This window comes from Dinoroseobacter sp. S76, assembly GCF_049801095.1.
Taxonomy (GTDB): domain Bacteria; phylum Pseudomonadota; class Alphaproteobacteria; order Rhodobacterales; family Rhodobacteraceae; genus Dinoroseobacter.
Map to the genome: position 1 here is coordinate 108370 of NZ_JBNAGH010000001.1, position 56068 is coordinate 164437.

Annotated in this window: 55 protein-coding genes (2 of these 55 running past the window's edge); 33 read left to right on the forward strand and 22 right to left on the reverse strand. The window is 64.5% G+C overall.

What is annotated here, in order from left to right; all coding sequences use genetic code 11:
• On the reverse strand, positions 1-441 hold the 5' portion of the coding sequence (locus tag ACP153_RS00600; protein WP_424969022.1) for a protein tyrosine phosphatase family protein. 36 nt of this gene lie to the left of the window's left edge; 441 of the gene's 477 nt are visible here — the first part of the coding sequence; its start codon is at positions 439-441; its stop codon lies off the left edge, out of view.
• 9 nt (positions 442-450) lie between these two features.
• On the reverse strand, positions 451-705 hold the full coding sequence (locus tag ACP153_RS00605; protein ID WP_424969023.1) for a DUF1272 domain-containing protein: 255 nt from the start codon (positions 703-705) through the stop codon (positions 451-453).
• Positions 706-767: 62 nt separating this feature from the next.
• On the opposite strand from ACP153_RS00605, the gene ACP153_RS00610 reads away from it, so the two are divergent.
• Positions 768-1775, forward strand: coding sequence for a GlxA family transcriptional regulator (locus ACP153_RS00610; RefSeq protein ID WP_424969024.1), 1008 nt, complete (start codon positions 768-770; stop codon positions 1773-1775).
• A gap of 13 nt (positions 1776-1788) precedes the next feature.
• Here the strand turns inward: ACP153_RS00610 and pqqB are convergent, their stop codons facing one another.
• The 4 genes from pqqB to ACP153_RS00630 all read right to left on the reverse strand — a co-directional run bounded on the left by pqqB (position 1789) and on the right by ACP153_RS00630 (position 4620).
• The gene (gene pqqB / locus ACP153_RS00615; protein ID WP_424969025.1) at positions 1789-2685 is read right to left on the reverse strand and encodes a pyrroloquinoline quinone biosynthesis protein PqqB; all 897 of its coding nucleotides are present in this window, start codon (positions 2683-2685) and stop codon (positions 1789-1791) included.
• Between the two features lie 22 nt (positions 2686-2707).
• Positions 2708-2812 carry a pyrroloquinoline quinone precursor peptide PqqA gene (pqqA, locus tag ACP153_RS00620; RefSeq protein WP_424969026.1) on the reverse strand — a complete coding sequence of 35 codons (105 nt, stop codon included), beginning with the start codon at positions 2810-2812 and terminating at the stop codon, positions 2708-2710.
• Between the two features lie 108 nt (positions 2813-2920).
• Complete coding sequence (locus ACP153_RS00625; protein ID WP_424969027.1) at positions 2921-4069, reverse strand: acetoin utilization protein AcuC; 1149 nt, start codon at positions 4067-4069, stop codon at positions 2921-2923.
• The gene (locus tag ACP153_RS00630) at positions 4066-4620 is read right to left on the reverse strand and encodes a glutathione peroxidase (protein ID WP_424969028.1); all 555 of its coding nucleotides are present in this window, start codon (positions 4618-4620) and stop codon (positions 4066-4068) included. The genes ACP153_RS00625 and ACP153_RS00630 overlap by 4 nt, the downstream gene beginning before the upstream one ends.
• A 214-nt stretch (positions 4621-4834) precedes the next feature.
• On the opposite strand from ACP153_RS00630, the gene ACP153_RS00635 reads away from it, so the two are divergent.
• The 6 genes from ACP153_RS00635 (at position 4835) to ptsP (ending at position 11042) form a co-directional block, all read left to right on the forward strand.
• The gene (locus ACP153_RS00635; RefSeq protein ID WP_424969029.1) at positions 4835-5314 is read left to right on the forward strand and encodes an NUDIX hydrolase; all 480 of its coding nucleotides are present in this window, start codon (positions 4835-4837) and stop codon (positions 5312-5314) included.
• 180 nt (positions 5315-5494) lie between these two features.
• The gene (locus tag ACP153_RS00640) at positions 5495-6007 is read left to right on the forward strand and encodes a DUF1178 family protein (protein ID WP_424969030.1); all 513 of its coding nucleotides are present in this window, start codon (positions 5495-5497) and stop codon (positions 6005-6007) included.
• A 2-nt stretch (positions 6008-6009) separates the two neighbouring features.
• Positions 6010-6675 carry an SDR family NAD(P)-dependent oxidoreductase gene (locus tag ACP153_RS00645; protein ID WP_424969031.1) on the forward strand — a complete coding sequence of 222 codons (666 nt, stop codon included), beginning with the start codon at positions 6010-6012 and terminating at the stop codon, positions 6673-6675.
• Positions 6659-7249, forward strand: coding sequence for an AAA family ATPase (locus ACP153_RS00650; protein ID WP_424969032.1), 591 nt, complete (start codon positions 6659-6661; stop codon positions 7247-7249). The genes ACP153_RS00645 and ACP153_RS00650 overlap by 17 nt, the downstream gene beginning before the upstream one ends.
• Before the next feature lie 88 nt (positions 7250-7337).
• Positions 7338-8576, forward strand: a complete 1239-nt coding sequence (locus tag ACP153_RS00655) for an aspartate kinase (RefSeq protein WP_424969033.1) — start codon at positions 7338-7340, stop codon at positions 8574-8576.
• A gap of 222 nt (positions 8577-8798) precedes the next feature.
• The gene (gene ptsP, locus ACP153_RS00660) at positions 8799-11042 is read left to right on the forward strand and encodes a phosphoenolpyruvate--protein phosphotransferase (RefSeq protein ID WP_424969034.1); all 2244 of its coding nucleotides are present in this window, start codon (positions 8799-8801) and stop codon (positions 11040-11042) included.
• Between the two features lie 4 nt (positions 11043-11046).
• Here the strand turns inward: ptsP and ACP153_RS00665 are convergent, their stop codons facing one another.
• Together ACP153_RS00665 and ACP153_RS00670 are read right to left on the reverse strand one after the other, a co-directional pair.
• Positions 11047-11814, reverse strand: a complete 768-nt coding sequence (locus ACP153_RS00665) for a vWA domain-containing protein (protein ID WP_424969035.1) — start codon at positions 11812-11814, stop codon at positions 11047-11049.
• A gap of 73 nt (positions 11815-11887) precedes the next feature.
• The gene (locus ACP153_RS00670; RefSeq protein WP_424969036.1) at positions 11888-12379 is read right to left on the reverse strand and encodes a GNAT family N-acetyltransferase; all 492 of its coding nucleotides are present in this window, start codon (positions 12377-12379) and stop codon (positions 11888-11890) included.
• A 76-nt stretch (positions 12380-12455) separates the two neighbouring features.
• Here ACP153_RS00670 and ACP153_RS00675 point away from each other — a divergent pair, with 76 nt between their 5' ends.
• Entirely contained in the window at positions 12456-13061 is a 606-nt protein-coding gene (locus ACP153_RS00675) for a flavin reductase family protein (protein WP_424969037.1), read from the forward strand.
• A 7-nt stretch (positions 13062-13068) separates the two neighbouring features.
• Here the strand turns inward: ACP153_RS00675 and ACP153_RS00680 are convergent, their stop codons facing one another.
• Positions 13069-13344, reverse strand: a complete 276-nt coding sequence (locus ACP153_RS00680) for a peptidase (RefSeq protein ID WP_424969038.1) — start codon at positions 13342-13344, stop codon at positions 13069-13071.
• 119 nt (positions 13345-13463) lie between these two features.
• On the reverse strand, positions 13464-15068 hold the full coding sequence (locus tag ACP153_RS00685) for a SulP family inorganic anion transporter (protein WP_424969039.1): 1605 nt from the start codon (positions 15066-15068) through the stop codon (positions 13464-13466).
• A gap of 237 nt (positions 15069-15305) precedes the next feature.
• On the opposite strand from ACP153_RS00685, the gene ACP153_RS00690 reads away from it, so the two are divergent.
• The 6 genes from ACP153_RS00690 to ACP153_RS00715 all read left to right on the forward strand — a co-directional run bounded on the left by ACP153_RS00690 (position 15306) and on the right by ACP153_RS00715 (position 20320).
• Positions 15306-16268 carry a calcium-binding protein gene (locus tag ACP153_RS00690; RefSeq protein ID WP_424969040.1) on the forward strand — a complete coding sequence of 321 codons (963 nt, stop codon included), beginning with the start codon at positions 15306-15308 and terminating at the stop codon, positions 16266-16268.
• A 65-nt stretch (positions 16269-16333) separates the two neighbouring features.
• Positions 16334-17212 (forward strand): S-methyl-5'-thioadenosine phosphorylase, encoded by an 879-nt coding sequence (locus ACP153_RS00695; protein ID WP_424969041.1) that lies wholly within the window; start codon positions 16334-16336, stop codon positions 17210-17212.
• Between the two features lie 133 nt (positions 17213-17345).
• Positions 17346-17636 carry a ribbon-helix-helix domain-containing protein gene (locus tag ACP153_RS00700; RefSeq protein ID WP_424969042.1) on the forward strand — a complete coding sequence of 97 codons (291 nt, stop codon included), beginning with the start codon at positions 17346-17348 and terminating at the stop codon, positions 17634-17636.
• Between the two features lie 125 nt (positions 17637-17761).
• Positions 17762-18157 (forward strand): VOC family protein, encoded by a 396-nt coding sequence (locus ACP153_RS00705; RefSeq protein ID WP_424969043.1) that lies wholly within the window; start codon positions 17762-17764, stop codon positions 18155-18157.
• Positions 18158-18211: 54 nt separating this feature from the next.
• Positions 18212-18736: a Twin-arginine translocation pathway signal gene (locus tag ACP153_RS00710; protein WP_424969044.1), complete on the forward strand. Its 525-nt coding sequence runs from the start codon at positions 18212-18214 to the stop codon at positions 18734-18736.
• Positions 18737-18751: 15 nt separating this feature from the next.
• Positions 18752-20320: a GMC family oxidoreductase gene (locus ACP153_RS00715; RefSeq protein ID WP_424969045.1), complete on the forward strand. Its 1569-nt coding sequence runs from the start codon at positions 18752-18754 to the stop codon at positions 20318-20320.
• Between the two features lie 227 nt (positions 20321-20547).
• On the opposite strand, the gene ACP153_RS00720 is transcribed toward ACP153_RS00715, so the two are convergent.
• Entirely contained in the window at positions 20548-21318 is a 771-nt protein-coding gene (locus ACP153_RS00720) for a hypothetical protein (protein ID WP_424969046.1), read from the reverse strand.
• 246 nt (positions 21319-21564) lie between these two features.
• A complete protein-coding gene (locus tag ACP153_RS00725) occupies positions 21565-22284 on the reverse strand; it encodes a hypothetical protein (protein ID WP_424969047.1) in 720 nt (239 codons plus the stop codon).
• A gap of 287 nt (positions 22285-22571) precedes the next feature.
• Between ACP153_RS00725 and ACP153_RS00730 the strand changes: the two genes are divergently transcribed.
• Both ACP153_RS00730 and ACP153_RS00735 read left to right on the forward strand, forming a co-directional pair.
• Positions 22572-23111: an adenine phosphoribosyltransferase gene (locus ACP153_RS00730; RefSeq protein ID WP_424969048.1), complete on the forward strand. Its 540-nt coding sequence runs from the start codon at positions 22572-22574 to the stop codon at positions 23109-23111.
• A gap of 121 nt (positions 23112-23232) precedes the next feature.
• The gene (locus tag ACP153_RS00735; protein WP_424969049.1) at positions 23233-23856 is read left to right on the forward strand and encodes a VPLPA-CTERM sorting domain-containing protein; all 624 of its coding nucleotides are present in this window, start codon (positions 23233-23235) and stop codon (positions 23854-23856) included.
• Positions 23857-23966: 110 nt separating this feature from the next.
• Here the strand turns inward: ACP153_RS00735 and ACP153_RS00740 are convergent, their stop codons facing one another.
• Genes ACP153_RS00740 through ACP153_RS00750 form a run of 3 tightly spaced genes read right to left on the reverse strand, consistent with a single transcriptional unit; the run spans position 23967 to position 26785 of the window.
• On the reverse strand, positions 23967-24488 hold the full coding sequence (locus ACP153_RS00740) for a GrpB family protein (RefSeq protein WP_424969050.1): 522 nt from the start codon (positions 24486-24488) through the stop codon (positions 23967-23969).
• Entirely contained in the window at positions 24485-25903 is a 1419-nt protein-coding gene (locus ACP153_RS00745) for an FAD-binding oxidoreductase (RefSeq protein ID WP_424969051.1), read from the reverse strand. The genes ACP153_RS00740 and ACP153_RS00745 overlap by 4 nt, the downstream gene beginning before the upstream one ends.
• 30 nt (positions 25904-25933) lie before the next feature.
• Complete coding sequence (locus ACP153_RS00750; RefSeq protein ID WP_424969052.1) at positions 25934-26785, reverse strand: MBL fold metallo-hydrolase; 852 nt, start codon at positions 26783-26785, stop codon at positions 25934-25936.
• A 185-nt stretch (positions 26786-26970) separates the two neighbouring features.
• Here ACP153_RS00750 and tpiA point away from each other — a divergent pair, with 185 nt between their 5' ends.
• From tpiA to ACP153_RS00780, 6 genes are all read left to right on the forward strand, one after another.
• The gene (gene tpiA / locus ACP153_RS00755; protein WP_424969053.1) at positions 26971-27714 is read left to right on the forward strand and encodes a triose-phosphate isomerase; all 744 of its coding nucleotides are present in this window, start codon (positions 26971-26973) and stop codon (positions 27712-27714) included.
• A gap of 71 nt (positions 27715-27785) precedes the next feature.
• Positions 27786-29663, forward strand: a complete 1878-nt coding sequence (locus ACP153_RS00760; protein WP_424969054.1) for a sensor histidine kinase — start codon at positions 27786-27788, stop codon at positions 29661-29663.
• Complete coding sequence (locus ACP153_RS00765; protein ID WP_424969055.1) at positions 29660-31009, forward strand: sigma-54-dependent transcriptional regulator; 1350 nt, start codon at positions 29660-29662, stop codon at positions 31007-31009. Before ACP153_RS00760 ends, ACP153_RS00765 begins: the two co-directional genes overlap by 4 nt.
• Positions 31010-31277: 268 nt before the next feature.
• Positions 31278-32261, forward strand: coding sequence for a TAXI family TRAP transporter solute-binding subunit (locus tag ACP153_RS00770; protein WP_424969056.1), 984 nt, complete (start codon positions 31278-31280; stop codon positions 32259-32261).
• A gap of 97 nt (positions 32262-32358) precedes the next feature.
• Positions 32359-34593 (forward strand): TRAP transporter permease, encoded by a 2235-nt coding sequence (locus ACP153_RS00775; RefSeq protein ID WP_424969057.1) that lies wholly within the window; start codon positions 32359-32361, stop codon positions 34591-34593.
• Positions 34594-34595: 2 nt separating this feature from the next.
• Positions 34596-35756 (forward strand): cytochrome P450, encoded by a 1161-nt coding sequence (locus ACP153_RS00780; RefSeq protein ID WP_424969058.1) that lies wholly within the window; start codon positions 34596-34598, stop codon positions 35754-35756.
• A 3-nt stretch (positions 35757-35759) separates the two neighbouring features.
• Here the strand turns inward: ACP153_RS00780 and ACP153_RS00785 are convergent, their stop codons facing one another.
• Entirely contained in the window at positions 35760-36215 is a 456-nt protein-coding gene (locus tag ACP153_RS00785) for a DNA polymerase III subunit chi (RefSeq protein ID WP_424969059.1), read from the reverse strand.
• 13 nt (positions 36216-36228) lie between these two features.
• Positions 36229-37695: a leucyl aminopeptidase gene (locus ACP153_RS00790; RefSeq protein WP_424969060.1), complete on the reverse strand. Its 1467-nt coding sequence runs from the start codon at positions 37693-37695 to the stop codon at positions 36229-36231.
• A gap of 131 nt (positions 37696-37826) precedes the next feature.
• On the opposite strand from ACP153_RS00790, the gene ACP153_RS00795 reads away from it, so the two are divergent.
• The 8 genes from ACP153_RS00795 (at position 37827) to ACP153_RS00830 (ending at position 47228) form a co-directional block, all read left to right on the forward strand.
• Positions 37827-38984, forward strand: a complete 1158-nt coding sequence (locus ACP153_RS00795) for an LptF/LptG family permease (RefSeq protein ID WP_424969061.1) — start codon at positions 37827-37829, stop codon at positions 38982-38984.
• Positions 38981-40078 carry an LPS export ABC transporter permease LptG gene (gene lptG / locus ACP153_RS00800; protein ID WP_424969062.1) on the forward strand — a complete coding sequence of 366 codons (1098 nt, stop codon included), beginning with the start codon at positions 38981-38983 and terminating at the stop codon, positions 40076-40078. Before ACP153_RS00795 ends, lptG begins: the two co-directional genes overlap by 4 nt.
• Entirely contained in the window at positions 40075-42225 is a 2151-nt protein-coding gene (locus tag ACP153_RS00805; protein WP_424969063.1) for an LPS-assembly protein LptD, read from the forward strand. The genes lptG and ACP153_RS00805 overlap by 4 nt, the downstream gene beginning before the upstream one ends.
• A gap of 68 nt (positions 42226-42293) precedes the next feature.
• The gene (locus tag ACP153_RS00810) at positions 42294-43442 is read left to right on the forward strand and encodes a peptidylprolyl isomerase (protein WP_424969064.1); all 1149 of its coding nucleotides are present in this window, start codon (positions 42294-42296) and stop codon (positions 43440-43442) included.
• Positions 43439-44419, forward strand: a complete 981-nt coding sequence (gene pdxA, locus ACP153_RS00815; protein WP_424969065.1) for a 4-hydroxythreonine-4-phosphate dehydrogenase PdxA — start codon at positions 43439-43441, stop codon at positions 44417-44419. The genes ACP153_RS00810 and pdxA overlap by 4 nt, the downstream gene beginning before the upstream one ends.
• Positions 44420-44422: 3 nt before the next feature.
• Positions 44423-45259 (forward strand): 16S rRNA (adenine(1518)-N(6)/adenine(1519)-N(6))-dimethyltransferase RsmA, encoded by an 837-nt coding sequence (gene rsmA / locus ACP153_RS00820; RefSeq protein ID WP_424969066.1) that lies wholly within the window; start codon positions 44423-44425, stop codon positions 45257-45259.
• A gap of 104 nt (positions 45260-45363) precedes the next feature.
• Positions 45364-46116, forward strand: coding sequence for a hypothetical protein (locus tag ACP153_RS00825; protein ID WP_424969067.1), 753 nt, complete (start codon positions 45364-45366; stop codon positions 46114-46116).
• 53 nt (positions 46117-46169) lie between these two features.
• Positions 46170-47228, forward strand: coding sequence for a BamA/TamA family outer membrane protein (locus tag ACP153_RS00830; protein ID WP_424969068.1), 1059 nt, complete (start codon positions 46170-46172; stop codon positions 47226-47228).
• Positions 47229-47231: 3 nt separating this feature from the next.
• Here the strand turns inward: ACP153_RS00830 and ispG are convergent, their stop codons facing one another.
• The 3 genes from ispG to hemA form a co-directional block, all read right to left on the reverse strand.
• Positions 47232-48374: a flavodoxin-dependent (E)-4-hydroxy-3-methylbut-2-enyl-diphosphate synthase gene (gene ispG, locus ACP153_RS00835; RefSeq protein ID WP_424969069.1), complete on the reverse strand. Its 1143-nt coding sequence runs from the start codon at positions 48372-48374 to the stop codon at positions 47232-47234.
• 71 nt (positions 48375-48445) lie between these two features.
• Positions 48446-49696, reverse strand: coding sequence for a helix-turn-helix domain-containing protein (locus ACP153_RS00840; RefSeq protein ID WP_424969070.1), 1251 nt, complete (start codon positions 49694-49696; stop codon positions 48446-48448).
• A 217-nt stretch (positions 49697-49913) separates the two neighbouring features.
• On the reverse strand, positions 49914-51149 hold the full coding sequence (hemA, locus tag ACP153_RS00845; RefSeq protein ID WP_424969071.1) for a 5-aminolevulinate synthase: 1236 nt from the start codon (positions 51147-51149) through the stop codon (positions 49914-49916).
• Positions 51150-51323: 174 nt separating this feature from the next.
• On the opposite strand from hemA, the gene ACP153_RS00850 reads away from it, so the two are divergent.
• The 3 genes from ACP153_RS00850 (at position 51324) to ACP153_RS00860 (ending at position 53841) form a co-directional block, all read left to right on the forward strand.
• The gene (locus ACP153_RS00850) at positions 51324-52712 is read left to right on the forward strand and encodes a dipeptidase (RefSeq protein WP_424969072.1); all 1389 of its coding nucleotides are present in this window, start codon (positions 51324-51326) and stop codon (positions 52710-52712) included.
• A 124-nt stretch (positions 52713-52836) separates the two neighbouring features.
• Positions 52837-53514: a VPLPA-CTERM sorting domain-containing protein gene (locus ACP153_RS00855; protein WP_424969073.1), complete on the forward strand. Its 678-nt coding sequence runs from the start codon at positions 52837-52839 to the stop codon at positions 53512-53514.
• A 147-nt stretch (positions 53515-53661) separates the two neighbouring features.
• Positions 53662-53841, forward strand: a complete 180-nt coding sequence (locus ACP153_RS00860; RefSeq protein ID WP_424969074.1) for a hypothetical protein — start codon at positions 53662-53664, stop codon at positions 53839-53841.
• Between the two features lie 835 nt (positions 53842-54676).
• On the opposite strand, the gene queA is transcribed toward ACP153_RS00860, so the two are convergent.
• Both queA and ACP153_RS00870 read right to left on the reverse strand, forming a co-directional pair.
• Positions 54677-55726 carry a tRNA preQ1(34) S-adenosylmethionine ribosyltransferase-isomerase QueA gene (gene queA / locus ACP153_RS00865; RefSeq protein ID WP_424969075.1) on the reverse strand — a complete coding sequence of 350 codons (1050 nt, stop codon included), beginning with the start codon at positions 55724-55726 and terminating at the stop codon, positions 54677-54679.
• 29 nt (positions 55727-55755) lie between these two features.
• A protein-coding gene (locus ACP153_RS00870; RefSeq protein ID WP_424969076.1) for a DUF3971 domain-containing protein crosses the window boundary here: on the reverse strand, positions 55756-56068 show its 3' portion. It continues 3011 nt past the right edge of the window; only the last 313 of its 3324 coding nucleotides appear in the window; its start codon lies beyond the right edge, outside the window; it ends in the stop codon at positions 55756-55758.

A 56068-nucleotide genomic window follows, 5' to 3' on the forward strand; every position in this document is an offset into this window, starting at 1 on the left:
TCGGCGCTCCGGCTCCGACAGGAACGTGGCCCAATCCCCGCCGGGACGCCAGATGCTCTCCATCCGGGCGAAGGCGGTCTCGGACTGGCCCAGCGCCTCCTTGGCGAGACGATAGAAAAAGGCGCTGACCCGGGCGTTGTAGATGCAATGCACACGGATCGGCGCCCCGGGCCGCGCGGCGAGCGCTGCGCGGAAGGCCGCGAAATCAGCCTCGGTAGGCGCGTCGAAGAGCACAGGGATGTAGGTATAGGACATGCCCAGCGCGGCCACGGTGCCGGGCTCGTCCGCCAGCGCGCCCTTATTATCATGGGGGCCGAGATTGAGGATATGGCGCACGCCCAGATCCCGGATCTCGGCCAGGTCCGCCTCGCTCGGCTGGCCTGAGCTGGTGATCAGCGGGCTCACCCGGCGCCAGTTCAGAATATGCGGCAGGTCTGCCATGGGCGCCTCCTAGGTCTGTAACTCGGCGCAGACTGCATGGGCCTTGGTGAACCGCTTGGTGGAGGCCGGGTGTTTGCGCAATTGTCCCTCGGGGCGGATCGGGCGCGGCACGAAATTGCCGCCGCAATTGGGGCATGTGTGATCGAACCGGGTTTCGACGCAATCGGCGCAGAAGGTGCACTCATAGGTGCAGATCCGGGCGTCCGGTGCGGTCGGGGGCAGATCCTTGTCGCAGCATTCGCAATTGGGTTTCAGGATGAGCATGGGGCAGTCTCCGTCTGGTCTGTCCATAGACTAGCAGGTCGCGCTCTGGCAGAAATGCCAAGATGACAGCGAATCCTGCCAAACCGACCCTTCCAAAGCGCCGTGTCGTGTTCTTGGTCTACCCGAACATTGTCTTGCTGGATCTGGTCGGCCCCTTGCAGGTCTTCTCTCACGCCTACCCGCCGCACAGCGCGGAGCCCGGATATGAGTGCGTTGTCGTCTCCCTGCCCGGCGGGCTGGTTGAGACAAACACGGTCGTCGCGATCCCCACGCAGCCCGCCGCCTCGATCACCGCAGAGGAGATCCACACGCTGGTGATCGTCGGAGGCGACGGGGCCATTCCGGCCATGGAGGATCCCGCGCTGACCGAGATGGTCCGCCGTCTCAGCAAGCGTGCGAAGCGGGTCTGCTCGGTTTGCTCCGGTGCGCTGGTGCTGGCGGCGGCTGGGCTGCTCGACGGGCGCCGCGCCACCACCCATTGGGAGGATTGCGACCTGCTCCAACGCAGGTTCCCGCAGGTGCGCGTCGAACTCGACCCGATCTTCATCCAAGACGGATCGGTCTGGACCTCCGCCGGGATCACTGCGGGCATCGACATGGCGCTCGCGATCGTCGCCGAGGATCTGGGCCGCGCGGCCAGCTTCAAGGTGGCCCGCTCCATGGTGGCGCAGATGGTCCGCTCCGGCGGGCAATCACAGTTCAGTCCGGTCCTCGGACGGCAGCAGCGCGATGGCACGGGACAGTTCGAGGCCCTGCACAGCTGGATCGCCGAGAACCTGCAGCGCCCCCTGCCCGTGGAAACCCTGGCCGCGCAAGCCCATATGAGCCCGCGGAACTTCGCGCGGGTCTATAGCAAGGTCATGGGGATCACCCCGGCCAAGGCGGTGGAGGCGATCCGGGTGGAACGGGCGCAGGACCTTCTGGCGCGTAGTTCAAGCAGCAACAAGCAGATCGCCGCACAATGCGGGTTCAAGGGCGAGGACCGGATGCGCCGCGCCTTCCTGCGGCTGACTAAGGTCTCCCCTTCCGAGTATCGGCAGAATTTCAAGGAACCAGAGCGCACAGGGTGAGACCCCCAGAGCGCTAGAGCCGGAACTCCATCCCATCGGCGGCCACGGTCCAGCCCGCAGCCTTGGCCGCGGCGCGCTCGGCACTGTCCGGGCGCAGAACCGGGTTGGAATTGTTCATATGCACATAGACCTTGGTCTTCACCCCGAGCCCGGCAAAAGCCGCCATGGAGCCTTCGGTCCCGGCCATGGACATATGCCCCATGCGCTGCCCGGTTTTCTGGCTCAGCCCTTGCAGGATCATCTCGTCATCCCGCCACAGGGTGCCATCGAAAAAGACGATATCCGCACCGCGCAGCCGGTCGGCCAGATCCGGACGCATCAGCGCGCAACCGGGGATATAGAAGACGCTCTGAGTCCCGCAGCGCAGATGCACGCCCACGGTCTGCTCGCCTTCGAGGTCGGTTGCGACCTCCTCCCCCTCAAGATAGAGCGGCACCTTGCCCGGTACGGCAAAGACGGTCGCCTCGATCCCCTGCACGAGGGGAAAGGCTTCGCCCAGCCGGATCACGCGGCGCGGCACGACCGCGGAGTTCACGGCCGAGAAAATCGGGTTGTCGTCGAGCACGCCGTGGATCTCGGCACTCGCGAAGAGGTCAAACGGTTGCTGCTCCCGCAGGGTCAGCAGGCCTGCCACATGGTCGATATCGCCATTGGTCACCAGAACCGAGCGCAGCGGCAAAGCGCGCAGATCGGTCGGGTGCAGCTCTGGCGTAACGGCCAGCTGCGTCCGGATATCCGGCGAGGCATTCAGGATCGCCCAGTCGCGACCAGTCGCGCTGACGGCAATCGAAGATTGAGTCTGTGAAGGGATGTCGCCTGCACGGGCGAGGTTGCAATTCTCACACCCGCAATTCCACTGGGGGAGGCCGCCGCCGGCAGCCGCCCCCAAGATCTTCGCACGGAACGTCATGTCCGGGCTCGCTGACCCTCACTCAGAACAGATCGCGACCTTCCTCGTCACGATCATTGTCGGGGCCGTACATGTTGATTTCCATGCCGCACTCGATCTCGCGCAAAACGGGTTTCGTCCAAGCCATATTGATATCCTCCAGGGCCTTCATGTTCCGCCGACACTTTCCGGGAAAGGCCGCCCTGCGTACATAGGACCATGGTCGCGGCCCCGTGCGGGGCCATGAAACCGGCGCTCAGACCGCGCGTGGAAGAAGGCGTCGGGCGCGCAGATAGGCGATCCGTTCGGTGATTTCGGGACGCAGGGGACCGGGGCGTGGCGCGTCGCGCAAGGTGGTGAAAAGCGCTTCTTCCGGCACCCGGCGCATCTTGGTGCCCGCCCAGCTCAGATTGCGCTGCACGGCCTCTGCCTCTGCCGGCAGGTCATCGGGGATCTCATGGCCGTTGAGCGTCGCCCAGACCCCGGCCCAGAGCCGTCCCACGGTCCAGGGATTGTACCCCCCGCCCCCCAGCACGAGATAGCGATCGCTCAGATCGGCCAGCGCGCGCACCACGGCCCAATGGGCATTGTTTGACAGGGCAAGACGGGAGAGCGGGTCTTCCTCCACCGCGTCGGCCCCGCATTGCAGCACGATCGCTTCGGGCCCAAACGCCGCCACCACGGGCAGGATCAGGTCCTCCCGGATCGCGGCCATCTCCGTATCGTTGAGCTCCCGCGGGACTGGCAGGTTGACCGCGGCCCCTTCCTCCGTCTCGTCGAGACCGCCAGTGAAGGGCCAGCGTTTCTCCTCATGGACCGAGAGCATCAGGACCTCCGGATCGCCCCGAAACGCCACCGCCACCCCGTCGCAATGATGGGCGTCGATATCCACATAGGCGATCCGGCGCAGCCCCGCCTGCCGCAGGGACAGGATCGCCAGAACCGGATCGTTCAGATAGCAGAACCCGTTGGCCCGGTCCGGCAGCCCATGATGGGTGCCGCCTGCCGGGTGATAGACCACGCCGGGGCCAGTCCCGAGGATCGACGCGGCAAGCATCGAGCCGCCCGCCGCCGTGGCCGGACGGCGGTAAACCTCTGGAAAGACCGGATTTGACGGGGTGCCCAGATTGTGCCGTTGGCGGATCTCGGCGCTCACCTCCCCGGCAGCCTCCGCCGCCACAAGCGCGTCCACATAGGCCGGATCGTGCCAGAGATGAAGCGCCGCCGGCTTGGCCCGGGGGGAGACGCGGAACTGCGCGCGCGGCAGCCACCCGAGCGCCTTGGACAGATCCATTGCGGTTGAGACGCGCGGGATCCGCAGCGGGTGCCAGCCCCCATAGGTCGAATTGCGATAAATCTCCGCCCCGATGAACACCGGCGCAGGGGCGCCTGTCGCGAGGCTCACCGCGTCAGCAGCGCGTCGATTTCACGGGTCAGACGCGGGGCAAGCGGGCGGGTGGTCGAGCCCCAATGGGCGACATACTCCCCTTCGGCATCGAGCAGCACCTTGGTGAAATTCCAGCGCGGCGCCACGCCCTCACTGCGCTGCAGCCAAGCGTAGAACGGATGCGCGTCGGGACCGCGCACGGGGGTGATATCGGTCATGGGCAGGTCGAGCCCGTAATTGATCTCGCAGAACTCAGCGACCTCTGCGGCGCTGTCGAGCTCCTGATTGAAACTGTCGGAAGGGACGGTAACAACGACCAGTTGCTCGGGGCCATAGCGGTCCTGCAGGGCCTGCAGACCCTCATACTGGTCGGTGAAGCCGCAATGGGAGGCGGTGTTGACCACGAGGATCGGACGGCCCCGCCACGCGGTCAGATCCAGCGCCCCGCCCTCGATGGATGCAAAGCGCGCAGCCTCCTGCGGCAGGGCCATGGCCATGGGCGCCCAGACACTCAACGCGGCCGCCACGCCCAAAGCCCGCAGCTGCGCTCTATTTGCCGCTTTGCCCATGCGCCTGTCTCCTCTTGCTCTGGCGCTCTGCTGCGCCCACTCCCGTAGCGCCAAATAGGCAGAACACCCGGTTTTTCAAATCGAATTTCATAAAGCTGTTACGCAAATTGCAAAAGCACTGTGGTGGATTGGGCGCCAAGGGATTATACTGCACGTATAACAGGCGTGGTTTACACGCGGGTGGTGCGTGCAGTCAGAGGCGAATGAGACATAAATGGTTGTTGAGGTTCGAAAAAACCTGCACCCGTTGCAGCTCAACGGGCTTGGCAAACGGGATGTGCGCACGCAATTCGCGGCACTCCCCTATCGTGTATCGCGCGGAAAACCCGAGATTTTGCTGATTACCAGCCGGGAAACCGGTCGCTGGATCATTCCAAAAGGCTGGCCCGAGGATGGGCTGACCGCCCCCGAAAGTGCCGCGCGCGAGGCCTGGGAAGAGGCCGGGGTCGAGGGACGTATCTCCCTCCACTGCCTCGGGATTTACTCCTACCTCAAGGCGCTGGACAGTCGCGACCGGCTGCCGATTGTCGTGGCCGTGTTCCCGGTGAAGGTGCGTCGTCTGATCGAGGAATTTCCCGAAAAAGGCGAACGCAAGCGCAAGTGGTTCTCGCGCAAGAAGGCCGCGGCCCGGGTGGACGAGCCTGAGCTGCGCCACATGATCCGCGATTTCGACCCGAGCCATCTGCGCGATTGAGCCCATCGGTCCGTCGCGACCGGGCGCTTGGGATTGCTTGACGTTTGGGCAAGTCCCCTGCGGCATTGGCGAGACGCCGCGTCTAAAATACGTATAGATAATCCTGCTTTGCTATGGGGACCTTAACGCATAGAGTTGCAGAATTGTACGACCGATTTCCGTTCCTTGGGCCCTGACTCCATGATCCGCTACACGCTGAAATGCGAAAATGACCATGTCTTCGAAAGCTGGTTCCCCTCGGCCGAAGGGTATGAGCGTTTGCGCGCCGCTGGTCTTGCGAGCTGCGCGATTTGCGGCTCGACCTCGGTGGAGAAGACCCTGATGGCGCCGCAGGTGCGTCCGGCGCGGGATCGCGCCGCGGCCATGCCGCCCTCGGACATACCTCTGGAGAGCCCGGCGCCTCAGTCTGGCGGACCCGTCGCCCCGCCGGCAGAGGCAGCGCCTGAGGCGCCATCGCTCAGCGCGCCGGACACGGCGCTGGCCAAGGCAATCGCCCGGTTGCGGGCGGAGGTGGAGGCCTCGTCAGACTATGTCGGCAAGGAATTTGTCTCCGAAGCCCGCTCCATGTTCCAAGGGGATGCGCCCGAGCGGGCGATCCATGGCGAGGCTTCGCCGGAGGAAGCCAAAGCCCTGGCCGAGGAAGGCGTGCCCATCCTGCCCCTGCCCTTTTCCAACCGCAGCAAGTCGAACTGAGCATGGTCACGGTGATCACAGGGGCCTCGCGCGGCATCGGGCTCGAGCTGGCGCGCCACCTGAGCGCAAGCGGGCGGCAGGTGCTGGGCACCCATCGCGGCCCCGTGCCCGAGGACGGCCCGGGCATCGACTGGCACCCGCTGGAGGTCGCCTCGCCCGAAAGCCATGGCGCGCTGAGCCAGCATCTGGATGGCGTGCCCGTGGATCTCCTGATCTGCAATGCAGGCATTTATCTCGACAAATCGGAAAACCTTGCCGAGGGATACCCGCCCGAAATGTGGGCGCAGGTGTTCGAAACGAATGTGACCGGCGTATTTCTGTCGGTGCAATCGCTCCTGCCGCAATTGCAGCAATCGGGGCACGGCAAAATCGCTATTATCTCGTCCCAAATGGCCTCCCATACGAGGGCGCCGGGGCGCTCCTATATTTACCGCGCGTCTAAAGCCGCTGTTCTCAATCTCGGGCGCAATCTCGCGACCGATCTCAAGGGGTTGGGCATTGCGGTCGGCATTTATCACCCGGGCTGGGTTCAAACGGATATGGGCGGGCCCTCGGCCGCGCTCACCCCGGGTGAAGCGGCTTCGGGGCTGGCAGATCGATTTGAGGCGCTTTCATTGAATACAACTGGATGTTTTGAAACCTGGGATGGACATGCACACCCTTACTGAGCCCGACCTCGCCGAGAGTGGCGTCCTGATTGTTTTTGGTGGCCTGCCCGGCACCGGCAAATCCACGATTGCCCAGGCGCTGAGCGCGCAGCTCGGCGCGGTCCATCTGGTGCTCGACCGGATCGAGGCACCGCTCAAGGCCAAGCTCGGCCCGGATGTGGGACCGCTGGGCTATAATGTGGCCTATCAGGTGGCGACCTCGAACCTGGATCTGGGCCATGTAGTGATCGCCGATTGCGTGAACCCTATCGCCATGACCCGCAATGCCTGGATGAGTGTCGCCATGGGCTGCCAGGCGACCATGGTGCAGGTAAATGTGCAATGCTCCGATGAACAGGAGCATCGCCGCCGGGTCGAGAAGCGTTTGACCGAGTTTCCCATGCAGGGCCTGCCCGATTGGAACAGCGTGCAGGCGCGGCAGGTGGATGAATGGGCCGAGGCGGATCTCAACCTCGACACCTATATGCTGTCGGTGGACGAATCCGTGTCCTCGATCATGACCGCCCTGCGCCATCTGGTCCCCAGCCGCTTCGGTGCCGACCCGCTGGCGCGCGGAGTTCTCGGCTCCGGCTGACCCGGATCCGTCCCGCGACCTCCCGCTCCCTTGCCCCTGCCGGTCCTTTCCCCTACACGGCGGCGGAACGTGAGGACGGAAGACGCATATGTCCATTCTGGTGATGAAATTCGGCGGCACTTCGGTGGCCGATCTCGACAAGATCAAGAACGCGGCGACCAAGGTCAAACGCGAGGTGGATCGGGGCCATAAGGTCATCGTGATCGTCTCGGCCATGTCGGGCAAGACCAACGAGCTGGTGGGCTGGGTCAACCAGACCTCGCCGCTCTATGATGCGCGCGAATATGACGCCGTGGTCTCCTCGGGCGAGAATGTGACGGCGGGCCTCATGGCGCTCACCTTGCAGGAAATGGAGGTGCCTGCACGCTCCTGGCAGGGCTGGCAGGTGCCGCTCAAGACCAACTCCGCCCATGCCGCCGCCCGGATCGAAGAGATCCCGCGTGAAAACCTCGACGCGAAATTCGATGAAGGCATGCAGGTCGCGGTGATCGCGGGCTTTCAGGGGCTGAGCCCCGAAGGCCGGATCACCACCCTGGGCCGGGGTGGGTCGGACACCACCGCGGTGGCCTTTGCCGCAGCCTTCGATGCCATGCGCTGCGACATCTACACGGATGTGGACGGGGTCTACACCACGGATCCGCGCATCGAGGACAAGGCCTGCAAGCTCGAAAAGATCGCCTATGAGGAGATGCTGGAGCTCGCCTCGCTCGGCGCCAAGGTGCTCCAGACCCGCTCGGTCGAGCTGGCCATGCGGTTCAAGGTCCCCCTGCGGGTCCTGTCGAGCTTTGAAGAAAATAACGAGAATTCCGGCACTCTGGTCTGCGATGAGGAAGAGATTATGGAAAGCAATGTTGTCTCCGGCGTCGCCTATTCCCGCGATGAAGCGAAAATGACCCTGATCTCTGTGGCCGACCGGCCCGGGATCGCTGCGGCGATCTTTGGTCCCCTTTCGGAGGCGGGCGTGAATGTCGACATGATCGTGCAGAACATCTCGGAAGATGGCCGCACGGACATGACCTTTTCCTGCCCCACGGATCAGGTGATGCGGGCCGAGCGCGCGATCAAGGAAGCCAAGGAACTGGGCGAGATCAACTTCCAGGAGCTCGTGGCCGACACGGATGTGGCCAAGGTCTCGGTGGTCGGGATCGGCATGCGCAGCCATGCGGGTGTCGCGGCCCAGATGTTCCAGGCGCTGCGCGATGAGGGCATCAATATCCGCGTGATCACCACGTCCGAGATCAAGATCTCGGTGCTGATCGAGCGCAAGTACATGGAGCTCGCGGTGCAGGCGCTCCACGACGCGTTCGAGCTCGACAAGGCCGCCTGAGGCCACGCGGCGCCACGGCATTTCGGGCGTCTTCTGCCGCCCGGTTTTGCGTCTCCGGCTCAAAAATGAGCCGGGACGTGTCAATTTCGCGCCCGGCCTGCGCAGCTGGCGGCACCGCCTGCGAGGCTGCGCAATTTCCGTTCCCATGCTCTGACGAATATGGTCTAACCGATCCGAGGACACCGGCTCCGGGGGTCCTAGACGAGGGATCAAGGCGCAGGAATGCCCGACACCATGGAAACCGAAAGCCGCAAGCTTCTCAGACGCTTGCAGGCGACGCTTGCCGAGGCGGGCGCCGGTCAGGAACGGCTGGACCGGATCACGCATCTGATCGCGGACAGCATGCGGACCGAGGTCTGTTCGATCTATTTGTTTCGCGATGCGGACACGTTGGAGCTCTGTGCGACCGAGGGTTTGAACCCCGAAGCGGTGCACCAGACGCGGATGCGGATCGGCGAAGGTCTGGTGGGTCGCGTGGCGCGCAAGAACCGCCCCCTGAACACCGCGGACGCGCCGGGGACCGAGGGCTTTCGCTATATGCCAGAGACTGGCGAGGAGGTGTTTTCCAGCTTCCTCGGCGTGCCCGTGCAGCGGCTGGGCGAGACGCTCGGTGTGCTCGTGGTGCAATCTCGCGCGCAGCGGGAATACTCCACCGACGAGGTCTATGCGCTCGAAGTGGTGGCCATGGTGCTGGCCGAGATGAAGGAGCTTGGCGCCTTCACGGGCGAAGGGGCCGCGCTGGCCGCCCCGCATCAGAACGCCTTCATGATCAAGGGCGGCGTCGCGCAAGAAGGCATCGCCCAGGGGCATGTCTATCTGCATGAGCCGCGAGTGGTGATCACCAATCTCGTCTCCGATGACCCGGAGGCAGAGCTGGCCCGCCTGCGCGAGGCCGTCGATCAGCTGCGCGTCTCCGTGGATGAGATGCTCGACACTGCCTCGACCCAAGATACCGAGCAGCTCCAGATCCTAGAAGCCTATCGCATGTTCGCCAATTCCCGGGGCTGGATGCGGCGTATGGAGGAAAGCCTTGTGAGCGGCCTATCCGCCGAGGCCGCCGTCGAGAAGGAGCAATCCGCCGCCCGCACCCGGATGGAGCAGGTGCCCGATGCCTATCTGCGCGAGCGGCTCCATGATCTGGACGATCTGTCGAACCGTCTGTTGCGGCTCCTGACCGGGCAGGGTTCCGAGACCGGGGCCGAGATCCCCGTGGATCCGATCCTCGTTGCGCGCAATATCGGGCCCGGCGAGCTGCTGGATTACGGTCGGGCGCTGAAGGGGATCATCCTTGAGGAAGGCTCTGTCGGCAGCCATGCGGCGATCGTCGCGCGCGCCCTGGCGATCCCGCTGATCGTCAATGCCAAGCGGATCACGACCGAGGCGCTCAATGGTGATCTGGTGCTGATCGATGGCGAACAGGGCATCGTGCATCTGCGCCCTGACGAGACCGTGCAGGCCGCCTTCCGCGACAAGAGCGCGATGCAGGCCAAAGCCCAGGAGCGCTATGCGTCGCTGCGGGACAAGCCGGCTGTGACCCAATGCGGCACCGAGATCTCGCTCAACATGAATGCGGGCCTTATGGCCGATCTGCCCTCCCTGCCCACGTCGGGGGCGGAGGGTGTGGGCCTCTTTCGCACGGAGCTGCAATTCCTGACCCGGCCCAAAGTGCCCAAGCGCTCGGAGTTGGCGCAGCATTACGCGCGGGTTCTGGACGCCGCCGGAGAGAAGCGGGTGGTGTTCCGCACGCTCGATATCGGGTCGGACAAGGTCCTGCCCTATATGAAGCCACAGGATGAGCCGAACCCAGCCCTCGGCTGGCGCGCGATCCGCGTCGGGCTCGACAAGCCGGGCGTCATGCGGATGCAATTGCAGGCGCTCATCCGGGGGGCGAATGGTCGGCCCCTGACCTTGATGTTTCCCTTCGTCGCCCAGCTCGAGGAATTCACCCGCGCGCGCGACTACCTGATGCGGGAACTGGACCGCGAAGCCTCCCTCGGGCGGGTCCTGCCGGAAAAGGTCGAGGTGGGTGCGATGCTCGAAACACCGAGCCTTGCCTTCTCGCCAAACTCCTTCTTCGAGATGGCGGATTTCATCTCCATCGGCGGCAATGACCTCAAGCAGTTCTTCTTTGCTGCCGACCGCGAGAATGAGCGCGTGCGCCGCCGCTATGACACACTAAACGTCTCTTTCCTGAGCCTGATCGAGCTCATCGTGAGCCGCTGCCGCGATGTCGGCACACCGGTCAGTTTCTGCGGCGAGGATGCGGGCCGCCCGATCGAGGCGCTGTGCTTCTCGGCGATGGGGCTGCGGTCGCTCTCCATGCGGCCGGCCTCCATCGGGCCGGTAAAGCACCTCCTGCGCCGCTGCGATCTGCGCGAGGCCCGCGCGGTGATCACCGAGGCGCGCGCTTCGGGCGCCATGACCGTGCGCCCTGCCGTGATGGAATGGCTGCGCCACCAGAACTGAGCGCCTAGCCCGGCAGTACGCCCCCGGACAGATCGGGTCCGCGACCGAAGATCGGACAGCCCAGCGTCGTCTGCAGCGCCGTGATCAGCTCATCCACCGTCTCAGTCGTCAGGTAGAGCCCCCCGGTCTGATCCGCGAGGCAGCGCGCCACGGTCTGCCCCTCGCGGTAGTCATGCTGGTTCTCGCTGTCCCAGCTGAAATGCTCGCCCCGCAGCTTGAAGCCAATCACATGCACGGTCAGGTCATGGGCCTCCGCCGAAAGGCTCGCAGCCAGCTGACAGGGCGCGCCACCGCAGGTCTCCTTGCCGTCGGTGACCAGCACCACGACACCCGCGCGGTCGCGGTAGCCCAGCGCCTCGGCAGCGCGGGCGACCGAGGCCGTCAGGGGCGTGTTGCCCGACGGGGCCAGCGCGTCGATCTCGGCAATCATGCGCGGGGCCGCATCGGGGATCGGCGCGAAGCGCAGGTCGATATTGCTGCAGGCCTCGCGTGGGCCGGGCCCGTAGATCAAGAGCCCCAGATTGCGGAACGGCGCCACTTGCGGCATGGCGCGGCGCACGGCTCGGCGGGCAGCGAAGATCCGCGGCTCATCCATCAGGTTGAAGCCCATCTCGGACATGGAGCCTGAGCCATCGAAGACGACAATCGCATCCTCGGAACAGCCCTGCGCCGCGTGGAGCGACGGGGGCGCACCCACAAGGCTCACACCGATCAGGGTGAGGGAGGCCAGAAGGCGCGCACGGATCCGTGAGGGGGCAAAGGGGACCGTCATAGGGCCAGCCTGCCATGGCGGCCCCGGCTCTGTCTATGCGACTGGGGTCGTGGTCTGGCTCAGGCCGCGGCAGTCAGGCAGCGGCGGTGACAGGGCCCCGAACACCGTCCCACGCGCCGTCGGTCAAAGCGTGGATCAGCACCCGCTCCGGGTTCGTGGGGGGCGGCATCTCCACCCCGTCGGCCTTGGCGAACCCGAACCGGCTGTAATAGGGCGCGTCTCCGACGAGCAGGACCCGGGACCAGCCAAGGGATGCGGCTTTCTCAAGCCCCGCCTGGATCAAAAGCGCGCCCAGCCCCTCCCCCTGACGGGTCGGGTGGACCGCGACAGGCCCAAGGAGCAGCGCCTCCGCCCCGCCCACGCGGATCGGCCAGAACCGGATCGCCCCGCCGATCCCGCCCAGCACATTGTCGATGCTCGGCGCCACGAGGCAGAGCTCGGCCACGGGCGGCACCCCGTCGCGCAGCCGGTAGGAGGAGAGCGCCTCCCGCCCCGGCGCAAAGCAGAGATCGAAGAGCGCTTCGACCTCCCACCAGTCGCCGGTCTGTTCCTGCCTCAGTTGCACGTGGTCTGGTTCCGTTTTTCGCTGGCCTCGCGCCTAACACAGGCGTTAGGTGATGCGCAAACAGCGAGGAGGACACATGTTTTACCGTCCCGAGCAGGGCCATGACCTGCCCCATAACCCGTTCAACGCCATCGTCACGCCGCGCCCCATTGGCTGGATCTCGAGCCGGGGCGCCGATGGCCGGGACAATCTCGCGCCCTATTCGTTCTTCAACGCCGTGGCCTATGTCCCGCCGCAGGTGATGTTCGCTTCCACCTCCGCCAAGGAGGATCGCGGCGACACCAAGGACAGCGTCGCCAATATCCGCGAGACCGGGGTATTTTGCGTCAACATTGTCTCCTACGCGTTGCGCGATGTGATGAATGTGAGCTCGGGAGCCTACGGCGCGGAAGTAGACGAGTTCCAGAAGGCCGGGCTCGAGAAGGCCGACTGCGAGACGATCGCCTGCGCCCGGGTCGCGGCGTCGCCAGCGAACCTCGAATGCAAGCTGACCCAGATCGTGCAGCTTCCGGGCGCGGCCAATTTCGTCGTCTTCGGCGAGGTCACGGGTGTCCATATGCGCGACGAGCATATCGTCGACGGCCGCTTTGACGTGACCACCTATCGCCCGCTCTCGCGGCTCGGCTACCGGGACTATGCCTGCGTCGACAACCTCTTCTCGCTGGCGCGGCCCGACGACTGAGCGGGCCTCAAGCCCCCAGCACCGCGTAGCGCGCGAGGCCATAGATATAGAGCGCGGTGAAGAGGATGTTGATGTATTTCAACTGCCGCTCGCCGTGGAGCCAGGCGCAGAGGATCCAGATCAGGCAGAAGGGCAAGCCGAGGATCATCGGCCAGGGATGCCAGTTCTGCACGATGGCGATGGTGCTGGTCACGCCCAGCAGCAGGGCGACCCATTTGAGACGTTGTTCGTGGCGGAGCAACCAGGCCTCCACCAGAGACGAGAACGGAGGACGCACAATCATGGCGCGCGACACCTTTCCAAGAGTTACAGAGATGTGGGGGGACGGGTCCTCACTGCCACCCGTCACCTGATGCTGTAATCCGGAACGCGCCCCTCTGGCAAGGGGCGCGCCCTGCGACGCTAGTGCCCTGCCCCGAGAATGCCGGTCTTGACCGAGTAGTTGGCGGCAATTGCGTAATCCGGGTCATCATCGCTGTCGATCATCAGCTGGCCCGCCTTGCTCAGCAGCTGGTGGCAATCCTTGCTCAGATGGCGCAGCTGCAACGTCTTGCCCGCCTCGGCGTATTTCGCGGCCATGGCCTCGATCGCGGTCAGGGCCGACTGGTCCACCACGCGGCTATCGGCGAAATCGACGATCACCATGGAGGGGTCCTTGGAGACGTCAAAGAGCTCTACAAACCCGGCGGAGGAGCCAAAGAAGAGCGGGCCCTGAACCTGATAGACCTTGGCCCCTTCGGGCGTGTCATAGGTTTTGGCGTGGATCCGCGACGCGTTGTTCCAGGCATAGGCCAGAGCCGAGACGATCACGCCCACGACCACCGCGATGGCAAGGTCGGTGAGCACGGTGACGACCGTGACCAGCACGATGACCAACGCATCGGTCAGCGGCACCCGGCGCAGGATCGTCAAGGATTGCCAGGCAAAGGTGCCGATCACCACCATGAACATCACGCCCACAAGGGCGGCGAGCGGGATCTGCTCGATCAGGGGCGAGGCCGCCACGATGAAGAGCAGCAGGAAAAGTGCAGCCGCCACCCCGGCGATCCGCGTGCGCCCGCCGGATTTCACGTTGATCATCGACTGGCCGATCATCGCACAACCGCCCATGCCCCCGAAGAAACCGGTGACCGTGTTGGCGACACCTTGGGCGATGCATTCCTGGCTCGCCCCACCGCGCTTGCCGGTGATCTCTCCGACGAGGTTGAGGGTCAGCAGGCTCTCGATCAGGCCGATCGCTGCGAGGATGAAGGCATAGGGCGCGATGATCTGCAGCGTTTCAAGGTTGAGCGGCACCATGGGGATATGGAAGCTCGGCAGCCCGCCCTGGATCGAGGCCATATCGCCCACGCGCGGCACGTCGATCCCGAAGACGATGACGAGGACCGCCACGATCCCAATCCCGGCCAGCGGTGCTGGCACCACGCGGGTCAGTTTCGGCATCCCCCAGATGATCACCATGGTCAGCGCCACAAGCGCCAGCATCATGACCAGCGGCCAACCGGTCATCCAGACCAGCTCGCCCGCCTCATTGGGCACGCGGAACTGCGTCAGCTGTGCCAGGAAAATCACGATGGCAAGGCCGTTCACAAAGCCCAGCATCACCGGATGGGGCACGAGCCGGATAAACTTGCCCAGTTTGAAGATGCCAGAGAGGATCTGCAAGATCCCCATCAAAACCACGGTCGCAAAGAGGTATTCGACCCCGTGCTCGGCCACCAGCGCCACCATGACCACAGCCAGCGCACCCGTCGCGCCGGAGATCATGCCCGGCCGTCCACCGATCAGCGCGGTGATCAGGCCCACGATGAAGGCCGCGTAAAGGCCCACCAGCGGGTGCACCCCCGCCACAAAGGCAAACGCCACGGCCTCGGGCACCAGGGCCAGAGCCACGGTCAGACCGGAGAGGATCTCAATCCGCCAGCGGGCGGGGCTGAGGGTCTCGGCCTCGGTCGGGCTGGAAAACGCAAGACGATTGGCGAAGGACGCCAGCAAAGCTCGGGCCACGGGGAAACCTCGGGATGGGGATGGGGGCTGCGCGCGACTTAGCGGGTTTGGGCCGCTCTGCCTAGCCCTGAGATGCAATGCCGCACTGCAAGGAGCGCAAGGCAGATGTGCCCGGCTGGAGGCGTTTTGCACCAGCGCCATGCGCCACCGCGCCGGGACCGGGCGCGCCTCAGCCCATGCCCCGTATCGCCCGGAGCCGATTTGAGGTATCCTCCCAGCCCGAGGGAGGAGGGTCCCATGCCCAGACTGAGATTTGCCTCGAATGTGGTCGGCTCGATTGACGCGGTCCCATTCCATCTCGAGGCGCTTGTCCTCGACGCCACGTTGCAGAGCCTGTCGGATCGCGAGGCGGTGCTGACCTTTCGTCCGGGCAGCACGGATCTGACCTATATCGCGACGGGGCTGAACCTCGCCAGTACGCCCGATCCGGGGGGTGGCACGAGCCTCTCGGGCCTGCTGACGGGCTTGCGGGTCGAAACCCCGAGCGGGCTCTTGGTCGAGATGGACCGGCTCTTTCTGCCTCTCGACAGTCTGACCGCCGCCGCAGAGGCGGATCGCGCAGGCAGTGATCCAGGTGCTGTGGAAGAGATCGTCCTCGGCCTCGACTGGTCCTTTCGAGGATCCCCCCCGGGCACGTTCCAGCCCCGGGATGCGGTCAATGATGATGGGGTCGTGCTGAACATGCGCGGTGACGACACAGTCATTCTTGAGGATGGCGCGGATACGTTCTGGCTGGGCGATGGGCGCGATCTGGCCCGGGGCGGCGGCGGCGACGATGGGCTGGCCGGTGGTAATGGCGATGACATCCTCTTTGGCGAGACGGGCGCCGACGCGCTGGAAGGGGATGCGGGCGATGATATCCTGATCGGCGGTGCAGGGGGCGATCTGCTCCGCGGTGGAGCCGGGAATGATCGGCTGGTCGGCGACGCTGGGGTCGATGTGCTCGAAGGCGGCGCGGACAATGATCTGCTTCTGGGGGGCAATGGCGAGGACACGTTCCGCTTTTTCGCAGGTGACGGGTTCGACGTGATCGCGGATTTCGAAGTCGAGGCCGACCTGATCCAGATCGCGGGCGAAAGCGGCGCGGTCTCCGTGATCGACACGGGCGCGGGCGCCCTCATCCGCGGCGACGATGTCACGGTGCTGGTTCTGAACACATCCGCCGTCAGCCTCGATGACAGCAATCTGCTCCTGCTGTAGCCACAGCCATTGACGTGCCCGAATGCGCTGCCTAGCCATGAAGGCAGAGACAACAGGGGGCACATATGCAGACTTATCTGGGCATCATCGGCGGATCCGGACTTTACGAGATCGAGGGGCTCGAGAACCCCACCTGGCAGGAGGTCGAGAGCCCCTGGGGCGCGCCTTCGGATGCGATCCTGACCGGTGAGCTCGACGGCGTGAAGATGGCCTTCCTGCCCCGGCACGGGCGCGGCCATGTCCACTCGCCCACAACGGTGCCCTACCGCGCCAATATCGACGCGCTGAAGCGGCTGGGCGTGACGGATGTGATCTCCGTCAGTGCCTGCGGATCGTTCCGCGAAGAGATGGCGCCCGGGGATTTCGTGATCGTGGACCAGTTCATCGACCGCACCTTCGCGCGCGAGAAGTCCTTCTTCGGCACGGGCTGCGTCGCCCATGTGAGCGTGGCGCATCCGACCTGCCCCCGGCTCGGCGCGGCCTGCCTCGCGGCGGCCAAGGCGGGCGGGATCAATGTCCATGACGGCGGCACCTATCTGGCCATGGAGGGCCCGCAGTTTTCGAGCCTCGCCGAGAGCAAGATGTACCGCGAAAGCTGGGGCTGCGACGTGATCGGCATGACCAACATGCCCGAAGCCAAGCTCGCCCGCGAGGCGGAGCTTTGCTATGCGAGCGTCGCCATGATCACCGATTATGACAGCTGGCATCCGGACCATGGCGAGGTGGATGTGACCGAGATCATCAAGACGCTCATGGGCAATTCGGAAAAGGCCAAGGGGCTGGTGGCCCGCCTGCCCGGCCTGCTGGGAGCCGAGCGGGAGCTTTGCGAGCATGGTTGCGACCGTGCGCTGGAGTTTGCGGTGATGACCGCCCCGGAGAAACGCGACCCGGCGCTTGTGGCCAAGCTTGACGCCGTCGCGGGCCGGGTCCTGACACCGGCCTGACCGCCCGGCCCTGCGACCTGCCCTTCGACCCGGCGCGCCCACCGCGTCGGGCCCCGACCTTCGCGCAATGGACAGGTTTCCCTCCGCGCGCTACCTTTTGCCCACAGGGACAAGGTGTTTCAGGGGGGTCAGCATGTGCCAGATATTTTCCCATCAGGATCCGGACCGCTATGCGTGCACCACGCGGCGGCTCAGACTGAACGGGCAAAGCACATCGATCCGGCTTGAAAACAGCTTCTGGGCGATCCTCGACACGATTGCCGAGGCCGAGGGCACCAGCACGCCCGCCTTCATCTCGACCCTGCATTCCGAAGTGCTCGAGGCGCGCGGCGAGCCTGCGAATTTCACCTCGCTCCTGCGCTGTACGGCCCTGCTCTATATCGAGACACAAAAGGCCCCGGAAGCCGGGATCGCAGCGGAATAACCTGCCGCGCACCGCTCGCCTCGAGCGATCTGCACAAATTTCAGGCAGTAGTAAAACCTTACTACCTTGGCCAGTTTGCCCCTGCGCTACCCTGATCTCCCATAACAAAACAACGGGAGGTTGGATTGGCCAAGGCAATCCACAGCATGATCCGTGTCCTCGACGAGGCGCGCTCGCTTGCGTTCTACGAAAAGGCCTTCGGCCTCACCATCGCCGAACGACGCGAATTCGATGACTTCATCCTGATCTATCTCAGCAATGACGAGAGCGGCTTCGAGCTGGAACTGACCGTGAACAAGGGGACGACAGAGCCCTATGAGCACGGCAGCGCCTATGGCCATTTCGCGGTCTCGGTTTCGGATGTGGAGGCAGAGCACGCGCGGTTCGAGGCTGAGGGGCTCGCCCCCCGCAAGATTGTCGAGTTCAAGCCCGAGGGCGTGCGGTTCGCGAAATTCTTCTTCGTGGCCGACCCCGATGGTTATCAGATCGAGGTGCTCGAGCGCGGCGGGCGCTTTCAATAAAACAGACAGCCGCGCGGCAGGGAGGCCGCAGCGGCGCGCAATGGGAGGAAAAACATGATTGACACCAAAGGCCCCAAAGGCCTGACACGGCGCCAGCTCTTGGCGCGGGCAACCGCGGCCAGTGCCAGCTTCGTGGTCGGGAGCGGCTTTGTCGCCGCAAAAGACGCCGCCTGGGCGACGGAACTGAGCGCGCTCAAGCCCGAGACCTTTGCGACCCTCGTGCAGATGGCGCGGGACATCTACCCCCACGACCATGTGGGCGACAAGTTCTACGCCGCTGCCGTCAAGGGTTATGACACCGATGATGATGCGGGCACGATCGAGCTCGGGATCTCGGACCTCAATGCCGCGGCGCGCAATGCCGGGCATGGCAGCTACCTCGCCATGGGCTGGGAGCGCGACCGCGTGGATATCCTGCGTGGCATGGAAAACAGCCCCTTCTTCCAACAGATCCGCGGCGGCCTCGTCACCGGTCTCTACAACCAGAAAGACGTCTGGCCCCTCTTTGGCTACGAGGGCGAGAGCTTCTCCAAGGGCGGCTATATCGACCGTGGTTTCGATGACGTGGACTGGGTCTGAGGGGAGGATCTGAACATGACTACATTTGATCTGAACGACGACTCCGTGGTCGTCATCATCGGCACCGGTGCCGGGGGCGGAACGCTCGCCAATGAGCTCGCCAAGAAGGGCGTCAAGGTCGTCTCTCTGGAGGCAGGCGGCTATCACGAGCCCCAGGATTTCATCCAGGACGAATGGGCGAGCTTCGGGCAATTGGCCTGGCTTGATGCCCGCACCACCTCGGGAGACTGGCGGGTGGCCAATGATTTCTCGGGTCTGCCCGCCTGGATCGTGAAATCCGTGGGCGGCTCCACCGTGCACTGGGCCGGGGCCTCCCTGCGGTTCCAGGATCACGAATGGAAGGCGCGCACGACCTATGGCAACGTGCCCGGAGCGTCGCTGCTGGACTGGCCGATCGATGCCGAGGAGATGGCGCCCTGGTATGCGGCCGCCGAGGACAAGATGCATGTGACACGCACGGGCGACCGTCCCGGCCTGCCCGGCAACAACAACTTCAAGGTCTTCGAAGCTGGTGCCAAGGCCATGGGCTATGAGGATGTCCATACGGGCCGCATGGCGATCAAGAGCTCGGACAGCGCCGATGGCACCCCGTGCCAGCAGATGGGCTTCTGTTTCCAGGGCTGCAAGGTCGCGGCCAAGTGGTCGCCCAGCTATGACGAGATCCCGAACGCGCTGGACACCGGCAATTACGAGCTGCGCACCAAGGCCCATGTGCTCAAGATCGAGCATGATGATGCGGGCAAGGTCAGCGGCGTGCTTTATGCGGATGCCGATGGCAACCAGCACCTGCAGAAGGCCCGGGTCGTGGCCGTGGCGGGCAACTCGATCGAGAGCCCGCGGCTCCTGCTGAACTCGGCCTCGTCGATGTTCCCGGACGGGCTCGCCAACAGCTCGGGCCAGGTCGGGCGCAACTACATGCGGCACATGACGGCCTCGGTTTACGCGGTCTTCGACAAGCCCGTGCGCATGTGGCGGGGTACGACCATGGCGGGCATCATCACCGATGAGAGCCGCCATGACCCGTCCCGCGGCTTTGTCGGCGGCTACGAGATGGAGACGCTGAGCCTTGGCCTGCCCTTCATGGCCGCCTTCCTCGATCCCGGCGCCTGGGGACGGGAGTTCACCGCAGCACTGGATGGCTATGAGAACATGGCCGGGATGTGGCTCGTGGGCGAGGACATGCCGCAAGAGACCAATCGCGTGACCCTGAACACCGACGTACTCGACCAATACGGGCTGCCTGCGCCGAATGTGCATTTCGATGATCACCCCAATGACATCGCCATGCGCAACCATGCCTGGCAGCAGGGACAGGCGATCTACGAGTCGGTGGGGGCCACCCGCACCTTCCCGACCCCGCCCTATCCGAGCACCCATAACCTCGGCACGAACCGGATGTCCGAAAAGGCACGGGACGGGGTGGTGAACAAATGGGGACAGACCCATGACATCGCGAACCTCTTCATCTCGGACGGCTCGCAGTTCACGACAGGTGCTGCGGAGAACCCGACCCTGACCATCGTGGCACTGGCCATGCGGCAGGCGGATCACATCGCCAAGGAAATGGCCGCTCAGAACATCTGAGCGACATTTCCAGCCCCAAGATCAGACCACCCGGACACGGGTGGTCTTTTTCGCATCAATCCCATGGGACGGGCATCCGACCGAAGGGCTTGGAACGGGTCCCTTTCCCGCTGCGCTGTCCTGGCGGTTGAAGCGGAATTTCTGGTCTGCTTACCGGCGGAGCACTGCCCGCGTCGCCAATCAGCTCCCCATATGGGCTGGGGGTCGCGCAGAGGGTCCGACCGGGCCTATGCGGGATCAAAGGCACTGTCTTCAAGAACCACGAGAAGCGCACGGGCCTTCATCGCCAAAAACGGAGGCGTGTCGCCGGCAAAGGCAAGCTGCTTAAAGCGTTGATAGAAGCTTTTCGATGTATAGAACGCATGAAGTCTGCTTGTCTGCTGAGGCTCCCAAAAGGCTGTAATCCAGACCTCGCCACCGCCTGGCCCCCTGTCTTTGCACCAGTCGTTCCAGAAACGCTCCACCAGCACAGCGGTCGGAAGCGACGCAATCTGCGCCAGAATTTCGTCGATCGGCCATCCCGCCAGTACGAACATGCACACCATGTCATCGACATGGTGGTCGTAGCGTCTCATCGCATGCCTCAGGTAGCGCTTTCGGAAATCGTCCAAGACGCGCCATTCGGTCTCGCTCCAGTTCTCTTTCTGACCGGTTTGAAAGCGCGAAAGACTAACCTCGAGGCCAACAGAACTGACCTCTTCGCCACATGCCAGGGCCTCAAGAATGCGCGGCAGGAGGTAGCCCCAAACTGACTTGGAGACCCCTCCGGGATCACAGGCTGCGGAGAACCAATCGGAGAGGGCGCGCAAAGGCAGGTCTTCGATGGCAATCTCAAGGAACTCGGCTTCAATTGCTGGATCCATACAGCAGGCTTGGCAAACTTCGAGGCTATGGGGCCTCGGGTATTTGAAAACACGGTAGGCTTCCGCCACAACGTCGTAGAGCGGGTGTTGCGAACCGAGCTTGGCCCCCGTGTCCTCGACTTTCTTTTGTGCCATTTCACAGCCCTTCGCGCCTGGTTTTCGCAGTACGCTAGGACCCGCTCTGCGTTTCGCCAAGCGTGATCGGAGCTCTGGCCCGACCAGCGCAGGAACATCGCGCCAATCGAGCGGCACAGGTAGGTTCACGATCCTCCGAAACTGGCTGTATCCGGACCCGAGAAGCGCCCGCTTTTGTTTGGCCTATTCAAACAAAAAAAAGCCCCCTGAGCAGTCAGGGGGCTTTTGTCGTGATTTTCCTCGACGCTACTGCAGATTGGCCTGCAGGATCGGTTGCCGCTCGATCAGGTTGAGCCGTTGCCGGATCACCGTGTCATAGGGCAAGCCGTTCTGCGTGCATTCCATCTGCATGGTCGCCACCGCTGCCTCGCTCATCTCCAATCCACAGGCTTCGAATTGCGCTTCGGTCACCTGATTGGAAAAGAGGCTCAGGGCATAGGCGACCGTAACTTCGGACACCCGATCCGGATCGCCCTCCTGGAACCCGGGCACCACGCGCTTTTCGACCAGAGAGGCGCGCACGGTGCAGACCGGACGACGGCTGTTCAAGGCCTTGGCCATGTTGCATTCGCAGGACTGGGCCATATCCGCCAGAGGGCTGCCGGATTCCGCGATGGTCGATTTCTCGCCACGGAAGGAGATGGCCCGACGCTCCGTCTCCGCCCCCGGTTCAAACCGGATCAAGCGCGAGAAATCCGCCACCCGGTCCCAGAGGCTGTTGAAATAGACATCCCGCACCTCGCCCCGATCAATCAGGGGCTCGGCGAGGTTCTGATCGCAGATCTTCTCACTGCGCAACCTATCGGGGGAGAGGGCCACGATGTCGCCCGCCTCCACCGCCTCGGGAGATTTCGGCGGATCCAACTGGTGATAGGCAAAGACATCTTCCTCGGAAATCGAGGTCAGCAGATAAAAGGCGAAGAAGGCCGCCACGAAGATCGCGGCGACGGATACAATCCGTTTCATGACAGGCTCCTTATCGGGAACAGCAGCTGCCGGATCCGCAGGGATAGTGGGTCGCGGGACAGGCCTGTGCCATCGGGGCAGTGGACATGAGAACAGAAAGCGCGAAAACCGCGCTGAGCAGATACTTCATTTCAAATCTCCGAATCAACAATTCGTCTTAAAAACGCGCTCTGTTTACCATATTTCACGGCTTCTTGCGACCGGGGGGCATTTGCCCTTGCGTGGCGCGGAGCGCAGAGGCATCCCCAAAGCACCGATTGGGGAGCGAAAGACGGAGACCACCGCCCATGGCCGCGCGCAAAACTCTGACACAGTATATCCGCACCATTCCGGACTTTCCCCATGAGGGGATCATGTTCCGGGACGTGACGACCCTGTTTCTCGACCCGCGCGGATTTCGGATTGCGGTGGACCAGTTGCTCGACCCATTTGTCGGCGTGCAGATCGACAAGGTGGCCGGGCTGGAGGCGCGCGGGTTCATCCTCGGCGGGGCGGTGGCGCACCAGCTGAGCGTAGGTTTTCTGCCTATCCGCAAGAAGGGCAAGCTGCCGGGCGCGACGATCGAACAGGATTATGCGCTGGAATATGGCGAGGCCACGGTCGAGATCCATGACGACGCGCTGCAGCCGGGCGAGCGGGTCCTGCTGGTCGATGACCTCCTGGCCACGGGCGGCACGGCCCGGGCGGGCATCCAGCTGATCGAGCGGCTTGGGGCCGAGGTCGTCGGCTGCGCCTTTGTGATCGACCTGCCGGATCTGGGCGGGCGCAAACTGCTCGAAGAGATGGACATGGAAGTCCACACGCTCACCGCGTTCGAAGGCGATTGAACGCGGGTTTTGTTGCCCGAGCGGAAACAACCAAGCACCGATTTCGCGCCAAAATTGACCGCTGTGCCAAGGGTCCGCTAAAGCGGCGGGATTACACGTCCCTATTATGTGAGTAGCTCTGATGAAAGCCCTGACCCTCGCCCTGTTTCTGAGTGCCCTGACCCCCGGCCTTGCCGCTGCGGACACGCTCTTTTTCGACGATTTCGAAAGCAACACCGCCGGCCCGAACCGCACACCCAGCGGGTGGTCGACCACGTCCGGCGCGGTGGACATCACCGGGACCGGCTACTTCCCCGATGTCTGCTACAACATCGATACCTGCGTAGACCTTGATGGCTCCATCGGCGCGGCGGGCACGATCCAGACCCAGCAGAGCTTCACGCTCGTGGATGGGGTCAAGTACACGCTGAGCTTCGATTACTCGAAGAACTATTTCCAGCAGCAGAACACCAATGTCATGACCTTTGGCGTCGGCGGGATCTCGGACACGCTTTCGGTCCCCGGAGGCCCGCGCGCGGATGATTTCGCGGAGCTCAGCTTTTCGTTCATGGGCGATGGCTCCACCGGGTCGATCTTCTTCGCCCATGAGGGCGGCGACAATGGCGGGATCATCATCGACAATGTGAAACTCGTCGGAGGGACGGCCAGCCCGTCCCCGGTGCCGCTCCCGGCCTCTCTTCCGCTTCTGGCAGGCGGTTTGCTGGGCGCTGCGGCCCTGCGGCGCCGGAAATCGGTCAAATCCTAACGAATTGCTAACGACTCACGCGTAATCTGGGGTCTGTCGATGCAGCGATCGACAGGTTTCCCTAAGGTAGACTGAGCCCGGCCGGTGACTGCCACCGCGCCGGGCCTTTTTCATCCAGAGCGTCCAGCCCAATGCAGGGCCGCCGCTTCGGTGGCTTTCACCCAAGGATCCTTGCCGTCCATGTAATGCTCCGGATCCGGTGTCCGGGCGACGAGGCTTTGCTTCAGCGCGCCATATTCTCTCGCGACCTCGGGATGCGCGCGCAGATAATCGCGAAAGGCCAGATGGCGGCGCGCGCCCTCCGAACCCGTCGCAAAAGCGTGGAGGTGGTGCGTCCGCCGCCCCAAAGGATCCTCCTTGCGGAAATAGAGCCGCCCGGGGATCAAGTAGGCGCCGAGCCCCTCATAGCCCAACGCGGCAAGGTCCCCACCGCGCACGGCCAGCGCCGTCATATCGTCTGCCTCCAGCAACAGGTCTAGGATCGGCTTGGCCACCAGACCCGGGACCGAAGTGCTGCCGATATGGTGCACGGTAACGTCCAGCCCGCCCAGCGCGTGGGTGATCGCCCTGCCCTCCTCTGCCGCGGCCCCGGCCCAGCCGGGGTCATGGGGCGCGAGGCGGATGCCGCTCATCCCCGTTGGCGCAGGACCGCGCCCGGATTGAGGATGCCATTGGGATCCAGCGCATCCTTGATCGCGCGCATGGCGGCGAGCTTCACCGGATCGCCATAGCGCTCCAGATCTTCGACCTTGAGCCGCCCGATTCCATGCTCCGCCGAGACCGAGCCCCCCATGGCATGGACGATGTCATGGACGCAGCGTTTGATCGCCGGGCGGTCCGCCTCGTGATCGGCGCGGGTCTCCCCCGGCATGGGAAAGACGTTATAATGCAGATTGCCATCGCCCACATGGCCAAAGCAGTTGATCCGGTAGCGGCCCATGGCGTTCAGGGCGGCGGTCGCCTCGGTGATGAACTCCGGGATCTGAGAGAGCGGCACCGAGATGTCATGGGAGGAGACCGAGCCGATCCGGCGGTTCGCCTCGGGGATCGTCTCGCGCACCGCCCAAAGCTCTGCCACCTGTCCCTCTGATTGCGCGATGATCCCATCGGTCACGAGCCCCGCCTCCGCGGCGCGGGTATAGAGCGTTTCGAGCGCGCCTTCGGGATCAAACCCGCTCGCCCCGGCCAGATCGATCAGCACGCACCAATCGGGCGCATCGGCAAAGGGAAGACGCAGATCCGGCATGGTTTCCGCCAGAAACCGCAGCCCCATCCCGCCGATCAGCTCAAAGGCCGAGATGGCATCGCCCGCCACCTCCCCCGCGAGGTTCAAAAGCTCCAGCGCCGCCTCGGGGGTGGCGACTTGCAGCATCGCGACCCCGTGCTGGCTGGGGCGCGGAAAGAGGCGCAAAGCGGCGGCGGTGATCACCCCGAGCGTGCCCTCGGCCCCGATCAGCAGGTTCCGCAAATCGTATCCCATATTGTTCTTCCGCAAGCGGGTCAGCCCGTGCCAGATCTCGCCATTGGCCATCACTGCCTCCACTCCGAGGCAGAGATCCCGGGCATTGCCGTAGCGCAGCACATTCACCCCGCCCGCATTGGTGGCCAGCACGCCCCCGACCCGCGCAGACCCTTCCGAGGCCAGCGAGAGCGGAAAGAGCCGTCCAACCCCCTCGGCGGCAGCCTGCACCTCGGCGAGGATCGCGCCGGCCTCGGCCACGAGCACGTTTTCCGACGGATGCACCGCGCGGATGGCCGTCATCCGCTGCAGGGACAAGATCACCGGCGGTGCGCCCTCGGGGGCGATCTGCCCACCGACAAGCCCGGTACCACCGCTATAGGGGATCACGCCGACCCGGTGGGTATTGGCCAGACGCAGAACCGTCGCGACCTCCTCGGTTGCCCCCGGCGCCACCAGGAGCCCGCCCGTGCCCGCATAGCGCCCGCGCGGCTCCTCAAGGTACTGGGCCCCGAGCTCGGGAAAGGCCGCCGCGGGCAATGCCGCGCGCAGGGCCGTTTCCAGATCGGCGGGAACAGTGTCGAGCATGGTCTCTCCTCCGGCGCGGAGCCCCGCGCCCTATAGATCGTCGTCGCGCAGCCAGGCCGGACGCAGAACCACAACCGTGGGTTCCGGCGGCAGGGTGCGCAGGGACACCTCCAGATAGCTCGTATCGCGCAGCTCGACCCGGAACTCCGAGGCCATGCCGGTCAAAAAGCTCTGGAGCGTGAAATCTCCGAACCAGTGCATGGGCACAATCACCGAGGAGCGCAAGCGCCGCAGGATCGAGATCATCACATCCTGCGGCACCGTATAGCCGCCATCCACCGGGGCCATCACCACATCGAGCCGCCCGAGAGCCGCGTATTGCATGTCATTGGGCTCATGGTGGAGATGGCCGAGATGCCCGATGCAGAGCCCCGCGATTTCGAAGACGAAGATCGAGTTGCCGAGCGGCGCGCTGACAGCGCCAAAGCCCGAGCGAACATCCGTGGGCACATTGCGCACCAGCACCTCGCCGAGATCAAGGTAATGCTCCACCGGGTTGGGGCCTTCGGTGTTCCAGCCCGGCAGGACATGGGGGATGCGCGGATCGGGGGTCGCGGTCCAATGGGTGGAATGGGCGTTGTTCATGGTCGCCACATCCGGAAAGAACCCGGTATTGCCGAGAAAGCCCGTATAATCCGTCACCGCCGTGAACCCTTGCGGCCCCTCGATCAGAAAGCTCGCATGGGCGATATAGCTCAGCCGTACGGTGAACTCTTCGAGCGGGGCGCCAAAGCTCGCGGTCTGCACATATTCCAGACCCGGCGCGGCATCGGCGATGGCGATGCAATGGCTCGGCTTGCGGGTCTGCTCTTGCGCGAGCGCGGCGGGGGCGGCCAGCAACGCACTCGCTAACACCGACAGGATCAGGGGAAAGCGGGACATGGGCGGACCTCCGTGCGGCTGGATGCGGGTTGGCACTGAGTATAGGGCGCAGCGCGCGCAAGTCTGGTCTTTCTGCATCCGCGCGCCCGCCCCGAGCCCACAATCGCCCCCGCGCGCAAAAACCAGATGCAGAGCGCGCGCCAGACGCGTATCTCTTGAGCAGCGATTTTCGAAAGGACATGGGCATGCGGCGCAAACTGGCAGCAGGAAACTGGAAGATGAACGGCCTCACCGCGAGTTTGGCGGAGGCCAGCGCCATTGCCGAGGCCGCCAGCGGGAGCAGTGCCGAGGTGCTGCTCTGCCCGCCCGCCACGCTCGTGGCGCCCATGGCGGCGATGGCCGGGGATGGCGCGCTGCAGGTCGGCGGGCAGTATTGTCACCCCAATGGGTCCGGCGCGCATACGGGGCACATCTCCGCCGGGATGCTCCAGGATGCGGGCGCCTCCTATGTGATCACCGGCCATTCCGAGCGCCGTCAGGATGATGGAGAGGATGATGCCGCCGTGCGCGCCCAGACCCTAGCGGCATCGGAGGCCGGACTGACGGCCATTGTCTGCGTTGGCGAGACCGAGGCCGAGCGCGATGCCGCCAACACACTCGGGATCATCGGCGGACAGCTCGCAGGCTCAGTGCCGGATCAGGCCACGGGCCATAACTTGGTCATCGCCTATGAGCCGGTCTGGGCCATTGGCACCGGGCGCGTGCCCAGCCTCGACCAGATCGGCGAGGTCCATGACTTCATCCGCGGCAAGCTGGAGCAGCGCTTTGGCGAGGGCGTCGGACGCTCGGTCCGTCTGCTCTATGGCGGCTCGGTGAAACCGGGCAACGCGGAGGAGATCTTTGGTGTCTCCAATGTGGACGGCGCGCTGGTGGGTGGAGCCTCCCTGAAGGCGTCCGACTTCAACGCAATCATCGCTGCCCTTGGCTAGGCTCACCAACGCCCCCGGTCGAGACATCGCGCGCCATGGGCAATCCGGGCCCGGCGCGCCATAATCCCCCCATGGCGGATGCAAGTCACAGCTCGGCCCGACCGCGCCTCGCGGCCCGGCGCCCCATCAGATCCGGCACGGCGCTGGCCCTTGCCCTGTGTCTGGCGGGGATCGTTGCACTTGTCAGCTTTCCGCGGATCGAACGGTTCTTTCAACGGGACGCCGCTGAACAGGCCGCCGCGACGCTGAGCCTGACGGTGGAGGGTCTGACCGGCGCGCTCAACCGCTACGCCCCCCTGCCTGCTCTGGTGGCCGAGCGGCCCGAGCTCGCGCAGCTCCTGCGCGAGCCGACCAACGCAGCACTGATCGATCAGGTCAATGAAAGCCTGCGCCAGACCGCCTACTCGCTTAGTGCCTCGGATGTCTATCTGCTCGATATCTCCGGGCATACGCTGGCGGCGAGCAATTACCGCAAGACCCTGAGCTTTGTGGGGCGCAGCTTTGCCTATCGTCCCTATTTCACCCAGGCGCTGGATGGTGGGCTGGGGCGGTTTTTTGCCCTGGGCACCACGTCCGGCGAGCGGGGCTACTTCTACGCCGCACCGGTCGAGGAGGATCAGCGCATCACTGGCGTGGTCGCCGTCAAGTTCACCGTGGACAGCTTTGAGGAGACCTGGCGCGCGGGTCCGGCCACGGTTCTGGTCAGTGACCTGCGCGGCGTGGTCTTCATGTCCGACCGGGAGGATTGGCATTTCCGCGCCCTGCGCCCGCTCACCCCACAGGCCCGCGCCGGGATCGAGGCGGCGCGCCAATATCCGCTTTCGGAGGTGACGCCCCTGCCCACGGAGCGCAGCGCGCTCGGGGGTGGTGCGGAGCTTTGGACGATTGAGGACCCGGGCACGCCAAGCGCCGGATATGTGGCCCAGACCACCCGGATCGCCGAGGCGGGCTGGGATGTCACCGTGCTCGTCTCTACCGGCCCCGCGCGCCAGCAGGCCTTGCAAATGGTGGCGATCGGCACGCTTCTGACACTGCTGCTGGCCCTGGCGGTCACGATCTATCTGCAACGCCGTGCCCAGCAACTGGCCCTGATGGCCGCGCAAACCGCCGCCCGGGCCGAACTTGAGGCGCGGGTGATCCAGCGGACCACGGATCTCAACGAGGCGAACGCCCAGCTCCAGCAGGAGGTGGTTGAACGCCGACAAGCCGAGCAACAGCTCCGCAAAACCCAGGCCGAACTGGTGCAGGCAGGCAAGCTCGCCGCCCTGGGCCAGATGTCCGCCGCTCTCAGCCATGAGTTCAACCAACCTCTGGCCGCCGTGAAGTCCTATGCGGAGAATGCCGCGACCTTCCTCGAACGGGACCGCCCGCAAGAAGCGCGCGAGAATGTCGGGCGGATTTCGGCCCTCACGGACCGAATGGCCGAAATCTCCAAGCATCTGCGCAATTTCGCCCGCCGTCCGCAGGATGCAGTGGACCGGGTGCAGCTCGCCCCGGTGATCCATGACGCGCTCGCGGTGATGCAGGCCCGGATCAAGCACGCGGAAGCCGAGATCCGCTATACCCCGCCTGCCGCGCCCGTCTGGGTGCGCGGCGGCCATGTGCGGCTGCAACAGGTGGTGGTGAACCTGCTGAGCAACGCGCTGGATGCGACCGCCGAGACCGAGGCCCCGGTGATCACGCTCGAGGTCACCCAGAGCGGTGAACAGGCGGTGCTCAGCGTCTGCGACACCGGCCCCGGCATTGCCCCGGGCGCGGAGGAGACGCTCTTCGATCCGTTCTTCACCACCAAGGGGCCGGGCGGCGGGCTCGGGCTGGGCCTGTCGATCTCGTATAACATCGTGCGGGATTTCGGCGGTACGCTCAGCGCCCATAATCGAGAGGGTAGCGGGGCGGAGTTCCGCCTGACCCTCGCGTGCTGCCCCGACCCCGAGGGGCCGTCGACATGAGTTCCGAGATGATCCTTTTCGTCGATGACGAGGAGCCCCTGCGCCACGCGGCGGCCCAGACACTGCAACTGGCGGATTTCGACGTCACCTGCTTTGCAGATGCCGAGAGCGCCCTGCCCCGGATCGCCCGCGACTTCCCGGGGATCCTTGTGACCGATATCCGGATGCCGGGCCTGAGCGGCACGGACCTGATGGCGCGCTGTCTCGAGATCGACCCCGAATTTCCCGTGATCCTTGTGACCGGCCACGGGGATATCGAGCTTGCGGTGCAATCCATGCGCGATGGCGCCTATGATTTCCTCGAGAAACCCTATGCCCCCAGCCGCCTCGTGGCGACCATCCGGCGGGCGCTCGACAAGCGCCGCCTGACGCTGGAGAACCGCCGTTTGCGGGCCGCGGTCGGCCGCCGCGACCCGATCGAGGCGCGGCTCACCGGGCGCAGCCCCGCGCTGATCGCCCTGCGCCAACAGGTCCGTGCCGTGGCGCAGACCGATGCGGACGTGCTGATCATCGGCGCGACCGGCACCGGCAAGGAGGTCACTGCCCGCGCCCTCCACCGCGCCAGCGGGCGCAAGGACGGCCCGTTCTTGCAGATCAACTGCGCGGCCCTGCCCACGGATCTGATCGAGAGCGAGCTCTTCGGCCATGAGGCCGGGGCCTTCGCCGGGGCGATGCGCGCGCGCTATGGCAAGTTCGAAGCCGCGCGCGGGGGCACGGTCTTTCTCGACGAGATCGACAGCCTGCCTTTGCCGCTGCAGGCCAAGCTGCTCCATGCGATCCAGAACCGCACCGTCACCCGGCTGGGCTCGAACGAGCCTGTGAGCCTCGATGTCCGCTTCATCGCGGCCAGCAAGAAGGATCTGGAGGCCGAGGCGCGGGCCGAGCGGTTCCGGGCTGATCTGCTCTATCGGTTGAACGTCGTGACCCTGCGCCTGCTACCTCTGGCGGAACGGCGCGAGGATATCCCGCTCCTCTTCTCGCAACTTGTCAGCGAGAGCGCCGCGCGTCAGCAGCAATCTGCGCCGGATGTTTCAGGCGCCGTGCTCGCACGGATGGCGGCGCGGGACTGGCCCGGCAATGTGCGCGAGCTGCGCAATGCGGCGGAGCGTTTCGTGCTGGGCCTCGACCTTGATTTGGCGAGCCCAGACGACACGGCACCTACAGTCCCCGAGGCATTGGCCGAACAGATGGCCGCCTATGAAAAGGCCCTGATCACCGCCAGCCTCGCTGCCCATCAGGGCCGGCTGAAAGACACCTACGAGGCGCTGAACCTGTCGCGCAAAGCGCTCTACGAGAAGATGCAAAAGCACGGTCTTTCCCGCGACGCCTTCGCCCCGGAAGGCTGAGCGCGCCCGCGCCCGGCCCGGGATGGGTCGCGGACGGAACACGAATCCCATGCGATGTCCCCGACCCGACCCATGGCGCGGAATTAATTCGCCGGTCCCATGTCCTGACCGCATGGCGACCTTGCCAAAATCACATGCCGTCCCCCCTACTGCGCCCAGCACCGAATGGGAGGTGTCTGCAAGGCCGCGCGCCTTGCGAGCGAGAGCCGCCGAGGCCCGGGCCCGCAAACGGGTCGGCCTGACAGGCGGCACAAACTGGAGGAAGACAATGAAATTCACTTTGATGACCGGTACGGCGATGGTCGTTGCCCTGGGCGCAAGCATGGCGACCGCGATGGACCGCGACGGCTGGCCCGAGAGCTTCACCGTGGGCACCGCATCCCAGGGCGGGACCTATTTCGCCTATGGCTCCGGCTGGGCGAACCTTGTCGCCGAAGAGCTGGGCCTGTCGGGTGGCGGCGAAGTCACGGGTGGCCCGATGCAGAACATGGCGCTGGTCCACACGGGCGACGCGCAGTTCGGCATGACCACCATGGGCCCGGCGGCGGAATCCCTCGGCGGCACCAACCCGATCGCGCCCGGCCTGCAAATGACCGGCGCTTGCGCGATGTTCCCGATGTACCAGACCCCCTTCTCCGTCACGGCGCTGAGCTCTTCGGGCATCAGCTCCATCGCGGACATCCCGGATGGCGCCAAGATCGGCTTTGGCCCAGCGGGCTCCACCTCGGACACCTATTTCCCGCGCATGATGGAAACGCTTGGCGTGAATTTCGAGCGCCGCAATGGCGGCTGGTCGGACCTCGGCGGTCAGCTGCAGGATGGCCTTCTGGACGTGATCGCCTTTGCCGCCGGTGTGCCGGTGCCCGCGGTCAGCCAGCTCGAAGTGCAGACGGATGTGAACATCATCGAGTTCACCGGGGATGAGCAAGCCAAGATCCTCGAGGCCTTCCCGGTCTCCGAGTTCATGATCGGCGCGGACACCTACACGACCCTGACCGAAGACGCGACCTCGGTCTCCATGTGGAACTTCGCGATCGCGAACTGCGATCTGCCCGCCTCCTTCGTCGAAGCGGTGGTGGACGTGGTCATGTCCGACAATGCCCGCATGGTCGGCATCCACAAGGCGGCCCGCTCCACCCTGCCCGAGAACTGGGACAAGAACGGTGTCCTGCAGTGGCACCCGGGTGCGGCAGCCTGGTTCAAGGAAAATGCCGGGGCCGATATCCCCGACAGCATGATCCACGGCATGTAAGCCGACAGAGTTGGAAGGGCCGCGCAAGAGCGGCCCTTCTTTTACGCGCGGAGGGAGCCGTGCTTGGGCGCAACGACGTCCAAACCGGAGTGAGGGAATGACAGATCAAACCAAGACAGACGACGACCATCTGATTGCCGATGGCGTCGACGAAGAACCCACGGAGGCGAACCGACGCCTCTTCGAGGGACGCAATTTCATCCTGATCAGCGCGTTTGCCGCGCTCTATGCGGCGTTTCACATGGCCGCCCTGAACGGGTTGTCGATCTCGGAATGGACCGGTGTGACGGTTCCCTTCCTGCCGACCTTCCCGCTGGAAACCTGGAATTTCCGGATCGTCCATATCGCGGGGGCACTGGCCCTTGGCTTCCTGCTTTTTTCAGCGCGTACGGATTTCCCCGGCCCGGGCAAGGAAACCCCGATGCTGGGCTATGCGGCCTATGCCCTGATGATCCCGGCGCTCTTTTCCGTGGGCATGGCTGCAAGTTTCGCGATGGAGATCGCAGGCGGCACCATGTGGAACGGCATCGATGAAGGCATCAAGTTCAACGAGACCTACCTCTTTGGTCTGCCCCTGATCATCGCAACGGCGGGCGGGATCGTCCTGAGCTGGTTCCACCAGCGCGAGCGCGGTGGCTTTGCGGCCCCGGATCTGGTGCTGGCGGTCTGCGGCGTGGCCGTGGCGACCTATCTGATCACGATCTATGGCACGCTGATGCGCAACTCCACCGGCACGCCCTTTGCGCCGATCGGGATCTCGATCGCTGCCGTGGCGGGCACGGCCCTGATCATGGAGCTGACCCGCAGGGTCGCGGGCATGGCCCTGATCGTGATCGCCGCGATCTTCCTGACCTATGTCTTTGTCGGTCAGTACATGCCCGGCTTCCTGAATGCTCCGGCGATCAGCTGGCAGCGCTTCTTCAGCCAGGTCTATACGGATGCAGGCATCCTCGGGCCGACCACGGCGGTGAGCTCAACCTATATCATCCTCTTCATCATTTTCGCGGCCTTCCTGCAGGCCTCCAAGGTCGGGGATTACTTCGTGAACTTCGCCTTCGCCGCTGCCGGGCGCGCGCGCGGCGGTCCGGCCAAGGTGGCGATCTTTGCCTCGGGCCTGATGGGGATGATCAACGGCACCTCGGCGGGCAATGTGGTCGCCACGGGCTCGCTGACGATCCCGCTGATGAAGAAGGTGGGCTATCACAAGAAGACCGCCGGCGCGGTTGAGGCTGCCGCCTCCACCGGGGGGCAGATCATGCCGCCGATCATGGGGGCGGGAGCCTTCATCATGGCCGAAATCACGGGCATTCCCTACACGGAAATCGCCCTGGCCGCGGTCATTCCAGCGATTCTCTATTTCGTGTCGGTTTACTTCATGGTGGACATGGAAGCCGCCAAGCTCGGCATGCGCGGCATGTCCGAAGACGAGCTGCCGAAGTTCAACAAGATGGTGCGTCAGGTCTATCTCTTCCTGCCGATCATCATCCTGATCTACGCGCTCTTCATGGGGTATTCGGTGATCCGGGCAGGCACGCTCGCGACCATCGCGGCCGCCGTGGTGTCCTGGTTCACCCCGTTCCGGATGGGGCCCCGCTCCATCGTGAAGGCCTTCGAGATCGCGGGCACCATGTCCGTGCAGATCATCGCGGTCTGTGCCTGTGCGGGCATCATCGTGGGCGTGATCAGCCTGACCGGTGTGGGCGCGCGCTTCTCCGCCGTGCTTCTCGGGATCGCGGATACGAGCCAGCTGCTGGCGCTCTTCTTCGCCATGTGTATCGCAATACTGTTGGGGATGGGCATGCCCACCACGGCGGCTTATGCGGTCGCGGCCAGTGTGGTCGCCCCGGGCCTCGTGCAACTGGGCATCCCGCAGCTGACGGCGCATTTCTTCGTCTTCTACTTCGCGGTGCTCTCGGCCATCACGCCCCCTGTGGCGCTGGCGAGTTACGCGGCGGCGGGGATATCCGGGGCCAACCCGATGGAGACCTCCGTGGCCTCCTTCAAGATCGGGATCGCCGCCTTCGTGGTGCCCTTCATGTTCTTCTACAACGGCGCGCTCCTGATGGATGGCTCCTGGCTGGAAGTGCTGCGGGCCGGTGGCACGGCGGTGGTCGGGGTCTTCCTGCTGAGCTCCGGCGTCCAAGGCTGGTTCATGGGGGGCCGTGCGGTCTGGTTCCTCCGGGTTGGTCTGGTCATCGCGGCGCTCCTGCTGATCGAAGGCGGGATCATCACGGACCTCGCCGGGATCGGCCTGATCGCTGCGGTCTATTTCGTTCAGAAGGTGATCCGCCCGGCTCCGGGCGCGACCATCCCCGTGCGTGGCGCGGATTGAGGATGGAGCGGGTCACGCAGGATCCGAGCGATCCGACCTTCGTCCAGAACCCGTATCCGGTCTATGACCGGATGCGGGACCTCGGGGACCTGATCTGGTGGGAGGCTTACGGCATGGTCGTCTCCCCCAGCTACAAGGCCACGGCGGCGATCCTCAAGGATCGCCGTTTTGGCCGTGAGGCGCTGGAGGCCATTGCAGTGCCCGACCACCTCACGGATTTTTACGCCGTTGAGGCCCATTCCATGCTGGAGCTCGAGCCGCCGCGCCATACGCGTCTGCGGGGGCTGGTGACGCGCGCCTTCACTTCGCGGCGCGTGGCGGCCCTCGCGCCGGAAATCGAGGCGCTGTGTCATGGGCTCATCGACGCCTTCCCCGAAGGGCCCTTCGATCTGTTGCCCGCCTATTGCACGCCCGTGCCGGTGCGGATCATTGCCCGGATGCTCGGCGTTCCCGAAGCCGAAGCTCCGCAGCTTCTGGAGTGGTCCCACGCCATGGTGGGCATGTATCAGGCCAGCCGGACCCACGAGATGGAGGTTGCCGCCAATGACGCCGCGCGCGCCTTTGCCGCCTGGGTCAGCGATCTGATCGATGCGCGCCGCCGGAGCCCGGGCGAGGACCTGATGAGCGCGCTGATCGCCGCCGAAGAGGACGGCGCCAAGCTCAGCCGCGAGGAACTGATCACGACCATCGTGCTGCTGCTCAATGCGGGCCACGAGGCAACGGTCCATACGCTGGGCAATGGGGTGAAGACCCTGCTTGAGATCGGGCATCGCGAGATCACGCCGGGGCTTGTGGAGGAGGTGCTGCGCTACGACCCGCCGCTCCATGTCTTCACCCGGATCGCGCGCGAGGAGGTCGAGCTCTTTGGCCACCGCTTCACCCCGGGCGAGACCATCGGTTGCCTGCTGGCGGCGGCGAACCGGGATCCCGCCTTCGCCGCCGATCCCCACCGCTTTGACCCGATGCGTCAGATCAAGGGGCAGAACATGGCGTTCGGCGCAGGGCTGCATTTCTGCGTGGGGGCACCGCTGGCCCGGCTGGAGATCGAGATCGCCTTGCGGGTGCTCTTTGAACGTTGCCCCGACCTGCGGCTGGCAAGCGCCCCACGCTACGCACCGATCTATCACTTCCACGGGCTCGAGGCGCTGGAGGTGACGCGCTAGGGCTCAAGCCTCGGCCTTCTTCTCCCAGCGCCCGCTTTCCTGGCTCCAGTATTGCGCCGAGACACCTGCGCCCGTGACCTCGCGCCATTGGGCGCGGGCGGCCTGCACGGCTATCTCGTCCCGACCATCAAACAGGATCGAGGCGCGCGCCAGCCCGCCGACCTCGGCAGGATCCAGCGTCGCGCCCTCGACACAGATCAGGGCGCTGCGATCCGTCACCGGCAGATCCACCCCCATCAGCACAGGCTGATCCCCATCATGGGGACCGCCCGCAAGCCCATGGGGCAAAAACCCATCCTCGGGCTTTAGCCAGAGCAGCTCATCGAGCCGCTCCAGCCCCGCTTGGCTGCCGCCACGCAGGGCAACACGCCATCCGGCGGCCAGGGATTTCTCCAACAGGACCGGCAAAGTCGCCTCCAGCGGCGTCTGGGTCATGTGGTAGAAATAGACCGCCCCCATCTTGCGCCGCCGATCAGCCCTCGTAGCCGTCGCGGATCAACCGGTCGAGCGCGCGCACGCCCCAGCCGGTCGCCCCGGCGGGCGCGTAGTCCGTGGCCGATTTCACCGAAGCCGTGCCCGCGATGTCCAGGTGGCACCAGGGGGTCTCGTCCTTGACGAACCGGCCCAGGAACTGTGCCGCGGTGATCGAGCCTGCGGGGCGTCCGCCGGTGTTCTTAATATCCGCGATGCGCGACTTGATCAGCTTGTCATAGCCCGGCCCCATGGGCAGACGCCACGCGCCCTCCCCCTCGGCGGCGGCGGCCTTGAGGAACTCCGCGCTGAGTGCGTCGGAATTCGAGAAGACGCCCGCGTTTTCATGGCCCAGACCGATGATCACGGCCCCGGTCAGCGTGGCGAGATTGATCATGCCCACCGGGTTGAAGGTCTCTTGGGTGTACCAGAGCACATCGGCCAGCACGAGACGCCCCTCGGCATCGGTGTTGATCACCTCGATCGTGTCGCCCTTCATGGAGGTCACCACATCGCCGGGCCGCTGGGCTTTGCCATCGGGCATGTTCTCGACGAGCCCCACGAGGCCGACCACATTGGCCTTTGCTTTGCGCAGGGCCAGGGTGCGCATGACCCCCGCGACGACGCCCGCGCCCCCCATATCCATGGTCATGTCTTCCATGCCGCCCGCGGGCTTGAGCGAGATGCCCCCGGTATCAAAGACCACGCCCTTGCCGACAAAGGCAAAGGGCGCCTCGTCCCCGCCGCCCATCCATTTCATCACCACGATCTTGGACGGGCTTTCCGAGCCCTGCCCGACCCCGAGCAGCGCGTCCATGCCGAGCTCGGCCATCTCGGCCTCCTCGAGCACCGAGACCTCAAGCCCCAGATCCTTCATCGCGATCAGCCGGTCGGCGAACTCGGTAGTGGTCAGCACATTTGCGGGTTCGTTCACCAGATCCCGGGTGAAAAACACACCCTCGGCCACGGCGCGGTGATCGGCATAGGCGGCCTCGACCTCCGCGGGTTTCGCGGCCATGACCGTGATGCCGCCGGTCTCGCTGTCCTGCTTCGATTTGCGCGCGTCGAACGTGTAGACCCGCAGGGTCGCGCCAAAGGCGATCTCGGCTGCGTCGGACTGGCTGCCCGCCCAGATCGCGAGCCCTGCCTTGCCGACCTTCTTGCCAAGGGTCGCGCCCGCCTTGCGCGCCTCGAGCCCTTTGGCGGTGCGCGCGAGCTTGACGACGATCACTTCGTCGCTCGCCATGCCCATCGGGTAGCTCAGGCTCAGGCTCTCGCCGGATTTCAGCTTCTCGAAGGCCTCACTCTCAACCGCGCGTGCCAAGGCCCCCTTGGTCAGCTTGTTGATCCGCTTGGCGCCCGGATTGAGCGTGCCCTCGGCGGGAACGAAAACGGCGACGCGCGCGGTTTCGGCGGCCAGGGCATCGAGATCGGTTTCGGCGAAGGAGACGGGGACAAGCTCGGTCATGGGCTCTCTCTTGGTGTGATGTCCCGACATACCTAGACCGGGTGCGGCGCGATGACCAGCCGATGCGCGCCGCTGAGCGGCTTGTGCGCTTTTCCCCGCGGACTGAATGATCTAGGCTGCAGTCACACCTGATGGAAGGCCTCGCGCGACCGCCGATCATGCTCGCCCGCTATGACCGATATATCCTCGGCCGCCTCATGGTCACCTTCGGGTTTTTCACCCTGATCATCGTGCTGATCTATTGGATCAACCGTTCGATCCGGCTGTTTGACCGGCTGGTGGGCGATGGCCAGAGCGTGGCCTTGTTTGCCCAGCTGTCGCTGCTGAGCCTGCCCTATCTGATCTACCTGATGTTGCCGCTTTCGGCCTTTGCCGCCTCGGTGAGCACGGGCAATCGGATGGGCTCGGACAGTGAGACCGTCGCCTTGCAGGCCGCCGGGGTGGGCGCGTTCCGGATCGTGCGCCCTGCCTTCTATCTGGGCCTGATGGCCGCCGCGCTGATGCTGGTGCTGGCGCATCTGCTGATCCCGCTCAGCCGCGTGACCATTGCCGAGCTTGAGGCGCAGCTGGCCGATGCGGTGGGCGCGCGGCTCCTGGAGCCCGGCAAGTTCCAGTCGCCGGTGGACGGGGTGACGGTGTTTGTCAGCGAGATCACCGATGATGGTGTCCTCTCCAAGGTCCTCTTGTCGGATCAGCGTGATGAAGCGACCGAGGTGCTTTATACGGCGAACCAGGCCTTGCTCGTCCGTTCCGAGACCGGGCCGCAGCTTGTGATGATCTCCGGGCTGGCCCAATCCCTGCGCGCCGATGGCAGCCTGAGCATCCTGCGGTTTGAGGATTTCGCCCTGAGCCTCGGGACGACCGAGATGCCGGAGGAGCGTGTGCTGCGCGACCTGCGCGGCTGGGACACGCTGAGCCTCTTGCGCGCTGAGCCCGAGATGCTCGATCTGGTGCGCAAGTCCCGCGCCGAGTTCCTGCACGAGGCCCATCGCCGCTTCGCCACACCGGCCCTGGCGGTCTGTACGGCCCTGCTGGGCTTTGCCGCACTTCTGGTCGGTGGGTTCAGCCGATTTGGCTTCTGGCAACAGGTGGCGGGGGCGATCGTGCTCATCGTCGTGATCCAGCTTTTCGCGAATTTCGCCGAGGATATCGCCCTGCAAAGCGATACGGCCTGGCCCATCCTCTATGCCCCTGTGGTCTTTGCGGCGATCGCCGTAGGCACGCTCCTGTATCTGGCGGATCACCCGCTCAAATGGCGCAGGCGGACACCGACGGAGGGGGCCACATGACCCTGCAATGGTATTTCGCCCGGCGCTTTGCGGTCAGCTTCCTGTCCATGCTGTTGATCTTTGCCGGATTGATCTGGATGACCGATATGGTCGAATCCCTGCGGAGCCTTGCCAGCGAGGATTTTGGCCTGCGGGAGGCGGCGGGGCTGGCGCTGCTGCGGCTGCCCGGCACGATCTACGAGGTGATCCCGCTGATCATGGTATTGGCGACCATCACGCTGTTTCTCAAGATGGCGCGGACCTCGGAGCTGATCGTGACCCGCGCGGCGGGGCGGTCCGCAATCCGCAGCCTGATCGCACCGGTGCTGGTCGCCGCCCTGATCGGCGGGATCGGGATCAGCGTGGTGAACCCGATTGTGGCCGCGACCTCCCGCATCGCCGATGAGACCCGCGATACGGTCCGGGGGCGGGCGACGAACGTCCTGTCGCTCAGCGGCAACGGGCTCTGGCTGCGTCAGGCGGCGCCCGATGGGCAGATCGTGATCCATGCCGCCGGGGTCAGCCCCGGAGGCACCGCGCTTTACGATGTGACTTTCATGAAATTCGACCAGAACGCCCTGCCCCAGCAGCGGATCGCCGCCGCGCGGGCCGAGCTGGTCCCTGGCGCCTGGGATATGACCGGCGTGAAGACCTGGGACCTTTCCGGGCGCGCCAATCCGGAGGCCAGCGCCGTGGAGCAAGCCTGGATGCGCCTCCCTTCGGATCTGACCCTGAACCAGATCCGCGACAGCTTTGGCGAGCCTTCGGCCATTCCGATCTGGCAGCTGCCGGCCTTCATCGCGCAACTGGAGGCTGCGGGTTTTGCGGCCCTCAATCACCGGGTCTGGCTGCAATCCGAGTTGGCCTCGCCGGTGTTTCTGATCTCGATGGTCCTGATCGGTGCGGCCTTCACCATGCGGCACACGCGCTTCGGGCGGACGGGGCTGATGGTGCTCTTTGCGGTGCTCTTGGGCTTTGCCATGTACTTTCTGAAAAGCTTTGCCCTGGTCCTCGGAGAGACCGGAAAGATCCCGGTTCTGATTGCCGCCTGGTTCCCGCCTCTCGCCGGGATCTGCCTCGCGCTCGCCCTCCTGCTCCATCAGGAGGACGGATGATGCGCGCGCCCCTGCCCCGCACGGGGGCCGTCGCGCGTACGTTGCTGGCCGCCGCAGGGCTGGCCGTCCTGAGCGCAGGTGCACTCGCGCAAGAGACCCCCGCCCCGGCCACCTTGCTCGCCGACCAGATCACCGCAGATCCCAACGGGGTGCTGACCGCGAGCGGGTCCGTCGAAGTGCTCTATGACGGGCGCCGCCTGCGCGCCGAGGAGATCATCTACGACACGCGTGACGAGAGCCTGCGGGTCGTCGGCCCGATCCAGCTCAGCTCCGGCCCGGGCTTTGTTTTGCTCGCGTCAGAGGCGGAGATCGACGGGGAGTTGCGCAACGGTATCCTGCGCAGCGCGCGTCTGGTGCTCGACCAGAAGGTGCAGATCGCCGCCTCGGAGATCCAGCGCGTGGATGGGCGCTACACACAGCTCTATCGCTCCGTTGCGTCAAGCTGCGAGGTCTGCATCGACCGCCCTGTCCCGCTTTGGCAAATCCGCGCGAAACGGATCGTCCATGACGAGCTTGAGCGGCAAATCTATTTCGAGAATGCGGTGTTCGAAGTGGCCGGCGTGCCGATCTTCTACTTGCCGCAGATGCGTGTGCCGGACCCGACCCTGGAGCGTGCGACGGGCTTTCTCTTCCCCTCTGCACGTACCACCAGCGCGCTCGGCGTGGGGATCGAGGTCCCCTATTTCATCGAGCTCGGACCGGACAAGGACCTGACCCTCAGCCCGAAGCTCACCACGCGCAACTCGCGCACGCTGGGACTGCGCTACCGCCAGGCCTTCACCCGCGGTGAGCTGACCTTTGAAGGGGCGCTCACCCGGGACGAGCTCGAAGAAGGGGATCGCGGCTTCGCCACTCTGGTGGGCGAGTTCGACATCGGACGCGACTATGTGCTGGAATTCGATCTCGAGACGGTGTCCGACGACCAGTACTATCGGGATTACGGCTTCGACGATGAAGACCGGATCGACAGCACGATCGAGGTCTCGCGGATCCGCCGCGACAGCTTGCAGCGCGGGACAGCGACCTATTTCACCACCTTCCGCGCGGATGAGGACAACGAGACGATCCCGCGCTTCGTCCTCGATGGCGAGTATACACGCCGCTACGACGTGCCGGTGATCGGCGGCTACTCGGAGACAACCCTGAGCTTTCTTGGTTTGCAACGGGAATCCGAAGAGGATGCCATCGGGCGCGACACGCGGCGCCTGAGCCTGGTTTCCGATTGGCGGCGCAGCTGGACGAATGATCTCGGGATGGTCGGCACCACCATTGGCGAGCTGGCCTTCGATCTCTTCGACACGCAGAACGACGCGGAATTCCCGGACACGGTGACCCGGGTCACGCCGACTGTGGCCGCCGAGCTGCGCTGGCCCTTTTCGCGCACGGACGCCACCTCTCACAGCGTGCTCGAACCAGTCGTCCAGCTCGTCTGGTCTGAGGTGAATGGCGACGAGGTCCCCAATGAGGACAGCACGGTTGCCGAGTTCGACGAGGCCAGTCTCTTTGACCTCAACCGCTTTGCCGGACGGGATCAGCTGGAAAGTGGCTGGCGCGCCAATGTCGGGGTGACTTGGACCCGGTTCGACAATAGCGGCTGGATCAGCGGCGTGACCGTGGGGCGGGTGTTTCGCGAAAACGAGAATACGGCGCTGGCGCCCGGGGCCTCGGATACCGAGCGCGCCTCAGACTGGCTCGCCACCGTTCAGCTTGATAGCCCCGACGGCCTCCAACTCATCAACCGCGCGCAATTCGCCTCGGATTTCTCGATCAACAAAAACGCCCTGCGCCTCGCCTGGAGCGATCCGCGCTCGCGCCTGGGGCTTACCTATACATGGCTGCGCGCTTCGGAGGCGGAATCCCGCCCATCCGACACCAATGAGCTCGTCCTAACGGCGGGTCACCAATTCAACAACACTTGGGCCGGGGGGCTCGAATACAGCTATGATTTCGATGCCTCCAGTCCCCGCGAGGCCGAACTGACCCTGCAATACCAGAACGAATGCATTCGCGTAGATTTGTCCTTGTCGCAGGATTTCGACACGGTTGAGGATTTGCGCTCCACCACGGATTTTGGCATCAAGGTCTCGCTGATCGGCTTCGGCGCCGGACAGTCCGGCATTGACCGCAGCCGGAGTTGCCGGAGATAGGACACCTACCAGTGATGCGACTGCCCAACCTGCGACCGCTGTTTGCCTGCGCTCTGTTTTGCGCCTTCTTGAGCGCTGGCGCCCAGGCCCAGACCTTTGGCCCTGTGATCACGGTGAATGGCACGGCCATCACCGGATTTGAGCTCGATCAGCGGGAGAAGTTTATCCGCGCGCTGCGCCTGCCCGGAGATGCGGCCACGCTCGCGCGCGAGGCGCTGATCGAGGATCGCCTGAAGAACCAGGCGGCGGCGGCGGCGGGACTAGTCGCTGGTCCAGATGAGATCGAACAGGGTCTGGCGGAATTTGCAAGTCGAGCAAACCTGACCACAGAGGAATTCATCCGCGCCCTTGCGGATGAAGGCGTCGCACCCGAGACCTTCCGCGATTTTGTGCGCAGCGGGCTTCTTTGGCGGACACTGGTGCAGCAACGCTTCGGCCCGCGCGCCCGGGTCTCTCCGGCAGAGGTGGAGCGGGCGCTCGCCCTGGCCGGATCGCAATCCGGCGCGCGCGTGCGTCTTGCGGAGATCATCATCCCCGCCCCGCCCGAGCAGCGTATCGAGGCCGAGGGCTTTATCGAAGACCTGCGGGAACGGTTGCGCAGCGAGGCGGATTTTACAGCCGCGGTGGAACGCTTTTCCGCGGCGCCCTCGCGCAACAACAACGGGTTGCGAGACTGGATTTCCCTGTCGGACCTGCCGGGACCGCTGGCTCAGACCATTCTGACGCTTGCGCCGGGTGAGGTGTCGCCAGTCGTTCCACTGGGCGGCGGGGCACTGGCGCTCTTTCAGGTGCGCGGGTTCCAGGAAACAGTCTTGCAAGCACAGCCGACCATCGCGGCAGACATCGCCACCTTGCCCCTCTCGGCGGATCCGGAGACGGCTGCGGCGCTGCGAGGTCAAATCGCACGCGAGATTGATGTCTGCGACGACCTCTATGGGCTGGCGCGAACCCTCCCTGAGGGCGCCCTGCAACGGGAGGTTTATGCCGTGGAGGATATTCCGCGCAACATTGCCGTCGCCATCTCGGATCTGGACAACCAGGAATCCACCGAGATCCTGGGCGCGACCGGTCCGATCCACGTGATGCTCTGCGCGCGCACCACGGCGTTGACCGAGGATGTCGAGGGGACGATCGAGCAACAGCTGGTCAATCGGCGCCTCGCCTCCTATGCGGAGAACTTCCTCGAAGAGCTGCGCGCTGCCGCCACGATCCAATGAGCGATGCCCCAATCGCGCTGAGCTGCGGCGAGCCCGCAGGCGTTGGCCCTGAAATCGCCGCCAAGGCCTGGGCCGAGCTGGGCGCAGCACTTCCGTTTTGTGTCCTTGGCGATCCGACCCATATCAAAACCCATGCGCCGGATATCCCGGTTGTCCCGATCTCGGAACCCGCGGACACGGCCGAGGCCGCCAAACGCGGCGTACCCGTCCTGCAGCAGCCGTTCGAGGGGCCGCTGACCCCGGGCACACCAAACCCGGACCATGCCCAGGGCGTGATCGACGCGATCGCCCGGGGCGTTGCCCTTACGCAGACCGGCGCGGCCCGCGCCCTGTGCACGGCCCCAATCCATAAGAAGGCTTTGCAATACGGGGCGGGCTTCGCCTTTCCCGGCCATACGGAGTTTCTTGCCCATCTCGGCGGTGACGTGTCGGTGGTGATGATGCTGGCCTGCCCTGAATTGCGCGTTGTGCCGGCGACGATCCATATCGCTCTCTCGCAGGTGTCCGAAGCGCTGAGCCCTGCCCTGTTGGAAGAGGTCATCCGCGTGACGCGAGACGGGTTGATCCGGGATTTCGGCATCCCGTCGCCGCGGATCGCCATTGCCGGGCTGAACCCCCATGCGGGGGAAGGCGGCGCCATGGGCCATGAAGAACTGACATGGATCACCCCGCTGCTGGAGCGGTTGCGCACCGAGGGGCTCGACCTGCATGGGCCGCTTTCGGCGGATACCATGTTCCATGCTGGCGCCCGGGCCAGCTATGACGCGGCAATCGCCATGTATCACGATCAGGCCCTGATCCCGATCAAGACCATCGATTTCGCGGGCGGCGTGAACGTTACCCTCGGCCTGCCGTTCATCCGAACCTCGCCGGATCATGGCACGGCGCTCGACATTGCCGGGCAAGGCCGCGCGGATCCCACGAGCCTGATCGCGGCCCTGCGCATGGCCGATGACATGGCGCGGCGGCGGGGCTGACCCATGGCCCGGATCGACGACCTGCCCCCCCTGCGCGAGGTGATCGCGACCCATCAGCTTTCGGCCAAGAAATCCCTTGGCCAAAACTTCCTGCTGGACCTGAACCTCACTGCGCGGATTGCCCGGGTGCCCGGAGATCTGAGCGCAGCTGATGTGCTGGAGGTCGGACCCGGGCCCGGCGGGCTCACACGGGGCCTTCTGGCCGAAGGCGCGCGCAAGGTGCTCGCCATCGAGAAGGACGCGCGCTGCCTGCCTGCGCTCGAGCAGATTGCCGGGGCTTATCCCGGACGGCTGGAAGTGGTGAATGGCGACGCGCTGGAGGTCGATCCGACCGGGTATCTGCAGGCGCCGATCCACGTGGCCGCCAACCTGCCCTATAATGTGGGCACCGAGTTGTTGGTACGGTGGCTTACGCCGAAGGACTGGCCGCCCTTCTGGCAGAGCCTGACCCTGATGTTCCAGCGCGAGGTCGCGGAGCGGATCGTGGCGCAACCGGGCAGCAAGGCCTATGGCCGCCTCGCGATCCTCGCGCAATGGCGTGCCGAGGCCCGGATCGCCCTGAGCCTGCCGCCGCAGGCCTTTATCCCCGCGCCCAAGGTACATTCGGCGGTCGTCCATCTGAGGGCCCTGCCGGAACCGCGCTATCCGGCAGATCCGGCGGTGCTCAGCCGTGTGGTCGCAGCGGCGTTCAACCAGCGGCGCAAGATGCTTCGGGCGAGCCTCAAGGGGATTGCGCCCGATATCGAGGATCGGCTGACCGAAGTGGGGATCGACCCCACGCGCAGGGCCGAAACCCTGAGACTCGAGGAGTTTTGCGCCCTCGCCCGCGCGCTCGCCTGAGGCGTGCTTCAAGACCCGGCATTGCGCTTTTTGCGTGCATGGCGCGCCCTCTCCGCCTAGGCTGGGCACCCAAGTTCTCGCCGTCACGCAGAGAGGAGCCCCCGATGCCCCGCCCCCTGAGCGCCCTTGCCGCTTCCCTTCTGACCTTCGTGCCACTCAGCGCGGCCGCGCAGGAGGCCGAGACATGGCGCTACCAGCTCTCGCCCTATCTCTGGGGCGCGGGCCTGTCCGGCGAGGCCGGAGTGATCCCCGGCGCACCGCCTGTGGATGTGGATCTGTCCTTCCGCGACATTCTCGACGATCTGGAGATCGCCGCAATGGCTGTGGGTCAGGCTCGCAAGGGCAATTGGGCGATCCAACTGGACCTGCAACATGTGCGCACGAAATCCGGCGGCGACGTGCCCTCCGATGATGTGAACAGCGCCGAGGTCGACGCAACAACCCAGTCTTTCTCGGCCCAGCTCGACTACCTCGCCTATGAGGCGGCGGGGACCGAGCTCTGGGTCAGCGGGGGTTTGCGCTACTGGAATGTGGAAACGACGCTGACCGTGACCGGAGATGCGATCGGCGTGCAAAAGGCACGCGGTTCCGACAGTTGGTGGGACCCGGTGGTTGGCCTGCGCGGGCGGATGCCCCTTGGGGCGGCGAGCTACCTGACCGGCTGGGCCTATCTCGGCGGGTTTGGCGCGGGCTCTGACCTCATGACGGATATCTTCCTCGGCGCGGGCTACGAGATCTCGGAGCGCACGGCGCTGGTCGGCGGGCTGCGCTATCAATCCGTGGATCGCCGCGATGAGGGCTTCATCTGGGATGTGGAGCAGACCGGCCCCCTGATCGGCCTGACCGTTCGGTTCTGAGCACGATGATGCGTCGGCTGCGCCTCGGTCTGGCTGCGGGAGTGCTCGCATGCATGCCGATGCTCTCCAATGCCCAACCGGTCGCGCTGGAGGAACCGGCGGAGGCTGCCAACAAGACCCAGGCCGAGAAAATCGGGTTCTCACGCGGGTCTTTCATCCTAGCCCCCATCCCCTTCCAGAACCCGGTTCTGGGATCGGGCGTGGCAATTGGAGGTGCCTACCTCTTCAAAGACACGCTGGGCGCGGATACCTCAGCTCTTGGCCTCGCCTATTTCCGAACCGAGAATGGCAGCGAGGGCTACGGGCTTGGCTTTGATCTGAATTTCGGGCTGACCGGCTGGCAGAGCACGCTTCTGCTCGGGGATATGACCCTGGACTATGACCTCTTCGTCGGCGGCACCCCGGTCCGGGTGCGCCAGTCGGGCACCGGAGCGAAGCTGAAATTCGCCCGGGATCTGAGCGAGACCCTCTCCCTCGGCGCCGGGATCAGCTATCTGCGTTCGGATCTCGCCGCGGGTCGGGGTGCGATCCTGCCCCCCAGCCTGCAGCCCGATACGGATCTGGAACTAGCCAAGATCAGCGCGTCCACAAGCTATGACACGCGCGACAACACCGACTACCCCACCGACGGGCGCCTCGCGACGGCCCAGCTGAGCTATGGTCATCTGCTCAATGCGCGCGGGCGGGACTATTGGAAGACGGTGGGCAGCTTCGCGGAATACCGCCCGCTCTTTGACCTTGGGGTATTGGCCTGGACGGCGACGGGCTGCGCCGCAACCGATGACGCGCCCTTTTTCGACGCCTGCTCCTTTGGCGGCACGGACAGTTTCCGCGGCTACGGCGCGACGGAGTTCATCGATACGGCCCTGCTCTCGACCCAGATCGAGTATCGCGGGCGACTTGGCGGGCGCTTCGGCTATGTGGTCTTTGCCGGCGCGGGCGCCACCGGGGACCGGCTGTCCTCCGTGCTCGACGATGGGCTGCGTGGGGCGGTGGGCCTAGGGGCGCGGATCCGTCTCTCGAAGTCCTTCCCGGTGGATTACGCGATTGATCTCTCGCGCAATAGCGACGGGGAGTCCCTCGTCTATGTCTATGTGGGGCAGCGGTTCTGAGCGCTACTCGGCGGGCTCGGTTGCAGGGGCTTCTTCAGCCGCTTGGGCCTCCAACTCGGCGGCCTTCTTTTCGACCTGGGCCACGATCTCGTCGATCATGCCCTCGTTCGACATCTTGTGGCTCGTTTTGCCCGCCAGATAGACCATGCCCGAGCCAGCACCACCGCCGGTGAACCCGACATCGGTCATCAGCGCCTCGCCCGGCCCGTTCACCACGCAGCCGATGATCGAGAGGCTCATGGGCGTCTTGATATGCTCCAGCCGATGCTCCAGCGCTTCGACAGTCTTGATCACGTCAAAGCCCTGCCGCGCGCAGGACGGGCAGGAGATGATGTTCACGCCGCGATGTCGCAAGCCGAGGGATTTCAGGATCTCGTAGCCGACCTTCACCTCTTCGACCGGATCCGCCGAGAGGCTGACCCGGATCGTGTCGCCGATCCCCATCCACAGAAGATTGCCGAGCCCGATGGCAGATTTGATCGTGCCCGAAACAAGGCCCCCCGCCTCGGTAATGCCGAGATGGATCGGCGCATCGGTGACATCGGCCAGCGCCTGATAAGCCGCGGCCGACAGGAACACGTCCGACGCCTTGCAGGAGATCTTGAACTCGTGAAAATCGTTGTCCTGCAGGATCTTGATATGGTCGAGACCGCTTTCGACCATCGCCTCCGGACAGGGCTCGGCGTATTTCTCCAGCAGGTGTTTTTCGAGACTGCCCGCATTCACCCCGATCCGGATGGAGCAGTTGTGGTCCCGCGCGGCCTTGATGACCTCCTTCACCCGGGTCTCGTCACCGATATTGCCCGGGTTGATCCGCAGACAGGCCGCGCCCGCCTCCGCCGCCTCGATCCCACGCTTATAGTGGAAGTGGATATCGGCCACGATGGGCACAGGGCTTTCGCGCACGATCTCCTTCAGCGCGCGAGAGCTGTCTTGATCCGGCACCGAGATCCGCACGATATCCGCCCCGGCCTCCGCCGCAGCCTGCACCTGCCCGATGGTAGCCGGGATATCCGTGGTCAGCGTGTTCGTCATGGTCTGCACCGCGATCGGGGCATCCCCGCCCACGGGCACATTGCCCACATGGATCTGACGGGACTTGCGCCGATAGATATTGCGCCAGGGACGAACGGCATTGAGCGACATGGATGTGCTTCCGGTAGACAGTGTTTGGTGTCAACTTAAGGACACAGTCGCGCGCTGGCAACGGGCGCGATCTATTCTGCGGCCTCGGGGTCAGAGTCGGGATCCGGGGGCAGATCGAGAATTCGGGCCTCGGCCGTGGCGATGACCTCGCGCAGATCCGCATCGCCATCAAGATCAGCGAGCGCGAAATCCGTGCTCAGGGTCTCGCGGGAAAGAACCACATTCGAGGCCACCGCACCGGGCGCCCCGGCGGGACCAAACGTGTCGCCATCCACGAGGAAATAAACATCGCCGGAATTGCCTGCGCGCAGGGTGGCGGGCTCTTCGGAATTGGGGAGCACGAAGCTCTCGCCCGCATCGAGGATTTTCTCCAGCAGTATCGTGTTATCCGCCGCACGGACCCGCACCCAAGCCGGGCGCTGCGCCACGATGGCCACCACGGGCGGCGGCGGGGCCACAACCTGCACGGGCGGGACGGGCTCGACCGGCTTGGCGGTCGCCTCCGCAATGGCGATATCCATGGAACTTGGCGCTGCGGGCGCGCGCCAGACACCAACCGTTTCAGGATCGATGATGCCGATGGGCCCGTCGCGGGCCACGAGGATCGGCGCGTCCAGCGCTTTGGGGCGGTAAAGACGGCCCAGCGCCTCCTGGGAGGGGGTAACCACATCGGTGGTCACCGTGCTCTGCTGAGCGATGTTGCGGGTGGAAAGCGGATCAAGCTCGGGCTCCAGAACCGGGGCGGCATCCACCGGGGCGACGGTGACCCGCTGCACTTCCTGCAGGATCGAGTAACCGCCATAGCCCAGCATCCCAATCAGCCCGGCGAGCACCACGAAGGAGCCAAGCGCGCCTGCATTCATACCCTCAAAGGGTGACGGCCGCTGGGGCATCAGGGCTGTGGCGGAGGCCAGAAGCGGATCTTCTTCGACCTTGGCGCGGCGACGGCCACGTTTGGTAGGCTCCGCCGTCGCTCCCGGGCGCGGGCTGCTGGCTTCGGGCTGCATCCCGTGGACGCCGGAAAACCCGCTCTCCTCGCAGAATTTGTGGAACGCCCAATCCGGATCCAGCCCGAGATAGCGCGAGTAGGACCGCACATAGCCCGCGATAAAGCCCGGCGTGTCAAAGACCGCGGGGTCCGCGTTTTCAATGGCAACGATATAGGGGGCCTTGATGCGCAGCTCGCGCTGCACATCGAGCAGGGATTTGTTGAGGGTGGCGCGTTCGCCGCGCATCACATCGCCAAGCGACAGGGCATAGTCGTCGAACCCCTTGAGGTTAGACGTCTCCTCCTCCGTGCGCGGTGTCTTGCGCCCGATCATGCCACCTGCCCTTGATGTCGCACTTGTACACCGGCGCGAACCGATTCGAGTGCTGTCTGCCTGAATTGGACGGTACCATATCCCCTCTCAAGGGGCAGTTAAAATTGGGATCCGGGCGAAACCTGCCGAAACCATACGTCAAATAAGCGAAAAGCCGCGGGATTTCCGCGGCTTGGTCCTTGTTTTTGGGCAATGCGCCGCATTCCTGAGCCGTGGCTCAGGCGCTGAGCTCCTGCCGCGAGAGGGCGCAATGGCTCCAAAGTTCGTCCATGGCATGGACCAGTTTGGAGATCATCTCCGGCGTGTGGACCGGCGACGGGGTGAAGCGCAGGCGCTCCGTGCCGCGCGGCACCGTCGGGAAATTGATCGGCTGCACATAGATCCCGTGATCGGCCAGCAGCCGGTCGGAGATCATCTTGCACTTCACCGGATCGCCCACATGGACCGGCACGATGTGGCTGCCATGATCGATGATCGGCAAGCCCAGCGCCTTGAGCCGCATCTTGAGGATCTTGGCCCCCATCTGGTGGGCCTCACGGCGCGCAGTGTCGGTCTTGAGATGCCGGACGGAGGCCGCTGCCCCCGCCGCCACGGTGGGCGGGATCGAGGTGGTGAAGATAAAGCCCGGCGCGTAGGAGCGCACGGCATCCACCATCTTGGCCGAGGCAGCGATATAGCCGCCCATCACGCCAAAGGCCTTGCCCAGCGTACCGTTGATGATGTCGATCCGGTCCATCAGGCCCAGTTCTTCGCAGACGCCCGCGCCGCGCGCACCATACATGCCCACCGCGTGGACTTCGTCGATATAGGTCAGCGCGCCGAACTCGTCCGCGAGATCACAGATCGCCGCGATCGGGCCGAAATCGCCATCCATGGAATAAACCGACTCAAAGGCGATGACCTTGGGCGCATCCAGCGGAAGGCTTTCCAGGATCTCGCGCAGATGGGCCAGATCATTGTGGCGGAAGATATGCTTGGGGCAATTGCCGTGGCGAATGCCCTGGATCATCGAGGCGTGGTTCAGCTCGTCCGAGATGATATGCAGCCCCGGAAACAGGATCGGCAGGGTCGAGAGCGTCGCGTCATTGGCGATGTACGCCGAGGTAAAAAGAAGTGCGGCCTCTTTCTGATGCAGATCAGCGAGCTCTTCCTCCAGCGCATTGTGAAACACCGTCGTGCCGGAGATGTTGCGTGTCCCGCCCGAGCCTGCGCCCGTGGCATCTAACGCCTCATGCATCGCGTCGAGCACCACCGGATGCTGGCCCATGCCGAGATAATCGTTCCCGCACCACACGGTGATATCCTGCTGGGTCCCGTCGGGACGGGTCCAGACCGCATGGGGAAACGCGTCTTTCTTGCGGGCGATGTCAATAAAGGTGCGATACCGGCCTTCGTCATGCAGGCATTGCAGGGCGGTGTCGAGATGGCCGTTATAGTCCAAGGGGCTCTCCATGGGCTGTGAGTATCGCTGACGCGCATAGCTAGGCGGCGTTGACGATGTTTAACAAGGCGCAAAATGACGCTGCATTGATTGAGATCAACCTCTGATCGCACCGGATCGGCTGGACACCCGGTGAGGTTGGGATACGCTGCTGCCGTATTTTCCCCTTGAATGCACAGAGGCCAGATGTCCCCTACTCCGAATTTGAGCGCCGTCCTCGACCACATTGAGACCGAATTGCCGCAGGACCTGTCGCGGCTGATGGACCTGCTCCGGATCCCCTCGATCTCCACAGATCCGGCCCATGCCGCCGATTGCGACAGCGCGGCCGACTGGCTGGTCGCGGAGCTCCAGAGCCTTGGTGCCACGGCAGCCAAACATCCGACCCCGGGTCACCCGATGGTGGTGGGGCATCTGCCCGGGGACGGGCCGCGCATGCTGTTTTACGGGCATTATGATGTGCAGCCCGTCGATCCGCTCGATCTCTGGGACAAGCCGCCCTTCGAGCCGGAACTTCAGGACACGCCCAAGGGCCAGGTGATCCGCGGTCGCGGGGCCTGCGACGACAAGGGGCAGCTTCTGACCTTCGTGAACGCCTGCCGCGCCTGGCTGGCCCATCACGACAGTCTGCCCATCGAAGTGGTCTTTTTCTTCGAGGGCGAGGAGGAGAGCGGCTCGCCTTCCCTCATCCCCTTCCTCGAGGCCAACAAGGACCTGCTCAAGGCCGATCTCGCCCTGATCTGCGACACCGGGCTCTTTGATGACCGGGCGCCCTCGATCATCACCTCCCTGCGGGGGCTCGCCGGGATCGAGATCACCCTGACCGGCGCGGATCGGGATCTGCATTCGGGCGCCTTTGGCGGGCCAGCGGCCAATCCGATCCGGATCCTGAGCCAGATCCTCGCCGGTCTGCATGACGAGACGGGCCGGGTCACCCTGCCCGGCTTTTATGACGGGGCGCCCGTGATCTCCGACGAACAGCTCGCCTCCTGGGAGGCGCTCGGTTTTGACGCCAAAGGCTTCCTGGGCGACGTGGACCTCTCGGAGCTTGCGGGCGAGGCCGGGTATTCCGCCTTGGAGATGCTCTGGTCCCGCCCGACCTGCGAGTTCAACGGGATCACCGGCGGCTATACGGGGGCGGGCTTCAAGACCGTGTTGCCGAGCCAGGCCAGCGCAAAGGTCAGCTTCCGGCTGGTGGGTCAGCAGGACCCCCATGCCATCCTCGCCAGTCTGCGCAGCTATGTGGAGGCCGCCCTCCCCCCGGATGTGACCGTCGAATTCACCGATCACGGTGCCGGTCCCGCCTCCCATATGGCGATGACCCATCCGGCCTTTGATCTGGCCCGCGAGGCGCTGACAGAGGAATGGGAGGTGCCCGCCGCCTTCACCGGCGCAGGTGGCTCAATTCCTGTGGCCGGGTACTTCCAGACCATTCTGGGGCTCGATTCCCTGTTGGCCGGATTCGGAAAATCCGACGACGGTTTGCACTCCCCAAACGAGAAGTATGACGTGGAGAGTTTCCGCAAAGGGACGCGAAGTTGGGCACGTTTCCTTGCAAAGCTCGCCGAAACCTGACCAATGGTTCACAATGAATTGGATTTGCTCAGTTTTCAAAACGATTGATTTTTGAGCGTAGTCATGGTCTAATTCTTAAAGGATTATTAAAACCTATATGTAATTTCGTGTAAGGGAACGAGTAATGAGATATGGAACGACGCTGGTGGCCGTCGCAGCCGCCTTGGGCCTTAGTGCGGGGATCGCTCAGGCCACGACCGTAGAATTCTCCTCTCCAGGATGGACATACAACAACGCGGGTGCCTCCGAGCAGGCAGACTGGCGTGTGTCGGTCAATGACGATACGGCGGGGATCTTGTCCTTCGACATCAGCATCGATGCAGGGTCCTCGGCGACGGGCGATATCCTCGGCTTCGCCTTTGATCTGGCCGATCCGGGCCTGATGCAGTCGGATATCAGCAATTTCACCTCCTCCACCGGGGAAGGGATCACCGGGTTCTTCACCGACTCCACAAGCTGTGGCGCGGGGGGATGTAACTTCAACGGCGCGACCAGTGATGATTTCGACTACATCGTCCGCGTTGGCAATCAGGGCAGCAGCGGCGGCTCGGTCACGAGCCTGAGCTTCGACCTTGATGTCTCTGACACCTTCATGCTGTCGGCATCGACCCTGACCCGGGTTGGCATCCGGTCCCAAAGCCTCGGCGCCGCACCGAGTGGCGGTGGCGGAAGCTCCAAGGACATTCACACGTCCCCGAACGAGCTGGTTGCAACGGCCCCCATTCCGCTGCCGGCGGGGGCTTGGTTGCTCCTGACAGCCATTGGCGGACTGGGCGTGGCGCGCTATCGCAAGCGCGCCTGACGCCCCCCCTATCAAAGCCTATCAATTGACGAAGCCGTCCCGCATCGGGGGCGGCTTGGCCTGAGCGCGGAATGGGACGTCGAGGCCACCCTTACCCGGGCAGGCGGGCCCACATCCGTCGCCAGGTAGTTCCAACCAGTGCCGGGCATGGATTCCCTGCTTGCTGGGTTCGGCAAGCTGGATGACGGTATTCGTTCGCCGAACGAGACTTACGCTGTGGAGAGTTTTCACAAGGGCATGCGCAGTCGGGCGCGCTTTCTGGCTGAACTTGCCAAAACCCAACGCGTCATGGAACAACCTAAGTCACACAGCGCCACTCAAATCTAAGGCTTTTAGCTACGCATTTTTGAGCGAGACAAGCCATGTATAAACCCCTCGCATTTCGAGACTAATTCACAACACTTCAATCAACAATTTGGAGCCGCCCGCCAGATCGAAAAGTATACCGAGCTTTAGCCTACCCTGCGGAGCAACTGCAAAAGAGTTTCGACATACATAACCTAAATGTCGCAGCCGGCGGTCATTGCAAATAGTTCAAGAATACGCTTCGTAAAAGTGTACGCGCAAAAGGTATAGTCAGAATGTCAATCCGAGATTGGTGGGGATGGGATGCCTTTCTAGCTTGGGAAGAGGATTACCAAAAAAGGACCGGAAAGAAGGGCCTGTACAAGGTATTCTTGATTGCGTTTGCGATCGTGGCGTGTTCCGCCTACTTAGAAATCACTAAGCCATTGTACTACATGGAACATCGCTTGCGACCCACGATCGCTGCAGGCGTCTATATATTTAGTTGGCTATTTCCCTTGCTCGCTTACAGGGAAATGCGAAGATTCAAGGTGCCTAAAGATGATTGATTTCTGCCTGCGTTGAAGCGCGACTTAGATCACGCATCTAATTTGAACCATTGTGAGCTTTGCGACCCGGTGTTTCCGTCCATTGATGCGGCTGTCGATCTGAGCTTTCTGCTGCAACTGTATCTCTCAGATGCTCTGGCTGAGCCGACTGAAGCTCTTCAGCATCCTTCTTTCCGCAAAAAGTCAATCAACTAAGCCGCCAAGTCGGTAGCAATCAGATCATGTGGCGGGTCTCTCCACGGTGTCTTTTCAACTAAATCCACTTGCCTGAAACAGATCCAGAGGTGGCCTGCTGCAATGGCCAATGGTCAAGGCAACAGAAGCGAGCTGTCCCCGTAGGAAAAGAACCGGTAGCGGTCGGCAATGGCATGGGCATAGATCTCGCGGATCCGCTCAACCCCCATCAGGGCGCTGACCAGCATCATCAGGGTCGATTTCGGCAGGTGGAAATTGGTCATCAAACCGTCGGTGATTTTGAACAGGTAGCCGGGATAGATGAAAATATCCGTGTCGCCCTCCCAAGCGCTCAGGCTGCCACCCTCGGACGCGGCGGTCTCGATCAGACGCAGCGCCGTGGTGCCCACGGGGATCACCCGGCCGCCCGCGGCCTTCGTGGCCATGATCTCGGCGGCAGCCGCGGCGCTGATCTCGCCCCATTCCGCGTGCATCTTGTGGGTGGTCACGTCCTCGACCTTCACCGGCAGGAAGGTCCCTGCCCCCACATGGAGCGTGACATGGGAAAACTGCACGCCCCGCTCCCGCAGGGCCGCGAGAAGCGGCGCATCGAAATGGAGCGACGCGGTGGGCGCCGCCACAGCCCCTGAGCGTTCGGCAAAGACCGTCTGGTAATCCTCGTGATCCTGAGCATCCGCCGGGCGTTTGGCGGCGATATAGGGTGGCAGGGGCATGGCCCCGGCCTCGGCCAGCGCCGCGTCGAAATCCTCGCCCGTCAGGCCAAAGACCAGCCGCACATGCCCGTCCACCTTCTCGGCCACTCTGGCGGTCAGGGTGTCGGAGAACACGACCTCCTCCCCCTCTGCGAGCTTGCGCAAGGGTTTGGCCAGCGCCATCCAGCCCTCGGCGGCGGGCTCCAGCAGGGTGATCTCGACCTTGGCGGTCACGCGCCCTTGGGCAGACTCCCGCGCCCGCGTCCCGAAAAGGCGCGCCGGGATCACCTTAGTGTTGTTCAGAACCAGCCGGTCCCCGGGCCCCAGCTCCGAGACAAGATCCGTTACCCGGCGGTCGCGCAATTCCGCATCCCCCTCGGCCACCAGCAGGCGCGCCGACGAGCGGGGCCGCACGGGACGGGTGGCGATCAATGCCTCGGGCAGATCGAAATCGAAATCACTGAGTTGCACGGGCGGGTCTGCTCCGATTGTCGGAAACGCTATTGCGTCAGGTCTGGGGGCGCGCGGCGGAAAAGGTCGCGAAACACGCCCGGTGTCAAGAGCGAGAGCGGATTGACCTGCACCTCCGGCGCGGTCGGCGCACCGCTGAGCCGGTAGCTTACCCCCAAGAGCCCCTCGCCCCGCCGCGCCATGAGCGCCCCGCCAATGCCGTTGAGCATGTAGATCGGCGAGACCACCCCCTGCAGGTCGAGCGCGTTCTGTGCGGGCATGACCGCCCCTTCGAAGGTGATCCCAATGGCTGGCCCATTGGCCCGCCCCTCGCGCAAGGTAATCCCCTCGGGCGAGAGGCTG

What these genes read in the sequence shown, in the direction of transcription:
- ACP153_RS00650 (WP_424969032.1), top strand. Translation starts at nt 6,659, where the DNA reads ATGCACACCCTTACTGAGCCCGACCTCGCCGAGAGTGGCGTCCTGATT.
- rsmA (WP_424969066.1), top strand. Translation starts at nt 44,423, where the DNA reads ATGGCCCGGATCGACGACCTGCCCCCCCTGCGCGAGGTGATCGCGACC.
- ACP153_RS00645 (WP_424969031.1), top strand. Translation starts at nt 6,010, where the DNA reads ATGGTCACGGTGATCACAGGGGCCTCGCGCGGCATCGGGCTCGAGCTG.
- ACP153_RS00730 (WP_424969048.1), top strand. Translation starts at nt 22,572, where the DNA reads ATGGCCGCGCGCAAAACTCTGACACAGTATATCCGCACCATTCCGGAC.
- lptG (WP_424969062.1), top strand. Translation starts at nt 38,981, where the DNA reads ATGACCCTGCAATGGTATTTCGCCCGGCGCTTTGCGGTCAGCTTCCTG.
- ACP153_RS00775 (WP_424969057.1), top strand. Translation starts at nt 32,359, where the DNA reads ATGACAGATCAAACCAAGACAGACGACGACCATCTGATTGCCGATGGC.
- pqqA (WP_424969026.1), bottom strand. Translation starts at nt 2,812, where the DNA reads ATGGCTTGGACGAAACCCGTTTTGCGCGAGATCGAGTGCGGCATGGAA.
- ACP153_RS00720 (WP_424969046.1), bottom strand. Translation starts at nt 21,318, where the DNA reads ATGGCACAAAAGAAAGTCGAGGACACGGGGGCCAAGCTCGGTTCGCAA.
- ACP153_RS00745 (WP_424969051.1), bottom strand. Translation starts at nt 25,903, where the DNA reads ATGCTCGACACTGTTCCCGCCGATCTGGAAACGGCCCTGCGCGCGGCA.
- ACP153_RS00680 (WP_424969038.1), bottom strand. Translation starts at nt 13,344, where the DNA reads ATGATTGTGCGTCCTCCGTTCTCGTCTCTGGTGGAGGCCTGGTTGCTC.
- ACP153_RS00710 (WP_424969044.1), top strand. Translation starts at nt 18,212, where the DNA reads ATGATTGACACCAAAGGCCCCAAAGGCCTGACACGGCGCCAGCTCTTG.
- ACP153_RS00825 (WP_424969067.1), top strand. Translation starts at nt 45,364, where the DNA reads ATGCCCCGCCCCCTGAGCGCCCTTGCCGCTTCCCTTCTGACCTTCGTG.
- ACP153_RS00675 (WP_424969037.1), top strand. Translation starts at nt 12,456, where the DNA reads ATGTTTTACCGTCCCGAGCAGGGCCATGACCTGCCCCATAACCCGTTC.
- ACP153_RS00860 (WP_424969074.1), top strand. Translation starts at nt 53,662, where the DNA reads ATGGATTCCCTGCTTGCTGGGTTCGGCAAGCTGGATGACGGTATTCGT.
- ACP153_RS00830 (WP_424969068.1), top strand. Translation starts at nt 46,170, where the DNA reads ATGCCGATGCTCTCCAATGCCCAACCGGTCGCGCTGGAGGAACCGGCG.
- ptsP (WP_424969034.1), top strand. Translation starts at nt 8,799, where the DNA reads ATGCCCGACACCATGGAAACCGAAAGCCGCAAGCTTCTCAGACGCTTG.
- ACP153_RS00695 (WP_424969041.1), top strand. Translation starts at nt 16,334, where the DNA reads ATGCAGACTTATCTGGGCATCATCGGCGGATCCGGACTTTACGAGATC.
- ACP153_RS00665 (WP_424969035.1), bottom strand. Translation starts at nt 11,814, where the DNA reads ATGACGGTCCCCTTTGCCCCCTCACGGATCCGTGCGCGCCTTCTGGCC.
- ACP153_RS00630 (WP_424969028.1), bottom strand. Translation starts at nt 4,620, where the DNA reads ATGGGCAAAGCGGCAAATAGAGCGCAGCTGCGGGCTTTGGGCGTGGCG.
- ACP153_RS00850 (WP_424969072.1), top strand. Translation starts at nt 51,324, where the DNA reads ATGTCCCCTACTCCGAATTTGAGCGCCGTCCTCGACCACATTGAGACC.
- hemA (WP_424969071.1), bottom strand. Translation starts at nt 51,149, where the DNA reads ATGGAGAGCCCCTTGGACTATAACGGCCATCTCGACACCGCCCTGCAA.
- ACP153_RS00700 (WP_424969042.1), top strand. Translation starts at nt 17,346, where the DNA reads ATGTGCCAGATATTTTCCCATCAGGATCCGGACCGCTATGCGTGCACC.
- pdxA (WP_424969065.1), top strand. Translation starts at nt 43,439, where the DNA reads ATGAGCGATGCCCCAATCGCGCTGAGCTGCGGCGAGCCCGCAGGCGTT.
- ACP153_RS00715 (WP_424969045.1), top strand. Translation starts at nt 18,752, where the DNA reads ATGACTACATTTGATCTGAACGACGACTCCGTGGTCGTCATCATCGGC.
- ispG (WP_424969069.1), bottom strand. Translation starts at nt 48,374, where the DNA reads ATGTCGCTCAATGCCGTTCGTCCCTGGCGCAATATCTATCGGCGCAAG.
- ACP153_RS00790 (WP_424969060.1), bottom strand. Translation starts at nt 37,695, where the DNA reads ATGACCGAGCTTGTCCCCGTCTCCTTCGCCGAAACCGATCTCGATGCC.
- ACP153_RS00610 (WP_424969024.1), top strand. Translation starts at nt 768, where the DNA reads ATGACAGCGAATCCTGCCAAACCGACCCTTCCAAAGCGCCGTGTCGTG.
- ACP153_RS00770 (WP_424969056.1), top strand. Translation starts at nt 31,278, where the DNA reads ATGAAATTCACTTTGATGACCGGTACGGCGATGGTCGTTGCCCTGGGC.
- ACP153_RS00840 (WP_424969070.1), bottom strand. Translation starts at nt 49,696, where the DNA reads ATGATCGGGCGCAAGACACCGCGCACGGAGGAGGAGACGTCTAACCTC.
- ACP153_RS00635 (WP_424969029.1), top strand. Translation starts at nt 4,835, where the DNA reads ATGGTTGTTGAGGTTCGAAAAAACCTGCACCCGTTGCAGCTCAACGGG.
- ACP153_RS00655 (WP_424969033.1), top strand. Translation starts at nt 7,338, where the DNA reads ATGTCCATTCTGGTGATGAAATTCGGCGGCACTTCGGTGGCCGATCTC.
- pqqB (WP_424969025.1), bottom strand. Translation starts at nt 2,685, where the DNA reads ATGACGTTCCGTGCGAAGATCTTGGGGGCGGCTGCCGGCGGCGGCCTC.
- ACP153_RS00780 (WP_424969058.1), top strand. Translation starts at nt 34,596, where the DNA reads ATGGAGCGGGTCACGCAGGATCCGAGCGATCCGACCTTCGTCCAGAAC.
- ACP153_RS00740 (WP_424969050.1), bottom strand. Translation starts at nt 24,488, where the DNA reads ATGAGCGGCATCCGCCTCGCGCCCCATGACCCCGGCTGGGCCGGGGCC.
- tpiA (WP_424969053.1), top strand. Translation starts at nt 26,971, where the DNA reads ATGCGGCGCAAACTGGCAGCAGGAAACTGGAAGATGAACGGCCTCACC.
- ACP153_RS00640 (WP_424969030.1), top strand. Translation starts at nt 5,495, where the DNA reads ATGATCCGCTACACGCTGAAATGCGAAAATGACCATGTCTTCGAAAGC.
- ACP153_RS00765 (WP_424969055.1), top strand. Translation starts at nt 29,660, where the DNA reads ATGAGTTCCGAGATGATCCTTTTCGTCGATGACGAGGAGCCCCTGCGC.
- ACP153_RS00690 (WP_424969040.1), top strand. Translation starts at nt 15,306, where the DNA reads ATGCCCAGACTGAGATTTGCCTCGAATGTGGTCGGCTCGATTGACGCG.
- ACP153_RS00760 (WP_424969054.1), top strand. Translation starts at nt 27,786, where the DNA reads ATGGCGGATGCAAGTCACAGCTCGGCCCGACCGCGCCTCGCGGCCCGG.
- ACP153_RS00605 (WP_424969023.1), bottom strand. Translation starts at nt 705, where the DNA reads ATGCTCATCCTGAAACCCAATTGCGAATGCTGCGACAAGGATCTGCCC.
- ACP153_RS00795 (WP_424969061.1), top strand. Translation starts at nt 37,827, where the DNA reads ATGGAAGGCCTCGCGCGACCGCCGATCATGCTCGCCCGCTATGACCGA.
- ACP153_RS00785 (WP_424969059.1), bottom strand. Translation starts at nt 36,215, where the DNA reads ATGGGGGCGGTCTATTTCTACCACATGACCCAGACGCCGCTGGAGGCG.
- ACP153_RS00725 (WP_424969047.1), bottom strand. Translation starts at nt 22,284, where the DNA reads ATGAAACGGATTGTATCCGTCGCCGCGATCTTCGTGGCGGCCTTCTTC.
- ACP153_RS00750 (WP_424969052.1), bottom strand. Translation starts at nt 26,785, where the DNA reads ATGTCCCGCTTTCCCCTGATCCTGTCGGTGTTAGCGAGTGCGTTGCTG.
- ACP153_RS00855 (WP_424969073.1), top strand. Translation starts at nt 52,837, where the DNA reads ATGAGATATGGAACGACGCTGGTGGCCGTCGCAGCCGCCTTGGGCCTT.
- ACP153_RS00805 (WP_424969063.1), top strand. Translation starts at nt 40,075, where the DNA reads ATGATGCGCGCGCCCCTGCCCCGCACGGGGGCCGTCGCGCGTACGTTG.
- ACP153_RS00735 (WP_424969049.1), top strand. Translation starts at nt 23,233, where the DNA reads ATGAAAGCCCTGACCCTCGCCCTGTTTCTGAGTGCCCTGACCCCCGGC.